At 52.5% G+C, this 56,997-nt stretch carries 58 protein-coding genes, 1 tRNA gene and 1 pseudogene (2 of these 60 only partly in view); 13 read left to right on the top strand and 47 right to left on the bottom strand.

Annotation, left to right across the window (positions count from 1 at the left end; translation table 11 throughout):
* Both A7976_RS06730 and recR read left to right on the top strand, forming a co-directional pair.
* Window positions 1-240: the 3' portion of a YbaB/EbfC family nucleoid-associated protein gene (locus A7976_RS06730; RefSeq protein ID WP_067109007.1), read on the top strand. The gene continues 87 nt to the left of window position 1, outside the view; 240 of the gene's 327 nt are visible here — the last part of the coding sequence; its start codon lies off the left edge, out of view; its stop codon occupies window positions 238-240.
* 38 nt (window positions 241-278) lie between these two features.
* Entirely contained in the window at window positions 279-878 is a 600-nt protein-coding gene (recR, locus tag A7976_RS06725; protein ID WP_067109004.1) for a recombination mediator RecR, read from the top strand.
* Here recR and A7976_RS06720 read toward each other — a convergent pair.
* From A7976_RS06720 to gltX, 16 genes are all read right to left on the bottom strand, one after another.
* Entirely contained in the window at window positions 871-1,548 is a 678-nt protein-coding gene (locus A7976_RS06720; protein ID WP_067109002.1) for an HAD family hydrolase, read from the bottom strand. The two genes, recR and A7976_RS06720, sit on opposite strands and share 8 nt — an antisense overlap.
* Window positions 1,545-2,264 carry a bifunctional 2-polyprenyl-6-hydroxyphenol methylase/3-demethylubiquinol 3-O-methyltransferase UbiG gene (ubiG, locus tag A7976_RS06715; protein WP_067108999.1) on the bottom strand — a complete coding sequence of 240 codons (720 nt, stop codon included), beginning with the start codon at window positions 2,262-2,264 and terminating at the stop codon, window positions 1,545-1,547. Before ubiG ends, A7976_RS06720 begins: the two co-directional genes overlap by 4 nt.
* The gene (locus tag A7976_RS06710; protein WP_067108996.1) at window positions 2,231-3,568 is read right to left on the bottom strand and encodes a TRZ/ATZ family hydrolase; all 1,338 of its coding nucleotides are present in this window, start codon (window positions 3,566-3,568) and stop codon (window positions 2,231-2,233) included. The genes ubiG and A7976_RS06710 overlap by 34 nt, the downstream gene beginning before the upstream one ends.
* 63 nt (window positions 3,569-3,631) lie before the next feature.
* Window positions 3,632-4,738: an OmpA family protein gene (locus tag A7976_RS06705; RefSeq protein WP_067108993.1), complete on the bottom strand. Its 1,107-nt coding sequence runs from the start codon at window positions 4,736-4,738 to the stop codon at window positions 3,632-3,634.
* A gap of 77 nt (window positions 4,739-4,815) precedes the next feature.
* Window positions 4,816-5,520 (bottom strand): (5-formylfuran-3-yl)methyl phosphate synthase, encoded by a 705-nt coding sequence (locus tag A7976_RS06700; protein ID WP_067108990.1) that lies wholly within the window; start codon window positions 5,518-5,520, stop codon window positions 4,816-4,818.
* Window positions 5,517-6,092: a DUF447 domain-containing protein gene (locus A7976_RS06695; protein ID WP_067108987.1), complete on the bottom strand. Its 576-nt coding sequence runs from the start codon at window positions 6,090-6,092 to the stop codon at window positions 5,517-5,519. Before A7976_RS06695 ends, A7976_RS06700 begins: the two co-directional genes overlap by 4 nt.
* Window positions 6,089-7,492: a DUF6513 domain-containing protein gene (locus A7976_RS06690; RefSeq protein WP_067108984.1), complete on the bottom strand. Its 1,404-nt coding sequence runs from the start codon at window positions 7,490-7,492 to the stop codon at window positions 6,089-6,091. Before A7976_RS06690 ends, A7976_RS06695 begins: the two co-directional genes overlap by 4 nt.
* Window positions 7,468-8,019 (bottom strand): flavoprotein, encoded by a 552-nt coding sequence (locus A7976_RS06685; RefSeq protein WP_067108981.1) that lies wholly within the window; start codon window positions 8,017-8,019, stop codon window positions 7,468-7,470. The genes A7976_RS06690 and A7976_RS06685 overlap by 25 nt, the downstream gene beginning before the upstream one ends.
* A 2-nt stretch (window positions 8,020-8,021) precedes the next feature.
* Window positions 8,022-9,335 carry an adenylosuccinate synthase gene (locus A7976_RS06680; protein WP_067108978.1) on the bottom strand — a complete coding sequence of 438 codons (1,314 nt, stop codon included), beginning with the start codon at window positions 9,333-9,335 and terminating at the stop codon, window positions 8,022-8,024.
* Window positions 9,336-9,358: 23 nt separating this feature from the next.
* Entirely contained in the window at window positions 9,359-10,513 is a 1,155-nt protein-coding gene (locus A7976_RS06675; RefSeq protein WP_067108976.1) for an ATP phosphoribosyltransferase regulatory subunit, read from the bottom strand.
* Between the two features lie 8 nt (window positions 10,514-10,521).
* Window positions 10,522-10,707 carry a DUF2065 domain-containing protein gene (locus A7976_RS06670; protein WP_067108973.1) on the bottom strand — a complete coding sequence of 62 codons (186 nt, stop codon included), beginning with the start codon at window positions 10,705-10,707 and terminating at the stop codon, window positions 10,522-10,524.
* A 3-nt stretch (window positions 10,708-10,710) separates the two neighbouring features.
* The gene (gene hflC / locus A7976_RS06665; protein WP_067108970.1) at window positions 10,711-11,586 is read right to left on the bottom strand and encodes a protease modulator HflC; all 876 of its coding nucleotides are present in this window, start codon (window positions 11,584-11,586) and stop codon (window positions 10,711-10,713) included.
* A complete protein-coding gene (hflK, locus tag A7976_RS06660) occupies window positions 11,583-12,761 on the bottom strand; it encodes an FtsH protease activity modulator HflK (RefSeq protein WP_067108967.1) in 1,179 nt (392 codons plus the stop codon). Before hflK ends, hflC begins: the two co-directional genes overlap by 4 nt.
* A gap of 22 nt (window positions 12,762-12,783) precedes the next feature.
* Window positions 12,784-13,911 carry a ribosome rescue GTPase HflX gene (gene hflX, locus A7976_RS06655; RefSeq protein ID WP_067108964.1) on the bottom strand — a complete coding sequence of 376 codons (1,128 nt, stop codon included), beginning with the start codon at window positions 13,909-13,911 and terminating at the stop codon, window positions 12,784-12,786.
* A gap of 15 nt (window positions 13,912-13,926) precedes the next feature.
* Window positions 13,927-14,166, bottom strand: a complete 240-nt coding sequence (hfq, locus tag A7976_RS06650) for an RNA chaperone Hfq (RefSeq protein ID WP_067108961.1) — start codon at window positions 14,164-14,166, stop codon at window positions 13,927-13,929.
* 476 nt (window positions 14,167-14,642) lie between these two features.
* A complete protein-coding gene (gltX, locus tag A7976_RS06645; RefSeq protein WP_067108958.1) occupies window positions 14,643-16,037 on the bottom strand; it encodes a glutamate--tRNA ligase in 1,395 nt (464 codons plus the stop codon).
* Window positions 16,038-16,146: 109 nt separating this feature from the next.
* Between gltX and A7976_RS06640 the strand changes: the two genes are divergently transcribed.
* Window positions 16,147-16,221: transfer RNA gene (locus tag A7976_RS06640), tRNA-Val, on the top strand.
* Between the two features lie 585 nt (window positions 16,222-16,806).
* Here the strand turns inward: A7976_RS06640 and A7976_RS06635 are convergent.
* From A7976_RS06635 to A7976_RS06550, 21 genes are all read right to left on the bottom strand, one after another.
* A complete protein-coding gene (locus tag A7976_RS06635) occupies window positions 16,807-17,802 on the bottom strand; it encodes an SDR family oxidoreductase (protein WP_067108955.1) in 996 nt (331 codons plus the stop codon).
* A gap of 390 nt (window positions 17,803-18,192) precedes the next feature.
* A complete protein-coding gene (locus tag A7976_RS14780) occupies window positions 18,193-19,341 on the bottom strand; it encodes a glycosyltransferase family 4 protein (RefSeq protein WP_082878022.1) in 1,149 nt (382 codons plus the stop codon).
* Window positions 19,342-19,343: 2 nt separating this feature from the next.
* Entirely contained in the window at window positions 19,344-20,216 is an 873-nt protein-coding gene (locus A7976_RS06630; RefSeq protein WP_067108952.1) for a glycosyltransferase family 2 protein, read from the bottom strand.
* A 254-nt stretch (window positions 20,217-20,470) separates the two neighbouring features.
* Window positions 20,471-21,649, bottom strand: a complete 1,179-nt coding sequence (locus A7976_RS06625) for a glycosyltransferase (RefSeq protein WP_067108949.1) — start codon at window positions 21,647-21,649, stop codon at window positions 20,471-20,473.
* Between the two features lie 9 nt (window positions 21,650-21,658).
* Window positions 21,659-22,363: a class I SAM-dependent methyltransferase gene (locus A7976_RS06620; protein WP_067108947.1), complete on the bottom strand. Its 705-nt coding sequence runs from the start codon at window positions 22,361-22,363 to the stop codon at window positions 21,659-21,661.
* A complete protein-coding gene (locus A7976_RS06615; RefSeq protein WP_067108939.1) occupies window positions 22,360-23,655 on the bottom strand; it encodes a glycosyltransferase family 4 protein in 1,296 nt (431 codons plus the stop codon). The genes A7976_RS06620 and A7976_RS06615 overlap by 4 nt, the downstream gene beginning before the upstream one ends.
* Window positions 23,655-24,599 carry an NAD-dependent epimerase/dehydratase family protein gene (locus A7976_RS14775; RefSeq protein WP_082878021.1) on the bottom strand — a complete coding sequence of 315 codons (945 nt, stop codon included), beginning with the start codon at window positions 24,597-24,599 and terminating at the stop codon, window positions 23,655-23,657. Before A7976_RS14775 ends, A7976_RS06615 begins: the two co-directional genes overlap by 1 nt.
* Window positions 24,599-25,621 (bottom strand): glycosyltransferase family A protein, encoded by a 1,023-nt coding sequence (locus tag A7976_RS06610; protein ID WP_165601727.1) that lies wholly within the window; start codon window positions 25,619-25,621, stop codon window positions 24,599-24,601. Before A7976_RS06610 ends, A7976_RS14775 begins: the two co-directional genes overlap by 1 nt.
* A gap of 13 nt (window positions 25,622-25,634) precedes the next feature.
* Window positions 25,635-26,378 carry a DUF268 domain-containing protein gene (locus tag A7976_RS14770; RefSeq protein WP_082878019.1) on the bottom strand — a complete coding sequence of 248 codons (744 nt, stop codon included), beginning with the start codon at window positions 26,376-26,378 and terminating at the stop codon, window positions 25,635-25,637.
* A gap of 31 nt (window positions 26,379-26,409) precedes the next feature.
* A complete protein-coding gene (locus A7976_RS06605; protein ID WP_082878018.1) occupies window positions 26,410-27,114 on the bottom strand; it encodes an FkbM family methyltransferase in 705 nt (234 codons plus the stop codon).
* Window positions 27,111-27,989, bottom strand: a complete 879-nt coding sequence (locus A7976_RS06600; protein WP_067108933.1) for a glycosyltransferase family 2 protein — start codon at window positions 27,987-27,989, stop codon at window positions 27,111-27,113. The genes A7976_RS06605 and A7976_RS06600 overlap by 4 nt, the downstream gene beginning before the upstream one ends.
* Window positions 27,986-28,822 (bottom strand): bifunctional 2-polyprenyl-6-hydroxyphenol methylase/3-demethylubiquinol 3-O-methyltransferase UbiG, encoded by an 837-nt coding sequence (locus tag A7976_RS06595; RefSeq protein ID WP_067108930.1) that lies wholly within the window; start codon window positions 28,820-28,822, stop codon window positions 27,986-27,988. The genes A7976_RS06600 and A7976_RS06595 overlap by 4 nt, the downstream gene beginning before the upstream one ends.
* A 69-nt stretch (window positions 28,823-28,891) precedes the next feature.
* Window positions 28,892-29,707 carry a TylF/MycF family methyltransferase gene (locus A7976_RS06590; protein WP_205633462.1) on the bottom strand — a complete coding sequence of 272 codons (816 nt, stop codon included), beginning with the start codon at window positions 29,705-29,707 and terminating at the stop codon, window positions 28,892-28,894.
* A gap of 8 nt (window positions 29,708-29,715) precedes the next feature.
* The gene (locus A7976_RS14955) at window positions 29,716-30,987 is read right to left on the bottom strand and encodes an ABC transporter ATP-binding protein (protein WP_088178390.1); all 1,272 of its coding nucleotides are present in this window, start codon (window positions 30,985-30,987) and stop codon (window positions 29,716-29,718) included.
* A 21-nt stretch (window positions 30,988-31,008) separates the two neighbouring features.
* Window positions 31,009-31,854, bottom strand: coding sequence for an ABC transporter permease (locus A7976_RS06580; RefSeq protein WP_205633461.1), 846 nt, complete (start codon window positions 31,852-31,854; stop codon window positions 31,009-31,011).
* Window positions 31,855-31,857: 3 nt separating this feature from the next.
* A complete protein-coding gene (gene galE, locus A7976_RS06575; RefSeq protein ID WP_067108924.1) occupies window positions 31,858-32,859 on the bottom strand; it encodes a UDP-glucose 4-epimerase GalE in 1,002 nt (333 codons plus the stop codon).
* Window positions 32,856-33,824, bottom strand: coding sequence for a GDP-L-fucose synthase (locus A7976_RS06570; protein ID WP_067108921.1), 969 nt, complete (start codon window positions 33,822-33,824; stop codon window positions 32,856-32,858). The genes galE and A7976_RS06570 overlap by 4 nt, the downstream gene beginning before the upstream one ends.
* A 17-nt stretch (window positions 33,825-33,841) precedes the next feature.
* Window positions 33,842-34,927 (bottom strand): GDP-mannose 4,6-dehydratase, encoded by a 1,086-nt coding sequence (gene gmd, locus A7976_RS06565; protein WP_067108918.1) that lies wholly within the window; start codon window positions 34,925-34,927, stop codon window positions 33,842-33,844.
* Window positions 34,924-36,333, bottom strand: coding sequence for a mannose-1-phosphate guanylyltransferase/mannose-6-phosphate isomerase (locus A7976_RS06560; protein WP_067108915.1), 1,410 nt, complete (start codon window positions 36,331-36,333; stop codon window positions 34,924-34,926). The genes gmd and A7976_RS06560 overlap by 4 nt, the downstream gene beginning before the upstream one ends.
* Window positions 36,330-36,671 (bottom strand): MarR family EPS-associated transcriptional regulator, encoded by a 342-nt coding sequence (locus tag A7976_RS06555; protein ID WP_067108912.1) that lies wholly within the window; start codon window positions 36,669-36,671, stop codon window positions 36,330-36,332. Before A7976_RS06555 ends, A7976_RS06560 begins: the two co-directional genes overlap by 4 nt.
* Before the next feature lie 75 nt (window positions 36,672-36,746).
* Window positions 36,747-38,027 (bottom strand): nucleotide sugar dehydrogenase, encoded by a 1,281-nt coding sequence (locus tag A7976_RS06550; RefSeq protein ID WP_067109185.1) that lies wholly within the window; start codon window positions 38,025-38,027, stop codon window positions 36,747-36,749.
* Between the two features lie 167 nt (window positions 38,028-38,194).
* Between A7976_RS06550 and A7976_RS06545 the strand changes: the two genes are divergently transcribed.
* Together A7976_RS06545 and A7976_RS06540 are read left to right on the top strand one after the other, a co-directional pair.
* Window positions 38,195-39,292, top strand: coding sequence for a PA0069 family radical SAM protein (locus tag A7976_RS06545; RefSeq protein ID WP_067109182.1), 1,098 nt, complete (start codon window positions 38,195-38,197; stop codon window positions 39,290-39,292).
* 71 nt (window positions 39,293-39,363) lie between these two features.
* Window positions 39,364-39,867, top strand: a complete 504-nt coding sequence (locus tag A7976_RS06540) for a hypothetical protein (RefSeq protein WP_067108909.1) — start codon at window positions 39,364-39,366, stop codon at window positions 39,865-39,867.
* Here A7976_RS06540 and A7976_RS06535 read toward each other — a convergent pair.
* The 6 genes from A7976_RS06535 to A7976_RS06515 are packed head-to-tail and all read right to left on the bottom strand — an operon-like array spanning window position 39,851 to window position 44,889.
* Window positions 39,851-40,258, bottom strand: coding sequence for an RNA-binding S4 domain-containing protein (locus tag A7976_RS06535; RefSeq protein ID WP_067108906.1), 408 nt, complete (start codon window positions 40,256-40,258; stop codon window positions 39,851-39,853). The genes A7976_RS06540 and A7976_RS06535 overlap by 17 nt on opposite strands.
* Window positions 40,248-42,653 (bottom strand): Lon protease family protein, encoded by a 2,406-nt coding sequence (locus tag A7976_RS06530; RefSeq protein WP_067108903.1) that lies wholly within the window; start codon window positions 42,651-42,653, stop codon window positions 40,248-40,250. Before A7976_RS06530 ends, A7976_RS06535 begins: the two co-directional genes overlap by 11 nt.
* 2 nt (window positions 42,654-42,655) lie before the next feature.
* Entirely contained in the window at window positions 42,656-43,111 is a 456-nt protein-coding gene (gene moaE, locus A7976_RS06525) for a molybdopterin synthase catalytic subunit MoaE (RefSeq protein WP_067108900.1), read from the bottom strand.
* Window position 43,112: 1 nt separating this feature from the next.
* Entirely contained in the window at window positions 43,113-43,367 is a 255-nt protein-coding gene (moaD, locus tag A7976_RS06520) for a molybdopterin converting factor subunit 1 (protein ID WP_082878017.1), read from the bottom strand.
* Window positions 43,367-43,543, bottom strand: a complete 177-nt coding sequence (locus A7976_RS15160; RefSeq protein ID WP_165601726.1) for a hypothetical protein — start codon at window positions 43,541-43,543, stop codon at window positions 43,367-43,369. The genes moaD and A7976_RS15160 overlap by 1 nt, the downstream gene beginning before the upstream one ends.
* Window positions 43,544-43,563: 20 nt before the next feature.
* Window positions 43,564-44,889, bottom strand: a complete 1,326-nt coding sequence (locus A7976_RS06515; protein ID WP_067108894.1) for a DNA recombination protein RmuC — start codon at window positions 44,887-44,889, stop codon at window positions 43,564-43,566.
* Between the two features lie 161 nt (window positions 44,890-45,050).
* Here A7976_RS06515 and A7976_RS06510 point away from each other — a divergent pair, with 161 nt between their 5' ends.
* Genes A7976_RS06510 through A7976_RS06490 form a run of 5 tightly spaced genes read left to right on the top strand, consistent with a single transcriptional unit; the run spans window position 45,051 to window position 50,001 of the window.
* Window positions 45,051-46,409: an HDOD domain-containing protein gene (locus A7976_RS06510; RefSeq protein ID WP_067108891.1), complete on the top strand. Its 1,359-nt coding sequence runs from the start codon at window positions 45,051-45,053 to the stop codon at window positions 46,407-46,409.
* Window positions 46,409-48,118: a CHASE2 domain-containing protein gene (locus A7976_RS06505; protein ID WP_067108888.1), complete on the top strand. Its 1,710-nt coding sequence runs from the start codon at window positions 46,409-46,411 to the stop codon at window positions 48,116-48,118. The genes A7976_RS06510 and A7976_RS06505 overlap by 1 nt, the downstream gene beginning before the upstream one ends.
* Window positions 48,115-48,627 (top strand): SH3 domain-containing protein, encoded by a 513-nt coding sequence (locus tag A7976_RS06500; protein ID WP_067108879.1) that lies wholly within the window; start codon window positions 48,115-48,117, stop codon window positions 48,625-48,627. Before A7976_RS06505 ends, A7976_RS06500 begins: the two co-directional genes overlap by 4 nt.
* A complete protein-coding gene (locus A7976_RS06495) occupies window positions 48,624-49,514 on the top strand; it encodes a M48 family metalloprotease (protein WP_067108876.1) in 891 nt (296 codons plus the stop codon). Before A7976_RS06500 ends, A7976_RS06495 begins: the two co-directional genes overlap by 4 nt.
* A 1-nt stretch (window position 49,515) precedes the next feature.
* Complete coding sequence (locus A7976_RS06490; protein ID WP_067108874.1) at window positions 49,516-50,001, top strand: DUF456 domain-containing protein; 486 nt, start codon at window positions 49,516-49,518, stop codon at window positions 49,999-50,001.
* A gap of 72 nt (window positions 50,002-50,073) precedes the next feature.
* On the opposite strand, the gene typA is transcribed toward A7976_RS06490, so the two are convergent.
* Complete coding sequence (gene typA / locus A7976_RS06485; protein WP_067109179.1) at window positions 50,074-51,882, bottom strand: translational GTPase TypA; 1,809 nt, start codon at window positions 51,880-51,882, stop codon at window positions 50,074-50,076.
* A 369-nt stretch (window positions 51,883-52,251) separates the two neighbouring features.
* On the opposite strand from typA, the pseudogene A7976_RS06480 reads away from it, so the two are divergent.
* Window positions 52,252-53,562 (top strand): annotated as a pseudogene (locus A7976_RS06480) (DEAD/DEAH box helicase); the annotation flags it as partial.
* 109 nt (window positions 53,563-53,671) lie between these two features.
* The gene (locus A7976_RS06475) at window positions 53,672-55,018 is read left to right on the top strand and encodes a DEAD/DEAH box helicase (RefSeq protein ID WP_205633472.1); all 1,347 of its coding nucleotides are present in this window, start codon (window positions 53,672-53,674) and stop codon (window positions 55,016-55,018) included.
* A gap of 10 nt (window positions 55,019-55,028) precedes the next feature.
* Here A7976_RS06475 and A7976_RS06470 read toward each other — a convergent pair whose 3' ends face one another.
* Complete coding sequence (locus tag A7976_RS06470; protein WP_067108868.1) at window positions 55,029-55,619, bottom strand: acyl-homoserine-lactone synthase; 591 nt, start codon at window positions 55,617-55,619, stop codon at window positions 55,029-55,031.
* 162 nt (window positions 55,620-55,781) lie between these two features.
* Here A7976_RS06470 and A7976_RS06465 point away from each other — a divergent pair, with 162 nt between their 5' ends.
* Window positions 55,782-56,069: a hypothetical protein gene (locus A7976_RS06465; protein ID WP_205633460.1), complete on the top strand. Its 288-nt coding sequence runs from the start codon at window positions 55,782-55,784 to the stop codon at window positions 56,067-56,069.
* A 2-nt stretch (window positions 56,070-56,071) separates the two neighbouring features.
* On the opposite strand, the gene A7976_RS06460 is transcribed toward A7976_RS06465, so the two are convergent.
* Window positions 56,072-56,803, bottom strand: coding sequence for a LuxR family transcriptional regulator (locus A7976_RS06460; RefSeq protein ID WP_067108865.1), 732 nt, complete (start codon window positions 56,801-56,803; stop codon window positions 56,072-56,074).
* A 112-nt stretch (window positions 56,804-56,915) separates the two neighbouring features.
* Window positions 56,916-56,997, bottom strand: partial view of a group II truncated hemoglobin gene (locus A7976_RS06455; protein WP_067108862.1) — the final stretch only. The gene runs 341 nt beyond the window's last position; 82 of the gene's 423 nt are visible here — the last part of the coding sequence; the start codon falls outside the window, past its right edge; it ends in the stop codon at window positions 56,916-56,918.

The raw sequence follows: 56,997 nt of genomic DNA, 5'->3' as shown, positions 1-56,997 counted from the left end.
ATCGAAGTCGAAGGACAATCGGGTGCCGGCCTGGTCAAAATCACAATGACCTGCCGCCATGACGTCAAGCGCGTGCAGATCGACGACAGCCTGATCGGCGACGACAAGGACATGCTGGAAGATCTCGTGGCCGCAGCCATCAATGATGCCGTGCGCAAGGCCGAAGCCACGTCCCAGGAGAAAATGAGCGGACTCATGGGTGGCATGCCTTTGCCTCCTGGCATGAAGCTGCCGTTTTGACCCGACATGGGCGTAACGTTCGTTTCGCCCGTCCATGAATGAAAAACCCGACCTCACTCGACAATCTCGTTGAAGCATTGCGCTGCCTGCCCGGCGTCGGCCCAAAATCCGCACTGCGCATGGCATATCACCTTCTCCAGCGCGACCGCAACGGTGCCGACAAGCTTGCGCAGGCATTGCAAGGCGCGCTGGAACAGATCGGGCACTGCTCTTCCTGCAACAACTTCAGCGAACAGCCGGTATGCAACCTGTGTGCAACCGGCAATCGCGATGCCCGCCTTCTGTGCGTGGTCGAGATGCCGACCGATCTGATGATGCTGGAGCAGACACATACCTACCATGGCATGTATTTCGTCCTGATGGGCCGATTGTCCCCGCTGGACGGTATCGGCCCGCGTGAAATCCATCTAGACAGGCTATTGAAGCGTGCGCAGGACAGCATCGTGGAAGAAGTGATTCTGGCGACCAACTATACCGTCGAAGGCGAAGCCACAGCGCATTACATCAGCGAACTGCTGAAGGCACGCGGCATCAAGGTAAGCCGCATTGCACGCGGCCTGCCGATGGGCGGGGAAATCGAGAACGTGGATAGCGGAACGCTGGCGCAAGCGATGATGGAGCGCCGCGCCGTCAGATAACGACTGAGTCCCGTAGCCCCAGACGTTGCAATAATTCCTGCGGAGCATCGATCATGAACTCCGCACACCAGGTTTCCGGCTCGTCATGCTCATCCAGATAGCCATAACGCGCCACCACGGTGCGCATGCCAGCCGTATGACCGGCAATGATGTCGCGTTCGGCATCTCCCACATACAGACAGCTATCGGGAACACAAAGCGCAAGCTCACAGGCCAGTAACAGGGTATCCGGATAAGGCTTGGGGCGCTCGGCATCGTCTCCGCTGACGATGCAGGCCGCGCGCGCGTCCAGCCCCAGCGCCTCCATCAGTCTGCCGGTAAAACGGCGCGGCTTGTTCGTCACCACTCCCCATTGCAAGTCCATGCTCTCCAGGCACTCAAGCACTTCGCCCATGCCATCGAACAATATGGGCTCCTGAGTAAATACCTCGTCATAAAGATCGAGATATTCATCGCGCATGACTGCGAACTCGACATCCGAAGGCGTCAGGCCAAAACCTATGCCCAGCAAACCACGCGAACCGTGGGATGCAAACGGACGTATCGTTTCTTGCGGCAACGGGGGTAATCCATGACGCTCACGTTGCATATTCAAAGCGCGGCCAAGATCGGGCGCCGTGTCGGCTAGCGTACCGTCCAGGTCGAACAATATGGTCTTGATATTCGTCATTTCGTCGCGTGCAGAATGTAATTGACCGAGACATCGCGATCAAGCCAATAGCGCTTGCTTAACGGGTTGTAGCTCATTCCCGTCATGCCAGCCACATCCAGGCCGGCTTGGCGACACCATGCGGACAGTTCGGAGGGCTTGATGAACTTGCGATAGTCATGTGTACCCTTGGGTAACATGTTCAATACATACTCCGCGCCTATCACTGCAAGGAGGTAGGATTTCGGGTTACGGTTAAGCGTTGAGAAAAACACCTGGCCGCCCGGCTTCACCAATCTGGCGCAGGCTTCTACGATGGCTGCGGGCTCGGGTACATGCTCCAGCATTTCCATGCACGTGACGACGTCGAAACTTTCCGGCCGCTCTTCAGCCAGTTTCTCGACGGAAACCAGTCGGTAATCGACAGCAACCCCGCTTTCAAGCTTGTGAAGCTGCGCCACCTTGAGCGCTTTTTCACCCAGATCGATACCGGTCACTCGCGCACCGCGTTCAGCCATGGATTCGGAAAGAATACCCCCTCCGCAACCGACGTCCAGCACCACTTTGCCGCTCAGGGCGGCAATGCGGTCGATGTAATCCAGTCGCAGCGGGTTAATCTCATGCAGCGGCTTGAACTCGCTTGCCGGATCCCACCAGCGATGCGCCAGCGTGGCGAATTTCTGCAACTCCGCCGGATCGACGTTTACTGGTGGAACGGTTTCAGTCTGCCCTGCCATAGTGTTGCTATCTCCTTGAGCTCAGCCGGATCGATATGTGCATGGATACCGCGCTCGTAACATAGTTCACCGGCCACCCATGCGTGGCTGACATGCTCTCGGCCGGCTACGTAAACCAGATGCGAGATGGGATCGTAACAAGGCTGCATTTCAATCGCCGAAAAATCTACGGCAATCATGTCCGCCAGTTTTCCATGCTCCAGCGAACCGATATTATCGTCCATCCCCAGGGCGCGCGCACCATTGATCGTTGCCATTTCCAGCACTTGCATGGCCGGAAGAACCTCCGCATCGCCGGAGGCTTTGGCAAGCAGCGCGGCCAGACGCATTTCGGCGAACATATCCAGCCGGTTGTTGCTGGCTGCGCCGTCCGAGCCCAATGCCACGTTAATGCCTGCCGCCAGCATATCGGCAACGGGTGCAATCCCGCTGCCCAATTTGAGGTTGGACCCTGGGCAATGCGCCACATGCGCGCCTTGCAACGCCAACGTCTCGATTTCGATAGGCGTCATATGTACGCAATGCGCTGCCAGCACATTGGGGCCCATCAGGCCAAGCTCCGTCAGGCGCCGCACGGGCCGCATGCCATATTGCGCTTCGCCCTGCTCGATTTCGTGATGCGTTTCATGCAAATGCAGGTGTATGTTCGCACCCAACTGGTCGGCGTAAGTCAGCACCTTATTGAAAATCCGGTCATTGACGGTATAAGGAGCGTGCGGCGCCAAACATGTGGTAATGCGAGGATGCCCGCGCAAGGCATCGCGCGCGGCAAATCCCTTGTTGAGATAATCATCTGCATCCGCCGCATAGGGCGATGGAAAATCCAGTACCACCAATCCGAGCGCAGCACGCATGCCGGAGAGATTGACCGCTTCGGCCGCAGCTTCCGGGAAAAAATACATGTCGTTAAAAGTCGTCACGCCGCCCTTGAGCATTTCGGCACATGCCAGCAGCGTTCCATCCCGGACAAAACGCTCGGAAAGCACCTGACCCTCCGCCGGCCAGATATGGTTGCCTAGCCAATCCATCAGTGGCCTGTCATCGGCCAGGCCACGCATCAATGTCATGGCAGCATGCGTATGGGCATTGATCAATCCTGGCAGCAAAACGTGCTCCGGCAGCCTGATCGTCTCTTTCGCGTTGCATCGCTGACGCGCTTCGCTTACCGGCAGGATCGCCTCAATACGCCCGTTGTGGACAATAACGGCAGCATGTTCCATTACCACGCCGCCAGGGCGCACCGGGATTACCCATCGCGCCTCGATGACCAGATCGGGATCGGAATTGAATATGTTGGATTCCATGTATTTGATATTCGTAAAAAAGCCCCGACTAGCGGGGCTTTTTAAGTCGTTCAGGTCAGATGCTTACTTTTCGATCTGGCGCTGAGCTTCCACTTCGACGACCACGCGACGGTTCGGTTGCAGGCAATCGATCGCCTTCTTGCCGTACACGCCCTTGCAGTCCACTACCGGTTCCTTCTCACCCTTGCCAACGGCATGCAGGCGAGATTCTTCAATGCCCTGGCCCATCAGATACTTCTTGACCTGATTGGCACGACGCTCGGAAAGTTTCTGGTTGTAGCTGTCGGTACCGATGCGGTCAGTATGACCGGTGATCAGAACCAATTCCACTTCCGGGTGCGCCTTCATCTTTTCGGTAATTTCAGTATCAAGAATGCGCTTTCCTTCATCTTTCAGCGTTGCCTTGTCGAAGTCGAACAGCACTTCTGCAGAGAGCGTGATCTTCTCGATTGCAGGCTTGTCCGGACCGACTTCCTGAACCGGTTCCGCTTCTTGCATCGCCGGAGCGGCTTCCTCTGGGGCTGGAGCAACTTCGGGCATCGCCGGAGTCTCTGCTACCGGTTCAGCAGCCGCCATTTTCTTGGGTGCGCCGAACTTGAACAGAACGCCGAAATTCAGGTAGGTGTTGCCGACGGTCTTGTCATCGCTGAACAGTGTATCGGTGTCATCCTTGGCGCGACTCCATACATGGCGGATATCCGCTTGCAGGCCGACCACTTCGTTGAAGTGATATTGGAAACCGGCACCGACATTAGCCATCCAGGAAGTCTTGCTGTCGCCGACATCGCCCGGATTGTAGTCGATGTTATTGCGTGCCACGCCAAGACCGGCCAGCAGGAAAGGACGGAAGCTGTCGCGGCTCAGCACGTACAGAGCATCGACGCCGAAGAGAGTCTGCTTGTAACGGCCGCTGGTGAATGCGTCGTCGTCTTCATCCGGGCGCGCATAGCTGCCGCCAACCTGCACATCCCAGTGCTCGCTAAGCTCTTTACCGACTCGGAAGGAGTAGGCAGCGCTGTCATCGTCCGCGCGCAGATCGCTGTCAGTATGCACCAGACCAATTCCGGGCATCACATACCATGAACCGCTATAAGCTTCTTCAGCGGCCACAGAGCCTGCGGCGAAGGTAAAAACACCGGCCAGGGCAAGATTGATAAGTTTGGTTTTCATCGGCAGATCCTTTTTTCTTGATAAACTTAGGTGAAATATACCGGTCGGATTGCGCATGCGCAACGACCGTTTTCTTTTCAGGCAAACTCTTTCGACATTCTGTTGCAAGAATACAACACATTCTTCAAGCACGACAGGCGCTGGGAATCCAAGGCTGCCTTGCGTTCGGACCCGTGGCAGAGCGCGCCTCGAAAGCCAAGGTAGTCCGCATCGAACTGTATTAATGCCTCGACATCGGAAATGGCAAGTGAACCGGCCAGGCCAGCGAGCAGGTTCCGTTCATGGGATTGCTCCACAAATGATCGCAATTGTGTATCGTCCAGATGGTCACGTAATCGTTTTCCGTTCTTGATGGCGGTATCCAGCATGACGCCATGTATGCCGGCATATGCCAATTGCGGTATCAAGCCGAAATCCGGGGCGTTATCCGCAAACAGGACGGCCACCATGCGAACGCCCTGCGCTGCCAACGGCTGTAAGGCACGAATGCATTCCTCATGCCCTTCACGCCCAAAAAAACCGATCTTGACGATATCCACACCGGTTGCCGCCGTATCGCGCACAGCCGGCACTATTGACTCAGGCTGCATCGGCAAATCGCCTATCGTGGCGCTGACCGGCTTACGATGATCAACAGCTTTCACGATTTCGCGGATCAAATCCAGGGACAGTGCACCCAAGGCCCCTTGCGATGGATTTTTCAGATCGATGATATCTGCGCCGCCTTGCAGGGCGATTAACGCTTCCTCGACATTCGTAACGCTCGCCAGCATCCGGCTCATGCCTGGTTTTCCCCACGTTGTTCGGCGTTATAGTTCTCGATGCGCTCGATGAGCCAGCTCCATGCTTGCCTTTCCCTGTCGCCTGCCGTCTTCTCAATCGCGATGGTCAGGTAAGCGATTTCAGCAGCGATCTTTTCCGGCGGCAGCATGTGAAGACGGCTGACCAGCACAGCTGCTTCCAGAACGGCTGCTTGTGCACGGTTGAATCCACGGAATGCAGTGTGCATGGCTTCGTGCACAACACGAAACGTCAGCTCGGGCCGCACGGCATCCTCCTTGATATCGGCGAGCTCGAGTTCACGATGCGCAAGTGCGGCATCAAGCACATAGCCTTCTATTTTTTCCGCTCTCCGCACCGGCCAGACCCGCCGGCCGGTCAACGCTCCCGCAAATACGCGCACATCATCCGTCAGGTTCACAACGGCTCGCTCGGTACGCAAGAGATTATCGAGACTGATTGAAGGCCGGAACGGTGCAATGATGATCATTCCGTCGCGCTCGCGAATGCCAAACGGGGCAATATGCGCGCTACCGTCGGCATTGACGGTGGTAATAACGGTTTCGTAAATCATGTATTGCCCTTCTTGGCGCGCTTTTCCTTGAGCGAAGCCTCGCGATGTTCCACCCGGCCGCGCGCATCCTTCCTGGTCACATTGCAGCCCCACTGCAACTCTTCATCCTGACTGTAGCGTTTTTTCAATTGCCAGGCGATTTGCGCTCGCGCAAGTTCGACGCCGAGATAGAACGCATGCGAGGCATCGTCATCGACCCTGAGATGCGGATATAAGCGGAAAGGATCGATATCGCGGTACAGGCCATTTCGGTTGTAGATACTGATGCCCTCTTCGCTTATCTGGATACGGAAACTGGGATCCTTGATCTGGGCGGCAATGTCGGCGATCTCATCTTCGGTATACGAAAACGGCCGTCTATCATGCAGTCCCAAAAGCCCGTCCGAATAATCACGTGGCAAGCGTTTATCCTCATGCGCGGCATGCATCATGCGACGCGCAATGTCGGCTTCCGCAACGGCACTGGCCGCATGCGGGCTGACGGAGGTGGCCAGCACCGCGTTGATCCTGAGCTCGGCGATGATACCGAACAGCATGGCGTTGATACCGGTAGTATCCGCATCGGTCAGTTCGGTCAGATTGCCGACGCCCATCATCACGGAAATATCGGGGTATCGTTTGCGTAAACGATGATAACGCACGATGGATTCGGATAAACCAAAGGGTATGGGATCAAGTATAGGATCGGCGACAAACGGTTTGCCTTTGGCAAGCATGGCGTCGATGGCGCGATATAACGATGGCAGGCTACCCGATTTCGCCGGAATCAGTACGGGCGTAGCCGCTACCTCATCCGCAATCCATAACGTCTTCTCGTTAAGGCTGAGCAGATAATCGGCACCAGCTTTATCGGCGCGCAGCAGATCGTCCGGCACCAATGAATCAACGCTGACCAGATAGCCAGACTCCTTGAGCGCGACAACAGCATCTTCAAGGTGGGGAAAAGGCGTATTGGGCAAACAGCCGAGGTCAATTACGTTGGCGCCCTGCTCTCGATAACTCTCGGCCTTGGCAACTATGCCCTCGACGGTCAATTGCGGCGCCTCGACGATTTCGGCAAAGATGCTGACGTCGTATTTCGACAAATCGGGGGCTTTGCCGCCCCGCCCGAAAAATTGCGGCAGATCCTTGAGATCTTCCGGCCCGCGCTCTACGGGCACACCGTATTTTTCACTCAGGGCATCGAGATCGCCCCGGCACAGGCCGGGCACGACAATGCGATCGGCTCCGCGCGCATCGGCGAGCCGACGCGCGATAAACTCGGGAGTCATCAGCGCGGCTACGGAAATACCCAACTGTGCTATTTGATATTCGAACGGCGCCGGCTGCATTTCGGCCAGCACCTTGTGCAGGCTTTTTTCGGCCAGCTTGCCGGTCAGGAAGAGGAGATTTTCAGCCATTCCATGCGTTTCTGGATGGCAGATTCAAGTTCCACCATGTCGGCGACAACCGTGGTTTCCTCGAATGTTTTCAGCTTCTGCATGTTTTCGAGGTCAATGCGGCGGGGGTAAACCTTGACCATATGCTCGTGCGGCGCTTCGGACTCCAGCTCCGGCTCGGTATCGCATGCAAACACGATGCTGGGGACACGGCATTTCCCGGCCTGGGCAAAGACATTGGTCACCAGGTTATCGGAAATTCCGCATACCATTTTGGCGACCGTATTGGAACTGGTCGGCGCGATGACCACGGTGTGGTAAACGCCGTGATAAAACAGCTCGACCGGCACGGAACTCGCTGTCTTGTCCTGAAAAACACGCCCGACGTTATGCTGATAACCGTATTGCTGCAGGATTTCCGCAGCGGCTCTGCTCAGGAACAAATCCACATCTTCAAGGCGGCTGATGATACCGATGCACTCTTTCAGGTAGTGACCGGATCCTGTCAGCGCCCAGGCCAAACGTTTTTTTTCGTCTTTAACCGACACGCTTACACTCCGAAGGGATGACGCAGCACGATAGTCTCATCGCGATCCGGCCCGGTGGAAATGATGTCGATAGGCACGCCGCATACCTCTTCCATGCGCTTGAGGTAGTTCTTGGCGGCAACCGGCAGATCTTCGTAGCGCTTGATGCCGACCGTGCTTTCGCTCCAGCCGGGCATTTCTTCGTAAATCGGTTCGCAATGATCCAGCGCTTCGGCTCCAACCGGGAAAATATCGTGCGTTGTACCGCCAATGCGATATCCAACGCCGATTTGCACGGTTTCCATGCCATCCATCACATCCAGCTTGGTGATGCACAGGCCTGAAACGCCATTGACCTGGATCGAACGCTTCAATGCCGCGGCATCGAACCAGCCGCAACGGCGAGCGCGCCCGGTGGTCGAACCGAACTCGTGACCGCGCGTCGCCAATTGCTTGCCGATCGGATCGAGCTTGTCTACAGCATCGTATAATTCAGTCGGGAACGGGCCGGAACCGACACGCGTCGTATACGCCTTGGTAATACCCAGCACATAATTCAACATCTGCGGAGCCACGCCACTGCCGGTAGAAGCGCCACCAGCGATGGTATTGGAGGAAGTCACGAACGGATACGTACCGTGATCAACGTCCAGCAGTGCCCCTTGCGCGCCCTCGAACAGCAGGCGCTGGCCTTGCTGATTGGCGAGATAAAGCATGTTGGACACATCCGCCACCATCGGCTTGATCTGCTCAGCCAGCGCCAGGGTATCCTCCAGTGTCCGCTGGAAATCGACCGTTTCGGCCTGGAAATAATTCTTGAGAACGAAATTGTGATAGTCCAGCACTTCACCCAGCTTTGCCGCGAATCGCTCGCGATAGAACATGTCCTGCAGGCGAATTGCACGGCGCGCGACCTTGTCTTCATAAGCCGGACCGATGCCACGGCCGGTCGTACCGATCTTGGCGGTGCCCTTGGCGGCTTCCCGCGCCTGGTCGAGCGCAACGTGATACGGCAGAATCAGAGGGCACGCCTCACTGATCTTGAGGCGCGAACGCACGTTGACGCCGGCCTCTTCCAGCATGCGCAGTTCGGTCAGCAGCGCCTGCGGCGACAGCACCACGCCATTGCCGATATAGCACTGTACTTCTTCGCGCAAAATGCCGGACGGAATAAGGTGCAATACCGTTTTCTTGTTACCGATGACCAGCGTGTGGCCTGCATTGTGACCGCCCTGGAAGCGCACCACTCCCTGGGCATGATCGGTGAGCCAGTCCACGATCTTGCCCTTGCCTTCATCTCCCCACTGCGTGCCGATCACGACGACGTTCTTGTTCATGTTTACCCTGTATCTATCAAACTTTAATTCGTAACAACTTCCCAAGCCGATCCTTGCTTGACCAGCGTCCTGTCGCAGCCAAGCTCCGCACGGTGGGCCTCATGTCCTGGCAGGTCGACGACGACCACTTCTCCAGCTGCCCGCAATGCGGCAATTATTTGATGCAATTGCGCATCGTCGGCGTAAGGGGCAAGAATGGCTTTTCCATTTTCAGCTACTGGCAATGCGGTTGCCAAACCGCGCAGATCGAGGCTGAAACCTGTCGCAGGCCGTGCGCGGCCAAACGATGAACCGATCTCGTCATATCGTCCGCCCAATGCGAGCGGACCGGAATAGCCTTGCGCATAGGCCGCAAACACCATGCCGCTGTGATAGTGGTAGCCGCGCAACTCGGCAAGATCGAATGAAACCAGTACATCACAATCCTGAAGCTGCTGCGCCACATGGCGCAAATCCTGTAAGGCTTGACGGATTTCCACATAGGAAGGCAAACGCTGCTGGGCCTCATCCAGGACTTCAATGCCGCCATTAAGATCGGCCAGGGATAGCAAAGCATTACGGATATCGCTGGGAAGTCCCGTCGTCAACTCGGCTACTTCGGATTTATCCTTGCTTTGCAAGGCCGCAAGCAATCCTTGCTCCTGCTCGCGTGCAATGCCTGCATTTTTCACGAGGCTGCGGAAAATTCCCACATGACTGAAGTCGATTTGCAGACCAGCGATACCCACCGATTGCAAGCCTTGTACCAGCAAATGCTGAATCTCGATATCGCTTTCCACGCCGGCATGTCCGAACAGCTCGGCCCCAACCTGCAATGGTTCCCGCGTCTGCGCCAGCCCATCAGGGCGTGTGCGCAGCACGCTCCCTGCATAACAAAGACGCGTAACGCCCTCGCGGTTGAGCAAATGCGCGTCGATACGCGCAGTCTGAGGGGTAATGTCTGCACGCACGCCCATCAGGCGACCCGTCAGCAAATCTACAACCTTGAATGTTGCCAGGTCGAGATCCTGCCCGGCACCTGTCGTCAACGATTCAAGATATTCCAGCATTGGCGGAATCACCAGCTGATAGCCATGGACGTGAAACAGGTCGAGCAGCTTGCGCCGCATCTGCTCCATGCGTGCAGCCTCGGCGGGCAGCACGTCTTCGATATATTCGGGAAGTAACCAGTTACGCATAAGATTTTTCAGCGGAGAACGAACAACAACAGCATACCGCCAGCCATGGAAGCCAGGCCGACAAAACGCAATTGTCCGTCCTTGAGTTCTATCATGCGCTGGAATGTCTGGCGCCATGCACGCGGCGCCAGCAAAGGCAAAGCGCCTTCCAGCACAAGCATCAGGCCGAAGGCCATGAGCAGCGGATTATCCAAAACTTACTTTCTGCCGCCGGCGTCTCGCATGTATTTGAAGAATTCCGAGTCCGGCTGCAATACCATCACGTCGCTCTTGCTCTTGAAGCTGTTGCGATACGCATCCAGGCTTCGATAGAAAGCGTAGAACTCGGGATTTTTGCTGTATGCGGAAGCATAGATTTCCGAAGCGCGGCCATCGCCTTCACCCTTGATGCGTTGAGCATCGCGATAGGCCTCTGCAATGATCACCTCGCGCTGCTTGTCAGCATCGGCGCGGATTTTTTCGGCTGCGCCAGCACCTTGCGAGCGCAAGTCATTGGCAACACGTTTACGCTCTGCTTCCATGCGCTGATAAACCGACTCGCTGACCTCTTCCGGCAAATCCACACGCTTCAGCCGCACATCCAGCACCTCGATGCCCATCTGGCGCGCTTCCTTGTCAGCCTTCTGGCGCAGGATCTCCATGATCTTGTCGCGCTCGCCGGAGACCACTTCGTGGATGGTCCGCTTACCGAATTCGGCGCGCAGGCCATCGTTGACCGTTTGCGCGAGCCGCGCCTGAGCTTGCGCTTCATCACCGCCGCGAACGGATACGTAGAACTTGGCCGGATCGGCGATGCGCCACTTGACGAAGGAATCGACCAGAACGTTCTTTTTCTCGCTGGTAATGAAGCGATCCGGCTCGCCCCAGTCCAGCGTCAGGATACGCTTATCAAAAGTACGGACATTTTCGACAAGCGGCATCTTGAAATAAAGTCCGGGCGTTCTCTTGACGGAAACAATCTCGCCCAAACGGAAGATCATTGCATACTCACGCTGATCGACTGTAAAGGCCGACATGCTGAGCAACAGCAACGCAACAATAAAACCAATCAGCACCGCACCTATATTTCTCATGGCCGGCTCTCCCTTTCACGGCTGCGGAACGATTCACGCGAGCGTTGCGCATTGCTATCTTCGGCTGACTGCGCCGGCGTATTTGTAGTGGATGCGCCTTGGGCAGGCGTAGCCTCGGCCGTGGCCATCAGCTTGTCCAATGGCAGGTAGAGAAGGTTTCCGCCTCCGCCCTTCTGGTCGACGACGACCTTGCTGACCTTGGAAAGAATCTGTTCCTGCGCATCCAGGAAGAGACGACGACGCGTCACTTCCGGAGCCTTTTCATATTGACTCAACACCTGATTGAACCGGCTGGCATCACCCTGCGCCTCGTTGATCACACGCACCTTGTAACCAGCGGCCTCCTCCAGCAGACGAGCAGCAGCACCACGCGCCTTTGGAATAATGTCGTTGGCGTAGGCTTGACCCTCGTTCTTTTGACGCTCGAGATCCTGCCCGGCCTTGACTGCATCGTCAAAAGCCGCCTGCACCTGTTCTGGCGGTTGTGCATTCTGCATATTGACATTGGTGATGTTGATGCCGGATTTGTAACGATCAAGAATGTCTTGCATCAGCTTCTTGGCAAGCGCAGCGATTTCCGTACGCCCTTCATACAACACGAAGTCCATCTTGTTCTTGCCGACGATTTCACGAATCGCGGTTTCAGCAGTGCCGCGTACCGCCGCCTCGACATCGCGGTTATAAAACAGAAAATCTTCCGGACTCTTGATGTTGTACTGAACGGCGAATTGCAAGTCGATGATGTTTTCGTCATCGGTCAGCATCAGCGATTCACGAAGCTCACGACCACGAGACGTCCCCTCTTCGCCAGCCGAGCGGTAACCCACTTCCAGCGTACGCACCTGCTCCATGACGACGATATTGCGGCTTTCGATCGGAAAAGGAATATGCCAGCGGGGTCCGGGCAAGGTCGTTTCAACATGCTTGCCGAAACGCAACACCACGCCGCGCGAGCCTTGATCCACGATGTAGAAACCCGTAGCCAGCCAGATCAAGGCAATTAATACAATAATGGGAAGGATGGCAATACTGCTGCCCGAACCGTCGGGCTGGTTCCGCGAAGGACCTTTGCCAAAGAGGCCGTTCAGCTTGCGGCTGAACTGACGCAACATTTCATCCAGATCGGGCGGGCCGTCGTTATTACGCGAACCCCATCCCGGGTCGTTTGATGCCATGGAATACTCCGATTATCTTTGCTTACGCGACTGCATTTACTTGCTGAATAGCATCCATCAACCCACGCTGACGCTCTGCCAACGCCTGACGAACAAGCTCCATTCCCGCACCTGAATGCGCGGAAACCCAAACCTTGCGGATTCTACCATATTCATCCCGCTCGAGACCGGGCTCCATGCCTGCCAGATCGATCTTGTTGAGCACCAGCAGTTGAGGAACCTCATCGGCTCCGATTTCAGCCAGCACGCGATCCACCTGTTCGATCTGCGCATCGCGACTTGTACTGGAGACATCGATCACATGCAGAAGAAGATCAGCCTGCACCGCCTCTTCCAGCGTCGCTCCAAAAGCATCCACCAGCGCATGCGGTAAATGTTTGATGAAGCCTACGGTATCGGACAAAACGACGGGGCCGCCATCTGGGATAAACACCTTGCGCGATGTGGTATCCAGGGTCGCAAAAAGCTGGTCCGCAGCGTAAACGCCTGACTGCGTCAGACGATTGAATAGCGTGGATTTCCCCGCATTGGTATAACCCACGAGAGACACCGACATCACATTGGATCGACGCCTTGCCCTGCGTTGGATACCGCGCTGACGCTTCAGCTTCGCCAGTCTTTCCTTGAGGCTTTTGACACGCTCACGAATCATCCGACGGTCCAGCTCGATCTGCGTTTCGCCAGGGCCACCACGCATGCCGATACCGCCCTTTTGTCTTTCCAGGTGAGTCCACCCCCGAACCAGCCGCGTCGACAGATGCTCAAGCTGTGCCAGCTCGACTTGCAACTTGCCTTCAAAGCTTTGCGCTCGCTGGGCAAAGATGTCCAGAATCAGGCCGGTGCGATCAACCACCCGGCTTTCCAGCTTGCGCTCAAGATTGCGTTGCTGCGAGGGAGTCAGATCGTGATTGAAAACGACGACGCGGGATTCGGTTGCCTGCAAAGCTGCAGCCACCTCCTCTGCCTTGCCACTACCGACAAAATAAGTGGCATCCGGCTTGGGACGTTTCCCTTCGACGGTAGCACGAACATCAAGGCCGGCCGTCAAGGCTAGCTGACGCAGCTCTTCCAGGCTTTCGGCATAATCTGCCTCGCCAAAATCGAGGCTGACCAGGACAGCAGACTCACCGCCCTCGGGACGATCAAACATTCCTGCTACCCAGCATTATTCCTCACTGGCCATACCAGGAGGAATGTTGACGGCACGTCCAGGAACGATGGTGGAAATTGCGTGCTTATAAACCATTTGCGTGACCGTGTTTTTCAACAGGACGACATATTGATCGAATGAGTCGATCTGACCTTGCAGCTTGATGCCGTTTACCAGATAGATCGATACAGGCACATGCTCCTTACGAAGCGCATTCAAAAATGGGTCTTGTAAAGTTTGCCCTTTGGTGCTCATTGTGTTCTCCTTTTCGTGGAGCTTTAGTTGTTAGTAAACTGTATGTCAATACTACAGCAATGACTATATCCTATAGGAATATTCCTGGCATCTCAAACCAATCCCACCCCATAGATAAAGCCAATCCCATCAAAATCAAGAGACTCCGATGCAATTAACTTTCTGCAGAGGTACCCGTGAAGTAACCGGCTCATGCCATCTGGGTTGAAATCGGAAAAATCGCTTTCTTGTCGATTGAGGCATGCTTCAGGGAGGCCGGGATACATATCTGAAAAACCAGCGTTTCCCGACCTTCGACCCTGCCCCAATCGATTTCGTTCTGCTAACACACGCGCATATCGATCATTTCGATAGAATCACTAGATTTATTTCGATTCGTCCTGCGTCCGCCACTGCATCCAATTGTCAATCTGATCGGCGACAAACTCGATGGGGATTCCTCCACGGACGCGAACGAAATCGTCAGTTTTTGAATTTCAATTCAGGAATCCCGACATACGGCGCAGGGTTTCCTCTTTACCCAGCAAGGCCATCACGGCATCGATACTTGGCGACTGTGCGATACCGGTCAGCATCACGCGCAACGGCATCGCCACTTTGGGGAATTTCAAGCCATTGGAAGTCACCGCCTGCTCGATCTCGCCATGGATTGCTTCCGTCGTCCATTCGGTTTCCGATAACCGCGCAGCCAAGGCTTGTATCACAGGACGAATCTCCGACGTCAGATGCTTATCCAGCATGTCCTGCGCGGGATGAATCTGCTGGTAGAAGTATTCCACCGCATCGGCCAGTTCGTTGAGAGTGGAAACGCGCTCGCGGTAGAGCTCGACAACCCGGCTCAAATCAGCCCCACCCTCCGTAGCAACTCCACGCGCGGCAAGACGCTTGGCTATGTCTGAAGCAATCCGACCCGGATCGGCCAGCTTCATGTAATGTGCATTAAGCCAGTTAAGCTTTTCGGTATTGAATTGTGCAGCTGAAGGCGTAATATGATCCAGATCGAACCACTGGCAGAATTGCTCCATGCTGAAAATTTCGTCATCGCCATGCGACCAGCCCAAGCGTGCCAGATAGTTCAGCACCGCCTCCGGCAGATAGCCATCCTCGTCATATTGCATCACGCTCACCGCGCCATGGCGCTTGGATAACTTCTGCCCATCGTCGCCCAGGATCATCGAAAGATGTGCATATTGTGGAACCGTGGCTCCCAACGCATGCAGCAGGTTGATCTGGCGTGGAGTGTTGTTGACGTGGTCATCGCCGCGAATCACATGCGTGATGCCCATATCCCAATCATCTACCACCACGCAGAAATTGTAGGTCGGCGTACCATCGGCGCGGGCGATGATGAAATCGTCCAATTCCTCATTTGAAATCGCAATACGACCTTTTACCTCGTCGTCCCACGCAACCATTCCAGTCAGCGGATTGCGGAAACGCACCACCGGCTGAATACCCGCCTGCGGAGTCGGCAGAATCTTGCCCTCCTCCGGCCTCCAGGTACCGTCATAACGCGGCTTGAGCCCGGCCGCCATCTGCGCTTCGCGCATTTGCGTCAACTCTTCCGGCGAGGTGTAGCAGTAGTAAGCCTTATCCGCATCGAGCAATTGCTGGATGACTTCCTTGTAGCGATAGATGCGCTGCATCTGGTAGAAAGGACCCTCATCCCAGTTGAGCCCCAGCCAGCTCATACCATCAAGAATCGCCTGCACCGCCTCCGGCGTCGAGCGCGCCACATCAGTATCCTCGATACGCAAAATGAACTTCCCGCCATGCTTACGGGCATAAGCCCAGGAAAACAATGCGGTACGAGCACCTCCAATGTGGAGAAAGCCTGTCGGACTAGGAGCGAAACGGGTGCGGACGGTCATGAAATACGATGCAAATTTGATGAAGCGCGAATTTTAACATGCGCCTCGGCGCGCGTCCGATTTGACCCGCTCGGCCCGACTGTGATTTAATACGCGCCTCCCTTCACAGGGGCGGTTAGCTCAGCGGTAGAGCACTGCCTTCACACGGCAGGGGTCACTGGTTCGATCCCAGTACCGCCCACCAATTGCATACTTATGCAACAGCAATCTAATCTCAATTACATTGTTATAGCCTGAATACATTCCAGCCCTTATCCATGATAAGCAGCTAACGCATACATCACTTAAGCCGGGTATCAACTGGGGGAGCGATAAACCCTATCCGAGCATCCAGACAGCAACGCTCCTCATCGTCAACACAATGTATATTCGGCAAATACCGTCTATCGGCACCCCCCAGTCCATCTGTACTAGGCTTTGGTATAGTATTCACGATGCGCCTATTACCCCTTTCACCGCGTGCTCATCATTGCTAATGATAGTTGCCTGCCCTGCATAAAGTTATAGAGATTGACCATCTAGGTCATCGCTAAGATTATTAAAGATAGTGACCATCAGGCAAGACTAGACATATCCATCACAACGAATATCGTGCAGGCGCAACAATTGCGCCCTGTAGACGCCAACATACTGATAGCCCACGCATATCATCGACTAACGAAACTGCCACTAAAAACAGCAAGCCATATCCATGCTTGCGACATCAAGCCCCCAGGCAAGTAGCACACCCTGTCTAATGGCCAAGCCACCTGTGTGAGGAGTAGCTATGCTATGCAAGGAGCGCTGGTTGGGCTTGCCGGGACTTTACTGATTGGCGATACCACTCGGCGGTAGTCTGCAAACCTTGCGCCATCGTATAAGGTGGCTTCCAGCCAAGCTCACTACGGATTTTTGAGCCATCGATCACCAGCGATTGCGTGAGCCGGTCAATGGCAGCCGATTTACCAAACAGTGCAGCGGCACCTCGCATGAGCACTAAAGGCACAGGAAAAACCCAGCCGGGACGATGCAGCGCATCTGCCATGGCCTGAATCAACTGCGGGATGGAAACATCCTCACCATCGCTCACCAAATAAGTCTGGCCTGCCGCCGCAGGATGGGCGGCACAGGTTATGAGTGCATCCACCAGATTACCCACATAAATCAAGCTGCGCGAATTCTGCACATTGCCCAATGGCAATGGAATACCGCGATCAACCAATGTCAGCAGCTTTGCAAAATTTGCTTTCACGCGCGGCCCATAGACCAACGGGGGCCGCACAATGACCAGCTCCATCCCCGTTTTTTGGGAGATGCCCCGCAAAGCCTGCTCCGCCTCCCACTTGGAGATCGCATAAGCATCTTGTGGATGCGGATGATCAGACTCCCTAAACACCCCCCTTTCCCCGTTTGCAGAAGAGAGGGTAAACTCGCCATTCACTTTGATCGAGCTGACATAGACAAAACGCTTTATGCCAGCCTTTGCAGCCTGCCGTGCAAGATTGGCTGTGCCGTGCAGATTGACTGCAAAAAATTCCGCCATGTTGGCAACGGCATACTCTGCCATCTTATGAACCCGCGCAGCCAGGTGAATAACTACATCACAATCCGTTAGGGCATCATGCCAATCGGTGTGGGGTCCCAGATCGCCGACAATGTAATTTGAATCGGCTTCGGTTTTACAATTGCGGCGATTGGTCGCACGCACCTCATGACCATGTACATTCAAACCTCTGACAAGTGCCTCACCAACAAAACCTGACGCTCCGCTAATAAGCACTTTCATAGCAACTCTTGATTGAGATAAATGGATTTATTCTAGCGCGTTTACTTAAAATAACTGACTGAAGTAAACTCGGTCGATTTCTCTACATTGGACTTCCCACACTTTAGAAGCCACGTACCGGCAATGTATTGATTTTAGAACTCGGCTACAGCGGGACATTATCATGCTATCTATACCATAATCGATTATAGAAGCCTTAATTTAAACTTGCCAATGATAAGAATCATGATCGATGAACCCGGCATTCACTAGCACTATCATATTCGGACATGACGATTATGCGGACATGACGATGAGCAGAGCCATGGCTATTATGCAGGCTGTGGGCAACTAACCTGCCTGAGCCAACGACCGGCGCATCAAGAGCCTGACAGAGGCCGATGATTGTAGTCATGAAGCGTCGACATATCCAATTTGCTTTGATAACAATTCTTGATAAAGGCTTAGTGTCAGCTTAATAATAAGATGTGAAGCAAATTCAGTTTCGGCTCGCGCTCTTCCACGAGCACCAAACTGTGCTCGTAGCTTTGGATTAGTAAGCATTTGAGATAAAGCCTCTACCAAAGCATGTACATTACGAGGCGGAACTAATATTCCGTTAGCCCCATTACGAACAACCTCTCTACAGCCAGGAACATCTGTCGTTACTACTGGTTTTCCTGCCGCTAAGGCTTCAATAAGAGATTTTGGCAACCCTTCCCGATATGAAGGTAAGCATACAATATGACTTGAGGCCAATATCGCAGCAATATCATTTTGATGGCCGATCCATTCGATCACTCCATCCTTATGCCATGCTTGTAATTGCTTATTAGAAATTGTTGCCGGATTACCTAAGTCAGGAGCACCGACAAGGAGAAAACGCGCATTAATCCCTTTTAAACGCAATTGTCGTGCAGCTTCAACAAACTCACCCACGCCTTTATCCCAAAGCATACGCGCCGTTAAAACTACCACAGGAGGGTCCTTAGGTTCAGGCTGTGGTGTGAATTGATCAATATTCACTCCTGCACCCCGGATTAATACAGCATCTGAGGAACGCACCAAACCATCAGCAACAAAGTTAGTTAAGTCGTCATTATTTTCAAACACTACCTTACTGCAAGATGGGTTGATTAATCGACGTATTGCTGAGAGTACAAATGGTCGTAGCAATCGGGCTATCCATTTATCAGAAGTAAATATGTAGCCCATCCCGACCGGAGCATTAACCAGATGTGAGAGCCCCAAAATCCGCGCTATAAAAGACCCATAAAGCATAGGCTTAAGTGCAATATGATGAAGTAGATCGGGGCGCTCATTTCTGTAGATACGCCAAATATCCAATAAAGTCTGCAACTCGCCCAATGGATTGATTCTCCGTCGTTCTACTTTCAACGGAATTAGACGTAAACCTGCATTACGGATGATCGCTCCATGATCAGTTTCACGGGCAACAACAATAACCTCATAACCTGCTTGCTTGGCTGCAATTGCACGCTCAATAAAATGTGAACAAAAGAACCAATCTTCAGAAATTAGATATAGAAGTTTAGGCATAGCTATTTGGATCCATTAAAATTTCCCAGAATCCTTGTAAGCTTATCCATTGCAGAAATGGGAACAGGCTCAGCCATGCGCCAGAAAAACGCTCTATTACAAGCAGGCATTGCAGCAATTAGATCCACACCCAGTTTGAAACATGAAGCTATGATCGCTAGAAAAAAATTTCCCCACTGATGACGTCTGACAAACAGCCGGATCTGAGCTTTCAATAAAGTGCGCCGAGCAAGCAAGGTCTTGGCAAGATTGAATGAACCTTGTCTATACCCCAACAAAACCTCATCCAAACAAGCAAAGCAGCTATCAGGGTAAGCACGCAGAAGAAGCTCTTGATCTTCAGCTCGCAATACTTCTGGGAAACGATATTGATAGTGACGAAACCAGTTCGCACGCCCCATCCAAGTAGGATGTGGCAATGAAATTCCACGCCATGGGCGCGCGCAAATGGCCTGATGGGAGGGAAAGAATGGCAATAACCCGACAATATCACCCAAGTTACGAAACACAACTGCTCGACACCCTAGCAAATCGATTTCTGGGTGTGCCTGAAGATGTTCTACTTGACGTTTGAAACGCTCAGGAAAAGACACATCATCCGCATCCATTCGAGCAATATATACTCCTCGTGAGAGACTAATACCCTTGTTTAGTGATGAAGCCAAGCCCAGATTAATTTCGTTATCAATTAGCCTGATGCGGTCATCTTTATAAGACTCAATAATATTTCTGGTATTGTCAGTTGACCCATCATTGATAATCAAAAACTCGAAATCATCCAATGTCTGGCTCAAAATACTTTTAATCGCCTTGTGGAGATATTTTTCCCCATTGAACACAGGCATGATGATAGAGATTAGCGGCTCATCTATCATTATTATTTTCCCGTGTTTGTTGAAATTTAATTAAATTACTTCCAAGAACATGCATGAGTAATCAGTATGACCAAATCAGAAAATGTAGTTGTCATCCCAACCTAGCTTGAGATCGGGTTACGTTCACTATCTATTAACGAAAAGTTCTAGGCAGCGATCAGAATTAAATTGAGCTCTAAATTACGATACGAAGCATAAAAATAAAATGCTTAAGGTAAAAGCAAATATTGTTGCTCAGTAAAGTAAACAACTTATTACTCCAACCCCATAACTTTAAAAGCATTCTTGAAACGTTTATGCCAAGTATGATCCTTGATACAACGCTGATATCCCGCGAGCCTAATTTGCTCTCTAGCTCTATCATTGGCTAGATAAAATTTTATTTTATCCGCGAGTTCTTCAGCATTGCGATAACACACAATTTCTCGGTCTATCAGGAAAAACTCTTCCAGTTCTTCCATATACTCGACCATGTAAAATCCGCCACTCATTGGAACCTCAAAATCCCTCAACCGGATCTGCAAAATACGGTCTTCACTGGCATGAGTATTTCCACAACTTGAAAACCCTAAATTGATTTTTGATCTACTGTACATTCTAATCATGTCGATATCGGAAAGAACTTCTCCGACAACCCGTTGCGGTAGACTAATATTAGTCTCCATAGCTGTGAGCTTGCTGCTATTTTTAACATCTTGGGTAAGTTTACTTATTGCGCGTTTTTGCCCTTCTATTGTAAGTAATCTCCGCGCAATATCTCGATATCTTCGCCAAACAGACGGCTTAGAAAATTTCGCAAATCCTTCCGTATAGTTCTGCCAGCCATAGCCCCATACTCGAATATCAATACCGGCATCAAGTAAATATTTGATATATGCGGGACGATCACCATACGCTTGGCCGACGAAGGCCACATCGAACTCCGCTGGCAAATCATAAGGCTTATATATTGCTGGGTTGGCTGCCTCTTGAGAGTAAATAGGATTTGCGCCCAATGCCAGATAGTCCTTTAGCCTGAATTTTTCGGGCACCAAACAGAAATCATAGTGCGGTGATATCTCCGAAACCATATGCAGCTGATATGAACCATTACAGTACCAATTAACTGTTTTAATTCCCATTGAACGAATTTCATCAATCGTCTCTGGCAGTACACATGAATCATAAAAATAACTAAAAAAAAGGTCTATCGGCTTTTTATAATGAGCTTTCTTAATTTGCGCCAACAATTCTTTACTAACAATAGGGCGATTTGATTCTATAAAGTTCTTCGAGTAAGCAGGATCAAGATTAGAAAAGGTGGGTCTCAAATCATAATCAAACTCAACAACCTCATGACCAAGATCAACTAAAGGCAAATAGAGATTATTGCGCCATAAATTAGATTGAAAGACCGGGTTTGGCGTCGTGTCAGACGCATAAAATATTCTCATAAACTTATTTCACAGCCGGTAAAGAAGTGTCATACCAGGCAGGCCCGTCGTAGTAGACATTAACTTATACTTATCGGGCATAGTCGCCAGAGTATCCGAGATAGCCTTGTATGGTCCAATATTGTAACTGGCAGCATCAGATTGGTAGAACGTGTCATGCAACAGAATGCTCGCATTGGGCATACTCTGGATAATGCCATTCAATTCTCTAAAAACGGATTCATAACTATGGTCACCATCAATGAAGACGAGCGTTCCAGCATCCGGTTTCAACTGATAAAGCTCAATTGCTTTGGAGAGTCCATCCGCTTGGTAAAGCGTAATATTCGCACATCCTTTTACCATGTATCCACGATCAGATCTTGGGTGTTCGATATGATCCAAATCATCTGGCAGATCAACGGAATGAACGTGAAGCGGGATTCCGAAATGCTGGGCGACCTCATAAAAAATCCGGGCTGACTTTCCTATATTTGTACCCCACTCGAATATCTGCTGAGGCTTCAACCGACACACAGTGGCCGTCATCAAGTTTAATTCAGCAATAGGGTAAGGATGGATACCTGCTATCGGCACAAGCTTTTTAATAATGAAGTCGGAAACGACCCAATTATTCACCTCGAACTCGCTACAATTATTATTTAGTGCCGGATCCACATAACTTACACTTTCGACCCTTCGCATTTTGCGCACAATCTTCTGAATAAAATTCATCTATGCTTTTCCAATGATTCTTCAAAAACTTGTTCGTATTGCTCGGAAATTTTCTGCCAAGTAAATCGCTCAGACCAATTACGTTTCCCGCTATCTCCCATATCCTTAAGTTTAGCTTCATGACACATCATCTCAGCCATTTTCTCAGCCAAAACTTTAGGACAAACTCTGGTATAGCCTTTTTCATCTCTTTCTGAAGGACAGATTTCCCCTGATTGAGTCCAGCTACATATTTCCTCAGCATTACCAACTTTAACAGAGAGAAATGGCGTTCCCGCAGCCGCAGATTCAAATAATACCAATGGGGAATATTCAATATTTGAAGCAAAAACAAATAAATCAGAAGTCATGTATGCCTGAATCAACTCCTGTCTAGCAAAGTTTGTTACTAGAACCTTTTTGTTCTTCTCTTTCTGATTGATAGAAGACGCGATTTCTTTAAAACCTGTGGATTTACCAACTTTTACACCAATTTTCCATAGCAATCGCTTTAAGACATGCTTAAAAGCATATTTCACGCCATAAGTCGACACTAACTTAATGAATTTTCTAGGTAAGGAAATTAAATCATTATCTAGTTTTAAACAGTCGTTCCCATTAAGAATTAGCACTGCCTTCTTATCTTTTGTCAGTGCCATCTGTTCAAAAGCATGAGCTAGTTCATGATGTCCCTTCAATCCCGTAAAACTTCCAACAGTGAGAAATACAAAAGCATCCGCTGGAATATCATTGCGTGATCGAAAAGTAATATCCTCCGCCACATTAAATTCACGTTCACTCGCACCATTTGGAATAATCGAAAAATTAGTAATGCCATGCTGCCTGGTAAAATTGATATCCCGATAATCTGAGGCATAGAAAATCAGATGGTCGAACTTTCTGAGTATTTCCGGAATACTAGAAAAATACCCAGCATAAGCAGGCTCCATAAGCCCAGAGAATCCACATGGAATAAACACTTTTGGAATTTTAATCTGGTCTAGCACTGGCCATAGTGCGTCAAATGTCCACTGCTGTGCGGCTTTGATCATCACAACATCAAAATCGCCATTAACAATATATTCGCGATATTTATTCTCTTCACCGAATATACCCCTAACTAAATTACCAGAAACCGCGAACTCCTTAATACAAACTCCATTAAGACTGAAAAAATGTCGATTAGGCAGCTTACTGGTCGCAACTGTTACTTCATGCCCGTTTCCTACCAATCTCTCGGCCACCTGGCGCATGACCTCTTGCACCCCGCCTATGCTAGGGGCGTAAAATTCGCAACAAAATAAAATACGCATTAGTCCAACCTATTTTTGTAATTTTTATAAAACCAACTCCAAGTACACTCTATGCCAGCAGCGAACCCCAACTCAGATTGCCATCCAGAAATTGCGTGCAATTTGCTTGTATCAAGTACGTTTGCTGATACATCAAATGACCTCGGTGAGACATGCGTCACCAAGGGTTTCAACCCACACAATTTTGCATGTATTGATATCTGCTCGATAATTTCCAAATTCGATCTGCCGACAGCACTGCCTGCGTTATAACATTCTCCTGGAATACCAAAATCCAACGCAGCAACCAAGGCCTTTGCAACATCTTTAACATATATGTAGTCTCGAATAGTACCTTGATCCCCAAAAATCTTAACTTCATGACCAGCCAAAATTGAAGCAATAGCAGTAGCTATAAAACCTTGGCCTACAAATGGCTTTTGCCGCTCTCCAAAAGGATTGGATGGACGTACACACACCACAGGAAGACCTCTTAACCTGCAATACATCTGGGCATACTTTTCTAAAGCGAGTTTAGTAATGCCATAAGGGGATATAGGATTAGTCGGATGGGTTTCGGAGATAGGCAAATTCTGAGGTTCACCATAAACAGTGCCCCCAGATGAAACAAACACTAATTTTCTGATAGGCAATGTACTCGCCACATCAAATAGACCTACAGAGCTAGGGAGATTATCAGTAATATCCAATACTGGATTTTCATAGCTTGTTTTTGGCACGCTCGAATAAGCAAGGTCAACCACCTCATCCACACCTTTGAGAGCATCGGATATAAACTCGCGGTTCCTGATATCCCCCTGAAAATACTCGACCTTCTCTGGCAACGATGCCAGTTCCAAGTCACGCCTTCCTACAACGCGTACTACTCTTCCAGAATCAAGCAGTTCATTGACGAGATGGCTTCCGATAAACCCAGCACCACCGATAACACAACAACGACTCATTATTGAGTCACCGAAATGATTCGTCTAGCTACACTCCTTATTTGGCGCTCCAAGCGCTCCCCGAAAAGCTTTCTCACCCAACCGCCTGTTCGATATTGATAATAATGATATTGCAGCATAGTGATCCGCATTTTTATCAGTTGATCCAGTGTGTTCGAAGATACTTCTGACTTTTGGATGATAGATGTGGCTGCATCATTAATTACGTCCTCAATCCGGGAGAAACGAATTCCACGTGGAATTCCCTCATATACGGCATGAGCCAACCTAGAAATTGCAACGACCTCAGGAGATTCAATATCATGACCTGAATACCAAGCAATATTCTCCGCACTAATTTTGATTAGTCGATTCAAAAATGGATTCAATCCAGTGCGTGACATGCTACCGGGGACCTCACGATAGGCTAAAAGCACCTCGGGTAGATTGGCAACCTTGAACTCTCGAGCTACTCGGGACCATAGCTCATAATCTTCCGGCGGCTGCCTGGATTTGTCCTCACAATAACCGCCGACTTGTTCAAAGACACTACGTCTTATCATTACGGAGCTATGAACAAATGGATTATCAAATAACAGATTAAACTTGATTGATGCATCATCCGCCGGATGCTCCAGCAATCTGTTGGTTTTTGTATCACCCACCCAAATTTCAGCACTCGTCCCAACCATACCAATATCAGGATTGGCAATAAGAAATTCTGCTTGTTTCTGCAACCTCGATGGAAATGAAAGGTCGTCCTGATCTTGGCGAGCGATATATGGCGCTTGTGCAGACCGAACAGCGATATTTAAGGTTGCTGCCAAACCGCAATTTGGCTGTTTTATTGCAAGAATACGCTTATCAGAAAAACTGGATATAACATCCCATGAATGATCAACGGACCCATCGTCAATCACGATCAATTCAAAATCAGAGAGGCTCTGCTCCAGCACGCTAAGCATACTCCTCTTAATCCATCGCGCTCCATTGTAGATTGGCAGAACGATACTGACACTAGGACTGGTATTCAGACTCTGCATTTCCACTCTGCATTCAAACCAAAGACTTCCTAAACCAAAAGCAACCACAACCATAACTTTGTGCGGCAACCAATTGAGAGGGCGGATTTACCAGCATGCCATTTGGCGCTTCGCCATCCGGAATTAAAGAAAACTCAACCAAATTCAAATCTTCAAAATAACGAATAAACTCATCGCAGTCGTAGATACGATGTGCATTGAAACAGATGCGCGGTTGCCCAACCGGTACAGCGATGAGTAAATTACCACCTGGTTTAAGTACGCGCACCAATTCACGAATAGCTTTCAGATCGCCATCAGGATCGATCGAATCTCCATATCGTCCAAGGCCAATGTGCTCAAGCACGTGCATGCAGGAAAGCGATTCGACCGAGTTCGCAGGCCAATCCAAATTTGTGACATTTGCCGCCTTGCTTGTTAGTCCTGGCAGTATCAGGGAAGCTGGCCGAAAGTCAAAAAAATCGACAGGGATAAAGGCGGAAACAATAGAGCAAAAGTGCAGAGTGGATGAAATGTCCACATGGCGCTCTGGCCGCGTACCGGCCAGTACATGTGCAGCCCAAGCTGGGTGATAGATATAGTGTCTGTCAAACCCGGTGGATATCGTTGCATCATCCAGGCATGGATATCTATCCTGCCAATGGGGCACCCAATTTCGGCGTAACTGACCGCTGGATTCGACAAACAGGTCGAACTGTCTCTTGAACAAAAGACGTTTCCGCCAAGAATCAAATAAATTTAACACATGATTATACATATGCGCCTTTTTCTCAAGCCCGCGATTACATTCAACCCGTGCGGCGATCCCAGTCGGCCTTATTTACAAAAATTGTATTGATATACGTGTCTGCATACTGCTCATACCCATTGAGTTCCATTACTTTGAAGATATCAAGCACTTTGGTTGCCGTCTTGTTTTGTGAGTAGGTCAAAGTTTCAACGCAAATGACGGAAGGGCGCCACCTGGAAAAATTCCATGCTTCCAGTAATTGCAGATCAAGACCCTCCACATCCAACGAGACGAAGATTGGGGCTTTTTCCGGGAAATATTTTGCAAGCAGCGCATTAATGTGCATCTGGGGAACTTTAACCTCTAGAGTAAGGCGATGTTCTGAATTCTTCTCATAGAGATCTACCGTATTGCTTTGCGTTGTGCTGAGTGTGTCTGCACTCATTTTATAGAATGAAACCTCAGGATCGTGCGTCACTCCAACTGCGCACGCAACACATATATCTTTAGGGCGCAGCTTACGAATAGCTTCTGATAATGTAACGTCAGGTTCAACTAGCACGCCGGTATGACCTTTTTCATATAATCGGTAAGTATTGTTAAAGCACAGCGGATCGTTAGCGCCGAGATCAAGATATGAAATCTCGGAAATACCCATCCATGACAGCACAAAGTCCACAATCAAATCTTCACCCGACTGAGAAAATGAAACCTGCTCGCTATCTCTCTTGCGAGGCCGCAGCCACTTAAAAAAATCCATCATTTTCCTTTTATTATCGAAAACACCAAATTTTTAACAAGCGCACCAGCGATTCCAAATTGACCCAACCGCAATGCAAAATAAATTCCGTCACAAATCTCCGGCGCGGTCAGTCCCTGCGCCAGAGAAAAAAAATGCGCTGAAAGCTTCTTCCATTGCTTATCCGATTCACATTCGCCAAAAAGACTAATATTTTCTTTCAACGAGCGCAGCCGTTGCGCTTCACAATCTCGTGAGAGTTGCTCTGGCGAATCCGAAGTAACATTGATCAGGGCTACGGGCAGATACTTAAATTTACCCTGCGCCTTGCTTAACAAACGAATATAAAAATCGACATCCGATAGCCATGTGTACCTGTAATTGAATGGCACAAACACACTACGGGAGAATGCCACCACGCTGGGTGGTCCTATGAAATTCGCAAAAACGAGATTAGCAGGATTTTTTCTCAATATCTCAACTTGTTCGGTCGTCGCATAGTGCGTGAATAGCTCACTTCCATTGACACTCATTGCTTTACAGGCAGAAAACATAACCAAAGCCTCGCCGCGAACAATCGACTGAATACTCTGAGCTAACCCGTCATCGGTAATAAACCAATCGTCGTGATGGAGTATTTTAATGATCTCGGCACGAGCGTTCGTGATGGAGGCATTCCAGTTACCAATAGCTCCGAGAGGTGTCGGATTCCTTAAATACCGAATTCGGCTATCCTTCAGCAAGTCACTTAGCGCAACTTCAACACTATCGTCACCAGAATCATCGGTGATAACTAATTCGAAGTTACAATTCTTCTGCATTAACACCGACTTCACGGTACGTAACAACGTCTCCGGCTGTTTATACGCAGGTATACACACCGATACCACAGATGTCATATCAACCCCCGGATACGACGCTTGAACCTCGACACCAAAAGCTTAAGAATTTCCACATAGCATCCCCCCGAGCTCCTTGAACCAATCTGTTCAATACTTGGAGTCTCCGTGCCACTTCCAACACGGGCGACTGCCAAAAACTGGTAGGTATAAAGTTCTTTGTCCCGACCGGCCACCACAAATGCAAGCAAGGCACGGAACCAGCCAAAATCAATTAGCTCATTGGCAGACGGAATGCGATTGAGTAACAACACACGCTCTATACTCAGCCCCGAAGAGCGAAGCACTTTTTGCAAAGTCGGAAGCGTAAAAAAACGTAGATGAGTGCTCTCTAAAATGCCCGACTCAACGTAATCAAAGCGTCCACATAATAGGTTAAGCCGAACAGATAAATGCGCCACATTCGGGGTGCTCAACAAAAAGCAAGCACCGGGTTTCGCGCGCGCAACCAAAGCAGCCAGAACCTCATCCGGATAAGCGAAATGCTCAATCACGTCAGCCATGACAAACCAGTCATAACGCTCAATACCGTGTCCATCGAACAATTTTTCGACGCCGTGAGAAAAAAACTGTCGATACGCCTGCACGCCTGTTGTAGTAGTACTGACCGCGGGGTCAATGCCGTCCACGTATACGTTCGGTTTGTTGGCCAGCAGTCGTCCCAGTATCCCTGAACCACAGCCAATATCGAGAACCTCACCTTGATCAATAATCCGACTGATCTGATTGAGAGGATTGCTTTGATCAGCAAGAATCCACTCGCTCAGAGACGGATTCTCTTCGTAGCTGCTCGGCAAGCGACGAAATATACTTGTGATAGTTGCGTCAGGCATACCTTAAGCTACTCCAATGAATAAAATTTAAGTTCGGCCCAAAACAACAAAACTCCATGACTTCATACCCTAGCAACGTCGCCAGAATACACCTGTGCCATCAATCGGAATGATTTCGTCCATAATCCCATGCTGTTTGCGAAAATCTGTAATTGCCTTTTCACAATTCGGGATGCAGTAATCATCAACAATCACATAACCTCCAACAGACAGCTTGGAATAAAGATTATTCAATGCATCCATCGTTGATTCATACATATCGCCATCAAGACGCAATATAGCCAGACGCTCAATAGGTGCCATCGGCAAAGTGTCTTTAAACCACCCCTTAAGAAACCGCACCTGGTCATCCAACAGACCGTAGGCTGCAAAATTTTGCTGCACTGATTCGAGCGAAACGCGCAAGAAATCGTAAACGTGGTGAGTATCGCCAGTATCTGCAGGATATTTATCGGCATTCGGTTTGGGCAACCCCTCAAACGAATCTGCAACCCAGACACTACGATCCGTCGCCCCAAGCGCTTTGAGCATGCCTCGCATGAAAATCACACTACCGCCCCGCCACACGCCCGTTTCGATAAAATCTCCAGGGATGTCATCCGCCACCACCTGCTCAATACAAAACTGCAGATTGTTCAGGCGCTTGAGCCCTATCATCGTATGCGCTACCTCAGGCCAATCTTGACCTAACTCACGTTTATTTGCGTCGAAAAGCGAGGGTTTGACGAGAAATGCATCTGAAGGGAGAAGCCATTTGGCCAACCGTGCCCTTCTCCCGCTCAACTCTACTTGGCTCCACTCTTCGTGACCATGAATCCAGTTTGTCAAAGTTTTCTTCAACAAATCCGCATAGAGGGCACCGCCCTCGCTCAATTTTTTTTGCATGTCAATCATTACCTATTAAAAATTTTGCAAGACAAATCCAAGACTCCCCACCCTTGGAGGCGCTCTATATGCATATGTTTTTGGGGAACACTGACTCTGAACTCCGCGCAATGCTGAACACTATCAAGCGTTTCTCCCTGGAATAACACTGTGGCGCTAATCAGGTATCTGCCAGGTACAAGTGGAACGCTTTCTATATACCATTGTAAATTTATTGAACCTGCACTCACATCCAATGTGAAGTCAATCCAGGAAGAGAGAAAGGTAAAATGGCGAGTACCATCTTCAGAATCAATACCAAACGCAACCTGAATGTCTTTACGGGTTCGCAACTCATCTGCAACAGAAGCCTTCAAACCAACCCGTAACGAATCTCCAACTAGAATTTCGTTTTTGGGTCCGCCTTCAGGCGTTTCGACCCCAACCCATTCTACGTTAACCCCTCCACTACCTCCGCGGCCTGAGTTGTTTTCTACTGAAACATGCTTGCTTGTAGATTGACGTAGATATTCTGACCGAGCGCGGGCAACGTCTCCGTCAAAAATAACCTCTCCTTGACCAAGAACGACTCCTCGATTACAAAATGCAGTAATGGCATCCATGTTATGGCTAACAAACAATACAGTGCGTCCTTCACTTCCAACTTCCTTCATCTTCCCTAAACACTTCTTCTGAAATTGTGCATCACCCACTGCCAAAACTTCATCAACAACCAAAATTTCAGGGTCAAGGTGTGCGGCTACTGAAAATGCCAAGCGCATATACATGCCAGAAGAATAGTGCTTTACCGGGGTATCCAAAAACCTCTCCACATCAGCGAAAGCAACAATTTGATCAAACTTCCGTTTTATTTCGTTATGCCGCATTCCCAAGATAGCGCCGTTGAGATAGACATTTTCACGACCAGTCAATTCTGGGTGGAATCCAGTACCTACTTCCAGAAGACTGGAGATTCTGCCATTGATACTGATTTTCCCAGTGGTAGGTTCAATAATTCTGCTTAATAACTTCAAAAGCGTGGATTTACCGGCACCGTTTCTACCAATAATCCCAATGCGATCTCCCTGCTCAATTTCTAGATTGATATCTTTCAAGGCCCAGAAGGTTTCTCTCGTCAAGTCAGCCGAGATGCTTTTAGTTTTACCAATTTCACGAATCCCTCTCCAAGCACTCGCGGCTTTATTGGTAATGACGTCTCGTAAGGCTACGTATCTTTGCTGCTTTTGATGGCGAAGCTGATACTGCTTCGAAAGGTTTTCAACTTTAATGGCTACAGACATTGCTTTACTCTAGGTTAAGTCTTACAGAAGGTCTGCAAATGTGCGCTCGGTGCGACGGAAGTAACTAAGGCCCGTCATAAAAACAATCAGCGTCAGCACTATAGATGCATACAAGCCGGGTAAATATAATTTGAAGTTGCCCCCCAACAAGGCCCACCTAAACCCATCAATCACACCGACCATTGGGTTAACTGAATATAACAACCTCCATTTCTCCGGCACGATATTGCTACTAAAACCTACCGGAGAAACATACAGTCCAATTTGCACAATAAAAGGTAATATAAAGCGGAAATCTCGGTATTTGATATTTAACGCCGAAAGCCAGAGGCCACAGCCCAATGATGCCATAATGGCTAATAATAAAAAGAACGGAATAGTGATTACCTTCCAATCCGGGAACAGGCCGTAATAGAACATAAAGGGCACAAGCACCAGGAATGAAAGAAAGAAATCAACCAAACAAACAATAATGGCGCTGATAGGAACAATAATTCTCGGGAAATAAATCTTGGAAAGTAAATTTGAATTGGTGACCATACTATTACTGCTTTCAGAAAGTGCCGAGGAGAAAAAAAACCATGGCAACATTCCCGAAAAAACCATTAATGAATAAGGCACACCCTCAGAAGGAAGTTTTGCTAGCTTTCCGAATACCAACGTAAAAACGAGCATGGTCAGGATGGGACGTATCACCACCCATGCAATACCGATGACCGTTTGTTTATAGCGGACCAAAATATCTCGCCATACCAAGAAAAAGAAAAGATCACGGTAACGCCATATATCTAACCAGTAATGACGATCGGCTCGGCCAGCTTCAATTACTAAAGTAAATTGGTTTTCTGAATTCAATGTATTCGCCATATCTTAGACTGCAACCTTTGCATGAATGCTTAGCTGACTCTCCCACTGGTAGGCAGATCTACAAATCAATTCCAGATCATTGTATTTGGGTTGCCAACCTAGTACCTGCCGAATCCGATCTGCATTCGCGATTAAAGACACTGGGTCCCCAGCTCGGCGCTTTTCTTCACAAATGAGGAAATCTACGCCACTTACCTTCTGAACAGTTTCCAGTACAGCTCTCACACTAAACCCATTACCATAGCCGCAGTTGAATGTTGCCGAATCACCTTTTCGCTCAAGATAGGCCAGCGCATCAAGATGTGCCCGTGCAAGGTCATCAACATGGATATAATCACGGATACAGGTTCCGTCTGTAGTTGGGTAATCCGTTCCGAAGATAGACACTGATTCACGCAAGCCGCATGCGGCTTCACAGGTTACCTTGATGAGATGAGTTGCGTTTGGAGTGGCCTGTCCTAGCTTTCCATCTAGTTTGGCACCGGCAACATTAAAATAGCGCAGAGCAACGAATCGAAACTTTTCTTTATGGCTGTCCACAAGATCGCGCAGCATCCATTCAGTAATAAGCTTGGTCGTTCCATAGGGATTGATGGGGGCTGTAGGAACATCTTCGCTAACGAGCACACTATCCGGATTACCGTAAACAGCCGCGGTAGAAGAAAAAATAAATTTATCAACGCCGGATTCTACACAAGCAGCCAACAAATTTGCAGAGGTAGCAACATTATTGAGGTAATACTTCAATGGATTGGATACGGACTCAGGCACCACCATGTGCGCAGCAAAATGGATGACGCTCTGGATATCATATTCCTTAATAACTTCAGCCATCTTTGATCTATCGCCTGCATCAGCCTCAATTAGTTTGGCTTGAGGATGTACAGCCCATCGATGACCCGAATAGAAATTATCAACAACGATTACATTATGCCCGGCCTCAACCAATTGATGCACTGTGTGAGAACCTATATAACCGGCACCTCCTGTTACCAAAACACTCATTTAGCAATCCCCAATATATAATCTTTGTAGGCACGGGAAATGCCATCCATAAGTGTAGTGTCTGCTCGCCATCCTAACGCACTCAAGCTTGCTACATCCATAAGCTTCCTGGGCGTGCCATCTGGTTTCGTAATATCAAATGTCAACTCACCCTGATATCCAACAGTTTGCTTGACCAGTTCCGCAAGATCTTTAATAGAGATATCCTCACCCACACCAACATTGACAAGTGGTGGTGCTGAGGATAATGGGTTAAGAATGGTATTAAATTTCTCATCAGATAGATGCATTAGGTATACACAAGCATCGGCCATATCGTCACTGTATAAAAACTCTCTGCGCGGAATACCAGTTCCCCATACAGTTACGGTTGGTTGATTATTGATTTTCGCTTCGTGGAACTTACGAATCAACGCCGGTAGGACGTGTGAATTATTAAGATCATAGTTATCACCGGGACCATATAGGTTAGTGGGCATTGCAGCCAAATATTGGGTGCCGTACTGGCGGTTATAGCTCCAGCACATCTCGATTCCAGCAATCTTGGCCAGCGCGTATGGACGATTAGTTGGCTCCAACGGGCCGGTGAGCAGGTATTCCTCCTTGATCGGCTGCGGACAATCGCGCGGATAAATGCAGCTGGAGCCGAGAAACAGCAAACGCTTCACGCCTGACCGATAGGATTCATGGATAACGTTGGTCTGGATGGCGAGGTTGTCATGGACAAACTCGGCGGGGTAGGTATTGTTGGCATGGATGCCGCCAACCTTGGCTGCCGCCAGAAAAACATACTCTGGCTTCTCTTTTTCAAAGAAGCGCTGCGTTGCGATCTGATTGGTCAAATTCAGCTCGGCATGGGTGCGGGTAATCAAGTTAGTGTAGCCCTTACTTTCCAGATTTCGCACGAGCGCTGAGCCCACTAATCCGCGATGCCCTGCCACATAGATTTTTGCATGTTTATCCATCAATCAAGCATCCATACTTATTCGTGATAATCAAAAGCGCTGTAACCGTGACGCTTTACCAACTCATCGCGCTCGGCCGATTTCAGGTCTTCTCGCACCATTTCCGACACCAGCTCATTGAAACTGATTTTCGGGGTCCAGCCCAGTTTCTGTTTGGCTTTTGTTGGATCGCCCAATAGCGTTTCGACTTCGGTCGGACGGAAGTAGCGTGGATCGATTTGAACAATACATTTTCCTGCTTCGTTTAAACCTTTTTCTTCTATGCCGTGCCCTTGCCAAGTAATCTTGATACCAAGTTCTCGTGCAGCAGCATTCACAAAATCTCGCACGCTGTATTGAACACCTGTAGCAATAACAAAGTCTTCTGGCTGCTCCTGTTGTAGCATTAGCCACTGCATTTCAACATAGTCTTTAGCATGCCCCCAGTCACGCAAAGCATCCAGATTTCCAAGATACAAACAATCTTGCAGATCTAGCTTAATTCGCGCCAAGGCCCGAGTAATTTTGCGTGTGACAAAGGTCTCGCCACGAACTGGGCTTTCATGATTGAACAAAATGCCGTTGCACGCGTAGATGCCATAGGCCTCACGGTAATTAACCGTAATCCAGTAGCCATAGAGTTTAGCCACTGCATAGGGACTGCGTGGATAGAACGGTGTGGTTTCCTTTTGCGGAGTTTCCTGTACCAGGCCATAGAGCTCGGAAGTAGAAGCCTGGTAGAAGCGCGTTTTCTTTTCCATGCCAAGAATGCGGATTGCTTCCAGGATACGCAGGGTGCCAAGTCCATCCGCATTGGCTGTGTATTCGGGTGTCTCGAAACTCACTGCGACGTGGCTCATCGCAGCCAGATTATAGATTTCATCCGGCTGAACCTGCTGGATAATACGAATCAGGTTGGTGGAGTCGGTCAGATCTCCATAGTGCAATACGAAACGTGCGTTTTTTACGTGGGGATCCTGATACAGATGATCGATACGATCTGTATTGAACAAAGATGCACGACGCTTGATGCCGTGCACGATGTAGCCTTTTTCAAGCAATAATTCTGCAAGATATGCGCCATCCTGACCTGTGATACCTGTTACTAAAGCAACTTTGCTCATTGCGTAATACGCCTTCCATATGTGTCTTCAAAGCGGACAATATCGTCTTCGCCTACATAATCACCACACTGCACTTCAATAATCTGCAATGGAACTGTTTCCGTGTTTTCAAGACGATGATGATGGGTTTTTGGGATATAGGTTGATTCGTTTTCTTCCAAGATGAGTTCACGCTCACCGTTAGTAATTTTGGCGCGACCGGAGACTACCACCCAATGCTCGGAACGATGATTGTGCATCTGCATCGAGAGCTTGGCACCAGGATTGACGGTAATGCACTTGATCTTAAAGTTCGGCCCCTCTTCCAGCACGGTATAAGTACCCCAGGGCCGATGTACGGTAAGATGGGTTTCGGTGAGATGTGGGTGTGTCTGCTGTAATTTGGTGACTAATTGCTTAATGTCTTCGCTACGGCTACGATCGCATATAAGCGTAGCATCAGCAGTTTGAATTACAGCAAGATTACTGACTCCCAGCGTGGCAACTAAACCATCTGTTGCCCAAATCAAACTGTCCTTGGTGTCGATCGACAGTACATTTCCGTGCGTAAGGTTTTTATCATCATCTTTAGATTGATGTTGATAGATAGAATCCCAGCTACCTAAATCGCTCCAACCCATAGCAACTGGAACAACAGCTACGTTTTCAGCCTTTTCGACAATTCCGTAATCCATCGATAAGCTTTCAAGGCTTTGGTAAATGGCCGATAAGTCGTTGCTACCCATGACCTCAAATGCATTAAACATCTCTGGCTGATGCATACGCAGCATTTCCATAAATATGGACGCTTGAAATACAAACATTCCACCGTTCCATAGATATCCATTAGCGACAAATTTCTGAGCATTTTTTTGATCGGGCTTTTCCACGAATCGGCTGACTGCATGCGCCTGTGAAGCGGTTATCAGATCCAGTTTTGCTCCTGGCTGGATATAACCATAACCTGTAGCTGGCTCGGTTGGTGCAAGGCCGATTAAGGTCAAATATCCTTCTTCGGCCGCGGATTCTGCTGATTGCCATGCTTCAAGAAATACATCCTCATTTTCTATGGCGTGATCCGAAGGAAATACGCCAATAATCGCATCAGGGTCGCGTTTGGAAATCTCATGGACTGCCCAAGCAATTGCGGGGAGGGTATTACGAGCTACAGGTTCAGAAAGTACACCTTCTACCAGATTGGCAGACAACTCCGAAAGTTGTCCTTTAACTTCAAATTTATGATCCTGATGAGTAACAGTGAATAGATTGCTTGGGGCTACAAGCTTCAATAAACGTTCAGCAGTTTGTTGCAACAAACTCCGATCACCATTGAGACAAAGTAACTGTTTAGGTCTTAAAGAACGAGACAATGGCCACAATCGCATACCGGAACCACCAGAAAGAATGACTGCGTATCGGGTGCTCATATGGAAGTGCTTTTATCAGCGGGGAGTACTTCACGGCGCAGCTCTTCGATTTCCTGATGCAAGGTTTCATACTCTTGCATCTTGATCTTCAAATACTGGATCGTGACTCTCGCCTTTTCTTCTAAACCTACAGGAGTTAATAAATACATATAGGCAAGTTTATTTTTGTTATTGCGGAAGTTACTCACTTTTAGCAGCCCTTTTTCAATCAAAGCGGTCAAACAATAGTTGACCTTACCAAGACTGATTCCGAGAGTCTGGGCTAATTGCCGCTGTGAAAGCCTTGGATTGCTTTCAAGCAGCTTCAGCAAACGATAGTGTGTAGTTTCATCAAGCATAATCCATGCGTTCAATCAATGAACGCATGGATTAGAACATTCTAGAGAATGGCGAGTCAAGAAAAGCAACAATTCTTACAACCGCCAGACTCGCACTTCATTAGTTTGCAGCAACCGTAGATTAAATTGTGATTTGACATCAATGAATACGCCTTTTGGCTTTACTTTATCCAGAAGCTCATTCAATGGGATTTCAAGATATTGTCTATGTGCCACGGCTACGACAAGCGCATCCGCTTCGACAAGACTCTCCCACGGAGTAATTTCCACGTCATATTCATGGAGCGCCTCACCAGGATCTGCAACAGGATCGTGCACCTGAACCTCAACGCCGTAGCTGCATAACTCGTTGATCACATCGATGACGCGCGAATTACGCAAGTCGGAACAGTTCTCCTTGAAGGTCAGGCCTAGAACGGTAACTTTGGCGCCCTTAATCGGGCTACCGCACTCGATCATGCGCTTGACCGTCTGTTCGGCGACAAACTTCCCCATGCCGTCATTGATCCGCCGTCCGGCCAGAATCACCTGTGGATGGTAGCCGATCATATCGGCCTTGTATGTCAGGTAGTAAGGGTCAACGCCAATGCAATGCCCGCCAACCAAGCCAGGTCGGAAAGGCAGGAAATTCCATTTTGTTCCAGCGGCTTGCAATACCTCGAGAGTATCAATTCCTATCTTGTCGAAGATGATGGCGAGTTCGTTCATCAAGGCAATATTGAGATCCCGCTGGGTGTTTTCGATGACCTTGGCGGCTTCCGCGACCTTGATGCAGGAGGCACGATGAACGCCCGCCTCGACGACCGATTCGTATAGTGCGGTGACTTTATCCAATGTCTGCGCGGTATCGCCGGCGACCACTTTCACGGTATTGCGCAGGCTGTGCTCCTTGTCACCCGGATTGATACGCTCTGGAGAGTAGCCGACGTTGAAATCCGCTAGCCATTTGTAGCCTGAAGCTTCTTCCAGGATCGGAATGCAAACTTCTTCGGTCGCGCCGGGATAGACGGTGGATTCGTAAATGATGAGCGCGCCGCGCTTCATATATTGGCCGATCATGCGGCTGGCGTTAACCAGGGGTGAGAAATCAGGTTGGTGCGCTGCGTCTACCGGCGTAGGGACGGCGACGATGATGCAATCAGCTTCGGCAAGCAAGGATGGATCGGTGGTGCAAGTCAGATGCACTGCTGCCTGCAATTCCTGGCTGGATACCTCACCGGATGGATCGTGGTGTTGCTTGTAATGCCGAATCTTTTCAGCCGAGAGGTCGAAACCGATCGTTTTTTTCAGCCTGCCAAACGCCACTGCAAGCGGCAACCCCACATATCCCAACCCTACCACCGCAATCGTGCTCATCCAGATATCCATTGTTGAATTTGCGTCATTCTACCGGGGGATTTCAATCTGGAGCAAAAGTTGTAACGACGCGGCTTTCGATCTGGATCGTGCTTTAAAACGTTGCATATCAGTAGATGGTCAGCTACAATTTTATTGTACGATCGTACAATAATTTCGGACTTTTCATGACCGATCCGCAGATCAAACCGGTTCGCCTGTTCATCCATAAAGGCCGTGGAGCCGCCAGCAACGACAACAGCCGTTTCGACGCCCATGACCGGGAAAGCTTCGACGACGGCTGGGGCAGTCTGGATGAGGAGCCGCCGACGCTGCGCACCGAAGTGGCCATCGACGCCACGCGCAAGATCATCACTTACAACGATTCGCCAGATATCCCGTTCGACCGCACCATCAACCCTTATCGGGGCTGCGAGCATGGCTGCATCTACTGCTACGCGCGGCCCAGCCATGCCTATCTGGGACTGTCTCCGGGGCTGGATTTCGAGAGCAGGTTGCAGGCCAAACCTGATGCGCCAGACATATTGCGGCGCGAATTGGCGAAGCCAGGTTACCGCTGTGCGCCAATCGCATTGGGGATGAATACCGACGCCTACCAGCCGATCGAGCGTGAATACCGTATTACGCGTGGCATCCTTGAAGTGCTGGCGGAAACGCGACACCCGGTCACGATGGTCACCAAGTCAGCATTAGTGGAGCGCGATATCGACCTACTTGCGTCGATGGCCGCGCAGCGGCTGACTTCTATTTATGTCACCATTACCACGCTGGATCGCAGCATCGCGCGCAGACTTGAGCCGCGCGCGGCGGCGCCGGAACGACGGCTGGAGACCATCCGCAGGCTGGCGGAAGCCGGAATACCCACCGGTGTCATGGTTGCCCCGGTGATCCCGGCGCTGACCGACCATGACATGGAGCGTATTCTGGAACTGGCTGCTGCAGCGGGCGGAAGTGGCGCAGGCTATGTGCTGCTGCGATTGCCGTACGAGATAGCGCCACTGTTCGAGGAGTGGTTGCAGCGGCATTACCCGCTTAAGGCGGAGCATGTGCTGAGCCTGATTCGTCAGAGCCGCGGCGGCAAAGCCTACGATGCCACCTTCCACACACGCATGAAAGGCGAAGGCCTCTTCGCCGAACTGATCGCCCGGCGTTTCAAGCTGGCATGCGAGCGGCTGGGGCTCAATCGCAGCCGCAACACGCTCGATTGTTCGCTTTTCACCCCGCCTGCCCCGCCGTCTTCATCGCCCCAGCTGCCGCTATTCTGAGAGCGGCTGTCATCTGCCCGTCATGATACGTTGCCAAAGTAGCCGTCGTCCTATGCCATTTATGCCGCCCCATGGAATCATTCTATCAGCGCACCTCCCAAGGCCATCATGAAATCTCGGACCGCAAACTTGGACTGACGCGCTGGCAGCGCGCGACGCTCATTGTGATCGGCCACGGTAAATCACCGGAAGAGATGCGGCACGCGATGCGGCAGATGCCCGAGCGGCTGGACGACGTCCTGCGCATACTGATTGATAAGGAACTGATCACCACCTCGCCAACAACGACCATCCCTGCAAATGCAGCGCAGCTGGAAACGCAAGACGCGGCCAGAGAAATACGCCGTTACCTGCACTACTTGATCGGCATCGTCGAGAATGCCAACGCGGCGGCGGCGCTAAGCTTGACCATCGCGCTCAAGAAAGCCGGCACGCCAGAGGCGATGCACCAGCTTTACCCAAAGTTTCTCGATGCATTGGACAAGATTTGCGGCGGCGAAGAGGCAACACGTTTGTTGCAGAAATTGGCACGCAGCGAAAGCCTACCGGCAGAAGGCGTCAGTAGCCCTCGTTAAAACGCTTGATCAAGCGCCGGTCCCGCTTGGTCGGTCGGCCCATGCCGTGATCGCGCATCGCGTGGTCTGCTTCCTTTGTCAACGCTGCCTGCTCGCGACGCTGACGGCTTTGCTCGGTTTCCTCATAAAGCAAGGATGCTTCCGGGGCGCCACGACGTTGGCCCGACAAACCGCGAACAATCACTTCCCACTCGCCGTCGGAACGGGTGATACGCAGCACCGCGCCCAACTTTACTTCCTTGGCGGGCTTGGGTCGCTCTCCATCGTAGCGAATCTTGCCGCCATCGATAGCATCCGCCGCCAACCCCCGCGTCTTGAAAAAACGGGCTGCCCATAACCATTTGTCGATGCGCACTTTGCCGGCAGCGTCGTCCATCTCTTTATTTGCCATGTTCGTGCTCGCGTGGATGGCCGCTTTCATCGCAAGCCTTGCGATAGTCTTCCAGCGCCTGCTGCGCACGCCCCATCACGGAATCCTCTGGATAGCTGCCCGATTCGTCCGGCACCCCGGCTTCCAGGCCGGTCAGCAATGCAATGCCCTCCAGCACGTGGTCCATCACCAGAATACGGAAGTCGCCGCGTTCCACAGCTTCGAGTACCTCTCCGTCGAGCACGAGATGCGGACCGTTGCGGGCGGGGATGATGGCGCCTTGCGTGCCGTCGAGGCCCAGCTTTCGGCAAGTGCGGAACCAGCCTTCGATTTTTTCGTTGATGCCACCTACCGGCATGACTTCGCCGTGCTGATTGAGTGCGCCTGTGACAGCCATCCCTTGCGGCAAGGCGATACCCGACAGCGCGGAGAGCAGCGCGAACAATTCGGCGCACGAGGCGGAATCTCCTTCCACGCCGTGGTATTCCTGCTCGAATACCAGTGAGGCAGAAAGGCTGAGCGGCGCGAGATGCGCGAATGCCGCCGACAACCAGCTTTGCAGGATGAACACTCCCTTGTCATGCGAGGGGCATGTCATTTCGACTTCGCGGTCGATATTCAGCACGCCCTCGTCGCCGGCATAGGTGCGAGCGGTAATGCGTATCGGCAGGCCAAAGCGATAATCGCCCAGATCGACTTGGGCCAGTCCATTGATCTGACCCGCCACGGCCCCATGCACCCGGATCATCAATTCGCCGGCCGCAATCGATTCCAGCATTTGGTGCTCAGGATAATCGTGACGCTCGCGTCGTGCCGTCAATGCATCCATGACATCTTGCACTGAAACTGCCGCACCGCTCCCCACGCCCCGGCAAAATGCCGCCGCTTCGATGAGCCAGGCTTCCAGTTCGCCCAGCTCCGTGCCGATGTGTCGCTGATCGTCGATGCCGCGTTGCATTTCAAGCAGCAAGCGGGCAACGGCGGCGTTCGAAAAGTGAGGCAAACCGAGATCGCGACAGCGCTGGGCAATAAAAGCCGCAAGAGCGCGGCGCGTTTCGGTGTTGGCTGGAAAGTATTCGGCAAAATCGACCTTGACGCGGAAATGACGCATCAGGTCGGGGTCGTGTTCCTGCAAACCGTAATAGTCTTCGCGCGAGCCGATCAATATCAGCTTGGTACGAATTTCGAGCGATTCCGGTTCGAGCGTCATCGCGGATAATTGACCCGACACGGCGCCCGGCTCCTCGATTTGCAGGCAGCCGTGACGCAAGTAACGCTGCAATTTCTCCCATACCGTGGCGTCGCGCGCCACATCGCGCAGATGCAGCATCAGATACCCGCCATGCGCGCGGTGGAGGTTGCCGGCGCGAATACGCGTGAAATCCGTCGCGAGTACGCCGCTTTCGGCCTGGAAATCGATACCGCCGAACAAGGAACGGAATACGGGATCGTCATCGCGCAGCGCCGGAGCGCCAGCAGTGGCGGAGTTATCCACCAGGATATTGACGCGATAGCGCGACAAGCGCGACTCGATCTGCTCCCGAGCTTCTTCATGCGTCTCGGTAAACAAATCGAACGAACGCAAGGCATCGTCGGCCAGCTCGTTCAGGTAGCGGGAGAATTTTTCCGGCTCCAGCACCTTGTCGGCCATGACATTGCGAACGCCTTCGATCTCGCGCTCGACGACGGGAACGATCGCCTGGCGGCGCAATTGCGTCAGAGCCTTTTCCAGCGTCTCCTCGACGGGCCGCACCGTCTCGAGATATTTGCCGATTTCCGCACGCAGTTCCTGCTCGGCCGTTTCCATCCCAAGACGTTGCTCCGGCGGCAGCGCGAGGACGGCATCGTCCTGCATCGCCAGACCGTTTTCATCCCTGAGTGTAAATACCAGGCGCCCTTCTTCGCGGCGCAACGCAAAATGGCGCGATGCCGCGAAGGCGACCAGATCGGCGTACGCCTGTTCGACAGGCTGTCGGTGGGATTTCCGCAGGCGCTCGCTATCGAGGCGGACGCTCTCTTCGTCCAGCTTGCGCGGAAGGTCGCGGGCGATACGTTCGGAGAAATCTTCCAACGCCTTGCGCAACACGACAGCCTGGCCTGTCTGCAGGCGCAGCGCCAGAGGCCGCTCGGGGTGCTCGAAATTCTGCAGGTAAACAAGATCGGAAACCGCTGGGCGGGCAGCCGCGACCTCTTGCATCAGGCGAAACATCAAGGATGAGCGTCCGCTGCCAGCTTCGCCGAGCACGAAAAGATGATAATCCGGCCGCTCCAGAGACAAGCCAAATCGCGCGGCTTTTTCCGCGCGCTGCTGGCCGATCCAGCCGGATGAAGTTTCCTTGATTTCAGAAGTGTCGTCGAAGCCGAGTTCGGCAAGGTCGTACATCACCGTCAGTTGTGACGGGGCAAGCTCACGCATAGTTATTGGTTTTCCGTCCAGCGTTGTTTGGCCGTGTCATCGCTGGAGCGGGCATCGACCCAGCGATCTCCGGTTTCGGTCCGCTCTTTTTTCCAGAAAGGTGCCTCGGTCTTGAGGTAATCCATGATGAACTCGCAGGCGGAAAAAGCCTCGCCGCGATGCGCGCCGGAAACCACCACCAGCACGATCTGATCGAGAGGCTTCAATGCGCCAATGCGATGAATCACCAGTGCGTCGAAGATATTCCAGCGCTGCCTGGCCTGATCAACAATGGCTTCCAGCGCTTTTTCGGTCATGCCGGGGTAGTGCTCCAGCGTCATGCCGGAGATTTCGGCACCCTCGTTGAGATCGCGCACCTGCCCGATGAAAGCAGCCACCGCTCCGGTATCGGGCCGCGCCAGGCGCAGGCGGGTGATTTCCGCACCGGCATCGAAATCCTCAAGCTGCACCCGAACCATGTCAGCCCCCGGTCACCGGCGGAAAGAAGGCGATCTCGTCGCCATCGTGAAACCCGCTCGTATTTCCGACCAGCTCCTGATTCACCGCGGCGCGCAGGGGACGGCATCCGGTAAACTCCTCCTGCCATGCACCGCCGCGCTGCGCCAGCCAGGCCATTAAGCGCTGAATATCGGTCACGCCATCCGGCACGGCAATTTCTTCTTCGGAGGTGCCGAGCGCCTCTCGCAAGCGAGCGAAATAAAGCAGCTTGACCATCAGATCCCCAGATCTTCGTCTGTAACAGGGCCGCGCTTGCCGCTAACCGCTTCCATCATCAGTTGCATCGCCTTCTGCTTGGTGGCTTCGTCTTCCATCGCTTTCGAGCTGAAGGTAATGCCGAACTTGGCGGCATATTGCTGAATCAGCATGATCACTATGCTATCGTCTTCCATGATTTGTCCTCAAAAAATCGTTATTCCTTGTCGGGGTCGTCCGCAAGCAATTCGGCGGACACTGTCTCGCCTTCCAGTTCTACCTTTTCGATCGCGGCAAATCGCCGGCTGATCTTCTGGCTGGTGGTATGCACGTCCAGCGCGTCCTCATGCGCCTGACGGATATGATCGGCCAACTTCTTCATGCGCTGGTCGAAACGCCCGAACTCCTTGCCGAGCTTGCCGAGTTCGTCCTTGATGATGTGCACCTGCTTGCGCGTTTCCACATCCTTGAGCACGGCCCGGGCGGTATTCAGCACTGCCATCAGCGTAGTCGGCGACACCACCCACACGCGGCGGCTCATCGCGTAATCGACGATATCGGGATGATACGCGTGGATTTCCGCGAACACCGCTTCCGCCGGGACAAACATCACCGCGCCGTCGGAAGTGACGCTGGCAATGATGTATTTGGCCGCAATATCGTCCACATGTTTCCGCACATCGGCCTTGAACTGTTTTTGCGCCAGCAGGCGCTCGGCCTCGCTGATGCCGATTTCGTACATGCGATGATAGTTTTCGAGCGGGAATTTGGAGTCGACCGCCACCGTACCGGTAGGCTCGGGCAGAAACAAGGCGCAATCGACGCGCGTGCCGTTCGGAAGACAATGCTGCATTTCATAGGCAGTGACCGGCAGGATGTTGCGCACCAACGCCTCAAGCTGCACTTCTCCGAAGGCGCCACGCGAGCGTTTGTCGCCCAGCAATTCCTGCAGGCTGACGACGTTGCTGGTCAGGCCATCGATCTTCTTTTGCGCTTCGTCTATGGTCGCGAGGCGCGCCATCACGCTGACGAAAGTCTCATTGGTTTTCTTGAAGCCCTCGTCCAAGCGTTCGCTCACCTTGCCGCCGATCTGTTCGAGGCGGCCATCCACGGTCTTGGTCAGGGTTTCGATGCTGGAGGTCAGTTGCAGCGTAGCGTTACGCATCGTGGACTGGATAAGCTCCTGCTCCGCCTTGCCCTGCTCTGCCAGGGTCTGGTGCAATTTTTCGAGCACCGTTTCGCGGGTCTGCGACAGGCTTTGCGACTGCGAGAGCTGGAGCGCCTGCATTGCATCCCGCGTCTGCTGGAGCTCCTGCGCGACCCCGGCACGAAGCTTTTCGCTTGCATCCGCGGAGGCCGTTCCCAGGCGGTCGCCCAACCGGTTGAGGCCATCATGCAGATCAAGCAACATGGATCGATGCTTTTCCTCCAACTGAACCCGCAACTCGGGGAGCACGTCGCGCTGACGCTTCAACTGCAGCAGCACCCATATCGAAATCGCCAGGCACAGGCTCAGCAGCAACAGAATCAGATAATCGATCATAAAGTTTTCATTTCCTCCGTCGATTATAACTTATGCTCCATATGCGCATCGGCGCTGTCGCTATTTTCATGCCTCAATGATTTATGCGACACTGCCGTCACATTATAAAAATAAGCTGATATGTTGGGACGGGGTCAACCTAAAACTAGAAATGTCTATCAATGACCGAAACGCTCGATTTTTCAGAACTGAAGGCGGCTGGCATGCTGCCTTCGCCGAAAGGGGTTGCCCTGCGGGTCATGCATTTATGCCAGGAAGAAACCGTATCGCTGACTGAGCTTGCAAGCGCGATTCAGACCGATCCGGCGCTTTCAGGGCGTATCATCAAAATCGCGAATTACGTCAATCCGAACAAGTCGCGCCCGATTGCCTCGGTTACGATAGACACCCTGATCCTCATCGGCATCCATGCCGTGCGGCAGGCGGTATTGTGCATGTCGCTGATCAGCAATTATCGCGACGGCCCATGCAAGCTGTTCGATTATGAGTATTTCTGGTCCACCGCCATCGCCAAGGCCAATGCTGCCCAGGCCATCAGCCAGCTGAACCGGGTCGCGCCCCCGGCAGAAATCTTCAATGCCGGCCTGATGTGTGGCATAGGCCAACTGGCGCTGGTAACCGCCCGTCCGGCAAGCTATGGCGAAATCCTGCAGAGCCTGCCGGCAGCCCCGGTCGACATCATCATGCAAGCCGAACTGGAGAGGTTCGGCCTGAACCAGCGCGACATGCTGGTGCTGATGCTGCAGGATTGGGGAATCCCACGCCTGTTCATCGATGCAATGTATTACCACGAGGACCCGATCAGCTCCGGTTTTCCCGAAAATTCACGGATGCTGCGGCTTACCTACACACTGCAACTTTCCGCCCTGCTCGCACATGCCTGCATCCACGGTCAGGAAGACCCAGCCCTGATCGAACAACTATCGATCAGCTGCTCCATGCTCGATATCGACCGCGAACAATTGGAATTGCTGCTCGAACAAACTTCCATGAACTGGATGGATTGGGCCAAGCTCCTCAATGTTCAGACACGACGCTACAATCCTCGTCCCCTGATGATGCCGCCGATCAAGGCTTCTCCCCTCCGAAGCGAGCCCGTGATGGAAACGGTTCAGCCGGCGACTGTAGCTTTACGCATACTGCTCGTTGGTGCCGATGATTCCCAGCGCATATTGCTCGGTAAGTTCCTGACGGCCGCCGGCCATAGCGTCACCACGACCGATAACGGGCTGACCGCATTTGGCATGGCAACCCACGACCTGCCGCAGGTCATCATTTCCGATTGGCTGATGCCAGGCATGGATGGGCTCAAGCTTTGCTCCGACCTGCGTAAAGTCCCGGCCGGCAGCAAGCTTTACTTCATCCTGCTGACGCCCTTTGAAGACGAACGGCGCAAAATGGAGGCCTACGAAGCCGGCGTCGATGAAATCCTGCGCACGCCGATCAATACCCGTCTGCTTGCGGCCAGGCTTCTGGCTGCGCAACGCATCGCCAATTCCAACGCCAATCCGTCCGCTTGATGTTCTCCAACCTACGACTTGCCATCAGCCACTGGTCCGCGGTTTTCGCCCGCCGCTTCCGCAACAATTTTTATTTGTTCCTCGCCGCATTTCTGACCGTGCTGATCGTGCTCGATGCCAGCGTGTTCAATGTCGGCACCAACATGCGTCAAAAGGCCTTCGACTTCACGGTACGGCACCGTGTCGTCCAGCCGGCACCCGATCCGGACATCGTCATCGTCGATATCGACGAAGCCAGCCTGGCGGCGCTTTCCCGCGACTACGGGCGCTGGCCCTGGCCGCGTCAGGTCATGGGCGAGTTTCTGGAACATCTGGAAGCGCAGCAGCCCAAGGCGGTGGTATTCGATATCCTGTTCAGCGACGCCGATGTGTATAACCCGGATAGCGATGCCTATTTCAACGAAGTGGTCGCCGGTACCGACAATACGTTTTTCCCTTTCCTGCGCCTGTCGGAAACGCAGGATCACCTGAGCCAGATCAGCCCAGAGATGATTCCTGGTGTGCAGCGCATCCCTGCGGAAGCAGCAGCCAATATTCCGCCGGCTCCCGGCAACATTGCCGTCGTGCTTCCGCACTTCGAGGCCATGCTGAAACCCGGCCGCATCGGTACGCACAATATTTACCCCGACCGCGACGGCATCGTGCGCGAATACCGGCTGTATCGTGACGATTACGGCTGGCGCATTCCATCACTGCCGCTCGTTGTCGGCCAAGCCATGGGAGACAAAGTGCCGGATCAGGAAAACATGCTGCTCAACTGGCGCGGCGGCCCCTTTACCTATCGCTACGCCAGTTTCAGCGACGTCTATCTGGACATGTCGGCAAAAACGCCCAAGCGCCCGCAAAACGAATTTACCGGCAAGATCGTCATCATCGGCTCCACCGCACCCAGCCTGTTCGACCTCAAGGCCACCGCGATGGCGAAAACCCATCCCGGCGTAGAAATCCTCGCCACCGCCATCGATAACGTCAAGAACGGCGATTATTTGCGTTTCTGGCGTGGCACCCTGCCCTATCTGGCGATGAGCCTGCTTTTGGTATGGCTGACCGCAGCTGCGTTCTACCGCAATGTCGACCGCGATCGCTTCAACAGCATTTTCAGTAGCAGCCAGGTCGCGCTTCTGGCGATCTCCTACATCGGCATCAACCTTACCGATACTTATGTCGACCTGACCGGCCCGGTCACCTGGGCCATCGGCTATTTTAGTATCGCCAAAGTCTACGCGCTTGCTACCGACCGCGCCTTGCAGCGCTGGCTTGCGTTCGGCGTCTCGCCCGGCGAAGAAGGCCTGCAGGCCATACTGATGCCGGTACTGATCGCGAGCCCAGAACCATTGGGCGAAGGCACGCTCAAAAAGATACGCGGTGAGCTGCTTGAAATAGGCAAGATACCGAAAAACGTGGAATCCATGAAGGGCATACAGAGCGGCATCTGGGGCCTTTTCGGCGACATGCTCGTCATCCGCTGGACCTGCGAACATGACAACACTGCGCAAGCAGATCGTATCCGGCAGGAGGCCGCCGGAATCGGCGAGCAGCTTGCGATGGCATTGCGCCGGGCGGGCGTGCCTTCCGACGTTGATGCCCGATACACACTGCATGAAGGCCTGCTTTCGGGCGAAAAGCCGCTGGCCCCGCAATGGCGCGCGCTTTTCGCTCAAGCCATATTGAAACTGGAACACATGCAAGAAGAAAAGGATAAAGCATGAAACATTTAAACACCTTGCTGGCGGCGCTGCTCATGCTGTCCGGCATCGCATTTGCCGGTGAGACCGGCACTGCGCTGAAAAGCGACACCTTGCGTAAAGAGCCCTATGCCGACGCAAAAGCCGTGGGCACGCTGAAACGCAACGACAAGATCGAAATCCTCACCAAGAAAGGTGCCTGGCTGCAGATCAAGGCCGGCAAATCCACTGGTTGGGTTCGCCTGCTGTCGGTCAAACGCGGTACCCAAGGTTCATCGAATGAAGCCGCCGGCATACTTGGCCTGGCAACCGGCCGCAGCGGCACCGGGCAAGTTGTTTCCACGACCGGTGTGCGCGGGCTGAACGAGGAAGAATTGAAGGACGCAAAATTCAACGAAGAGGAAATGAAGCAACTGGAAGCCAGCACCATCAGCGCCGAAGATGGCAAGACATTCGTCACCGCGGGAGGTTTGAAAGCCCGCAAGCTTGATTACCTGCCTCAACCGCAACCGACCAAAGGGAGCGCGCAATGATCAAACATTCACTCCTGCTGGCCGTATTCCTGGCGTCCGCGCCTGCACAAGCCCTCGATCTCGGCGGGGTTCTCAAAGATGCGCTTGATAAGAAACAGGAAGAAATTTCGGCTCCTGCTCAAGCCGATAATCCATCGCAAGCCGAGAACCCATCGCCGGACAAGTCCGAGCCCACCATCAACCTGAAGAAGCCCTCCCGTGCCGAGGAAATCCAAGTGGGTCGCGAAATCGCCGGCAACATTCTTGGCGCCGCGCCGCTGGTCAAGGATCTCGCGCTTCAGAAATACGTCAATCAGGTCGGCCGCTGGGTCGCTTCGCAAAGCGAGCGGCCATATCTTCCCTGGCATTTCGGCGTCATTGAATCCGAAGACCTCAATGCCTTCGCCGCCCCCGGCGGCTACGTGCTGATCACCAAGGGCTTGTATCGGCAATTGAAAAACGAATCGGAACTGGCCGGCGTACTCGGGCATGAAATCGGTCATGTCATCAAGAAACACCAGCTCAAGCTACTGCAAAAGCAGCAATTGCTCAGCATGGGTGCCGGACTCCTCAGCGGCAAGCTGGGCAAGGAAAACCCCACCGTGCAGAAAGTCGTCGGCAGCGGTGCGGAAATCAGCGCCCGCAGCCTGGACAAAAGCGCGGAATACGAAGCCGACCGTATTGGCGTCGTGCTTGCCGGCCGCGCGGGCTATGAGCCCTTCGGCCTGCCGGAGGTGCTGCAGGCCATCGGCCATGCCGGTAAGGATGACGGACGCGTCGCCCTCCTGTTCAAGACGCATCCCCATCCCGATGACCGTCTGACTGCCTTGGGCGATGCCATCGGCAGCCGGCTGGACAAGGTCGAAGGAAAAACGTTGGAGAACAGGTTTTACAAGTTGAAGAACTAGCGTGGATACCACTCTCCTGCTTTGGGTACTAGCGGTCAGTCTGATCATTACCGGACTGGTTGGCATCGTGTTGCCGCTGCTACCCGGCGCGCCGCTGCTGTTTCTGGGACTGGTGGCCGCCGCCTGGGCCGAAGACTTCGTTTATGTCGGATATGGAACCCTGGGCGTCCTTGCCGCGCTCACCGCCCTTATCTATGTCGTCGATTTTCTCGCCGGCATTCTGGGCGCCAAGCATTTCGGCGCGAGTCCGCGAGCAATGATAGGTGCCGGGATAGGTGCGATCGCGGGTATTTTCATGGGCTTCATCGGCATCATTATCGGGCCTTTTCTCGGCGCGGTTATCGGCGAACTATCCGTGCGTCGCGAACTCACCGCAGCCGGCATGGCCGGCCTCGGAACAACAATAGGGCTGCTGCTGGGCGTAGCAGCAAAAATCGCCCTGGGTCTGACGATGGTGGGAATTTTTGTTCTCGTAAGGTTTTTCTAACCGTTAAAGAAATAATAAAAAGCCCGGCAATGCCGGGCTTTTTATTTGCTGCGATTCTAAACTTTTCCGCAATCAGACCTTGGCGGCCTTCTTGCGCTCGTGCTCTTGCAGATGGCGCTTGCGTAGACGCAGCGACTTTGGCGTGATTTCCACCAGTTCGTCGTCGTCGATAAATTCGACCGCGTATTCCAGCGACATCAGGATAGGCGGAACAAGGCGCACGGCTTCGTCGGTACCGGATGCACGCACGTTGGTCAGCTGCTTGCCCTTGATAGGGTTTACCACCAAGTCGTTGTCGCGGCTGTGAATGCCGATAATCATGCCTTCGTACAGCTTGTCACCTGGGTTGACGAACATGCGGCCGCGATCCTGCAGCTTCCACAGTGCGTAAGCGACAGCATCGCCCTGCTCGGAAGATATCAGCACGCCGTTGCGACGGCTCGGCATGTCGGCCTTGAGCGGAGCGTATTCGTCAAAAATGTGCGCCATCAGGCCGGTACCGCGAGTCATGGTCAGGAATTCGCTCTGGAAGCCGATCAGGCCGCGTGCCGGAATACGGTATTCCAGACGGGTACGACCATTGCCGTCGGATGCCATGTTCTGCAGCTCGCCACGGCGGCGGCCCAGCTCTTCCATTACGGCACCCTGGCATTCGTCTTCCAGGTCAACGGTCAGGATTTCATACGGCTCGCACTTCTGGCCGTCGATTTCCTTGAACACGACACGCGGCTTGCCGACGGCGATTTCATAGCCTTCGCGGCGCATGTTTTCCAGCAGGATGGTGAGGTGCAATTCGCCGCGACCGGAAACACGGAAAACGTCGGCGTCCGCAGTGTCTTCAACCTTCAATGCAACGTTGACCAGCAGTTCGCGCGTCAGGCGATCGCGAATCTGGCGGCTGGTGACGAACTTGCCTTCGGTGCCGGCCAGCGGCGAGGAGTTCACCATGAAGTCCATGGTCAGCGTCGGTTCGTCCACCGCCATCAGCGGCAGGCCCACCGGATTTTCGCGATCGGCGATGGTGACGCCGATGCCGATTTCGTCCAGACCGGAAATGATGATGATGTCGCCGGCTTCGGCTTCTTCCACCGCGATGCGCTCAAGACCTTGGAAGCCCAGCACCTGATTGATGCGGCCGGTTGCCAGTTGCTCGTCGCCCTTCATCACGGTGACTTGTTGGCCCGGCTTGATACGGCCGTTCAGGATGCGGCCCACGCCCAGGCGGCCGGTATAGCTGGAGTAGTCCAGCGCAGAAATCTGGAATTGCAGCGGTGCGTTCGGATCGCCCTGGGGCGGTTCAACGTGCCTCAGCACGGTTTCGAACAGCGGACGCATGGTGTCGGAAGGTATCTTCATATCCAGTGTAGCGAAACCGTTCAATGCGGAAGCGTACACCACCGGGAAATCGAGTTGCTCGTCGGTTGCGCCAAGGTTGGCGAACAGATCGAAAGTCTGGTTGATCACCCAGTCGGTGCGTGCACCCGGACGGTCCACCTTGTTGATCACGACGATGGGCTTGAGGCCCAGTGCCAGCGCTTTCTTGGTGACGAAGCGGGTTTGCGGCATCGGGCCTTCCACCGCATCGACCAGCAGCACCACGCCGTCCACCATGCCCAGCACGCGCTCGACTTCGCCGCCGAAGTCGGCGTGTCCCGGCGTGTCGACGATGTTGATGTGGGTACCTTCGAAATTGACCGCGGTATTCTTGGCCAGAATGGTAATGCCGCGCTCCTTTTCAAGATCGTTGGAGTCCATCACCCGTTCGGCGACTTGCTGGTGGGCGGCGAAGGTGCCTGCCTGCTGCAACAGCTTGTCCACCATGGTGGTTTTGCCGTGGTCGACGTGGGCGATGATGGCGATATTTCTGAGGTCGCGTGACATGTAATTGAACCGTATTGGAAAAACCCGGCATTCTAGCACATCGCGATCATTGGAATTACCATTCAACATAATGGCTAGTCACTCCATGTATAACCATCCATCGCGCCAGACGCCTGGGGAAATCGCAAAATATTGATTGACAAGCCGATTTTTACACTTATAATGCGCGCTTCGTCGCAGTTCTACTGCTTTGACGATTCATCGCCCTGACCCCTCTAGAAGTCGTCTGTTACTTCTCTTGTTTTTACCGGTTAGCGTCGATGCCTGAGCGCCGGTAAGAATTCAATCCAGAATTCCGTGCCCCTTTCTGTCTTGCGACAGAGCTGTGCCTGCTTGCGTATTTACTGTTCCTCTCGTTAAGGAAAAATTGTGTCTTTTGAAAACCTGAATCTGCACCCCTCTATTCTTCACGCTTTGCAAGAAGCGGGTTATACCGAAGCTACGCCCATCCAGGCCGAAGCCATCCCTGAAATCATGGCCGGTCACGACCTGATGGCCTCCGCCCAAACCGGAACCGGCAAAACTGCTGCCTTTATCGTTCCGGCACTGAACCTGCTGGCTACGCCGCACCCTTCGAAGAGCCGCGGCCCGCGCATCCTGGTACTCGTACCGACGCGCGAATTGGCGGCCCAGGTCAACGATGCCGCACGCAAATACGGCAAGTTCATCCGCGCACGCACTGTCAGCATTGTCGGCGGCATGCCCTACCCGCTGCAAAACAAGCTGCTGTCCCAGCCGCTGGATATCCTGGTGGCAACGCCGGGTCGCCTGCTGGACCACATGGAACGCGGCCGTATCGACCTGTCCCGTCTGCAAATGCTGATCCTGGACGAAGCCGACCGCATGCTGGACATGGGCTTCATGCCTGACGTCGAGCGCATCTGCTCCGCACTGCCGGGCGAACGCCAGACCCTGCTGTTCTCGGCCACGCTTGAAGGCAATATTGCACGCATCGCGTCGCAAATCCTGCGCAACCCCAAGACGATCCAGATCGCAGCGCAGCAAGCCAAGCACGAAAACATCGAGCAACGCCTGCACTTCGTGGACGATATGGGCCACAAGAACAAACTGCTGGAGCACCTGCTGATCGCTCCGGAAGTGAACCAGGCCATCGTATTCACCTCCACCAAGCGTCACGCCGAATTGCTGTCGGAAGACCTCATCGCCGCCGGCCACAAGGCTGCCGCGCTGCATGGCGACATGACCCAGGGCGCGCGCAACCGCACGCTGACCAAGCTGCGCCATGGCGATGTGAACGTACTGGTCGCGACCGACGTTGCTGCTCGCGGCATTGATATCGCCGGCATCAGCCATGTCATTAACTATGACTTGCCGAAGTTCGCCGAAGACTACGTGCACCGTATCGGCCGTACCGGCCGTGCCGGTCGCAGCGGCATTGCGATTTCCTTCGCAGCCCATGGCGAACGTTTCCAGTTGCGCAAGATTGAGCAGTACACCGGTCAGCGCCTGGAAGCCGCCGTCATCGCCGGCCTGGAGCCGCAACGCAAGCCGCAAACCGGCAACAGCAACGGCAAGCCGGGATTCAAACCGGGCTTCAAGCATGGCGCCGGCAAGTTCGATGGCAAGCCGGCTCACAAGCCGCGCGGCCAAGGCCAGGGCTACGGCGGCCAGAAGCGTCATGACGGCGAGAAATCGTCGTTCAAGCCGCGCGGCAATCGTAGCTTCGCGTAACCGTTACCATTTGCTTCGCCAAGCTACCGCTCTTTGCCGGTGACTTGGCGATTCAAAGGCAGTTTGAGGATAATTGAACCCTGTGACGACTGAAACCATGACTTTTGCCTCCCTCAACCTGGCACCCGAGATTCTGCGGGCCGTAGAGGAAGAAGGCTATACCAAACCCACGCCGATTCAGGCGCAAGCGATACCGATGGTGCTGGACGGCCGAGACCTCATGGCCGGTGCCCAGACCGGAACCGGCAAGACCGCCGCGTTTACCCTGCCCTTATTGCAAAAACTGCTGCCGTACTCCAGCACCAGCGCCTCACCGGCACGTCATCCGGTCCGCGCACTGATCCTGACGCCGACGCGCGAACTGGCGATCCAGGTGGAAGAAAGCGTCAAGACCTACGGCAAGCACGTGCCGCTGCGCTCGCTGGTAGTATTCGGCGGTGTGGATATCAAGACGCAAACGCCGCATCTGATGCGCGGCGTCGAAATCCTGGTGGCAACACCGGGCCGCCTGCTCGATCACGTCGAACAGCGCACCGTACAACTCAACCAGGTACAAATGCTGATCCTGGACGAAGCCGACCGCATGCTGGACATGGGCTTCCTGCCGGACTTGAAACGCATCCTGGCGTTACTCCCGAAACAACGCCAGAACCTGATGTTCTCGGCTACCTTCTCAAACGATATCAAGAAGCTCGCCGACGATTTCCTGACCAACCCGACACTCATTGAAGTCGCGCGTAGCAACGCCGCGGCCGAGAACGTCACGCAGAAAATATTCCGCGTGGCTCAGGACGAAAAGCACGCCGTGCTGGCCGAACTGCTGCGTAACGAAAATTCGCAAGCCATCGTCTTCACCAAGACCAAGCTTACCGCCAGCCGTCTGGCACGCCTGCTGCAACGCGACGGTATCGCCGCCGATGCCATCCACGGCGACAAATCCCAGCAGGAACGGATTCAGGCTCTGGACGCATTCAAACAAGGCAAGATCACCACTCTGGTCGCCACCGATGTTGCCGCCCGCGGCTTGGACATCGACCAGCTGCCGATGGTGATTAACTACGAGATCCCGCATGCCCCCGAGGACTACGTCCACCGCATTGGCCGTACCGGTCGCGCCGGCGCCTTGGGCGTCGCCGTGTCACTGGTCTCCCCGGAGGAGGAAAAATACCTGAAGGAAATCGAAAAGCTGATCAAGCGCGATATTCCGCAGGAAGAACCTCCGCGTATCGAACGTAGCGCCAAGCCCAGAAGCGAACGCCGCCCATCCGCAGAACGCGAAACTCCGATCTCGCGCCCTGCGAAAAAATCGAGCGACCCCTGGTTCGATCGGCCTTACGAACCGGATGCGAGCAGCGACGCCTCGATACGCCACACCCCGCGACCGATGTCCAAGCAGAAACGGGAAATTCCGGCGCTCCTTGGCGGACTGTTACGCAAAGACTGATCCGCGGCTGCTAAGCGGCCTTGGGCATATTGCCGAACAAGGCCTCATGCGTCTGCTGTCCGATGTCGAACACTACCGCCACGGCGTTCTCCACGCCTATCCGGATCGGCGGCCCGAAGCGCGATACCCCGAAGTGGGCGCGACGCATCATGCGTTCGATGGAGGTGGTGGTCACAGTCACATAGCTTTCGATGCCCATGCGGTCGCCGAAGGTGACGATTTCACGCAATGCATCCAACGACAGGCCGGAGAAGCCAAAACCTTGCGGACCGTCGGCTTCGATCGCAAAGCGGCTCAACTCCCAAATCTTGGGATTCTCCGGAGCTGCTGCACCATGCAAAAGCTCCGGGAAGGTATCCTTCAGCATATAGGGACCTTCCGTCGGCAGTGCCCGCCAGCAGCCTTTTAGCGCGTTGCTCTGGTCGTGAATCATCATGTAATACGGATCGAGCGCGTCGTAACCGTCGATTTCCATGCCGCTCATGATGGGCACATCCCATCCCATACGCTCCTTGAATATCTTGGCGCGCAGCTTGTACATATCCCACAGTTCCTTGCTTTCAAAGTCCTTTCTTGGGGCGATTCTGATTGAATGAGCCATGATGCGTTCTCCTTTGAGTTTACTGGTTACCCAGCACGCATAAAAAAGTATGCTCATTGCTTAAGTTTTGTAACTATCAGAACTGATAGGTTTTTCAGAAAAGGGCTTGGTGCAGAATGGCGTTGAGGCCAGCTAAGCGGCCCTAACCTGGAGGAATGAAGATTGAGACAGCATCAAGTCGAATTTAAGGAAAGCATCCGCCGTCACGCAAGCCACACGGCACCCCACCCTCTCGATCAGCAATCGTTACGGGAATATCGTATTGCCAGGCTGGAAAATCAGACGCGGTTCTGGTCGCGCTTTGGCGTCACGCAATCGCGGGGCAGCAGGTTCGAACTGGGGATGGAGATTCCAGCGCCGGTCAGCATTCTGCTCAAGCTCTATCTCAACGGCATCATAGATGACCGCGACTTGCGTAGCGTGAATGCCGACAGCGCGCTGATGGATTAAAATCAGGCGGGATGGATCATGCCCAGGCGGATGGCTTTGACCACCGCCTGCCTGCGGGAAGTTACGTTCATTTTTCGCCGGATATTGCTGAAGTGGAAATTGACAGTTGCTTCGGTGCAGAGCAATATTTTTGCGGTTTCCCACGAAGTCTTGCCAATGGCGCTCCACTTGAGGCACTCCAGTTCGCAGCGCGTCAATTCAGGCCCCTGCTGAATAACGGCAGGCTCGCGCCGGAATTGCGTGGAGGATTCGAAAATGAAATCGCGCAGGCAGGAAACCTCAGGCATTTTTTCGTAGGCATGCTGCTTGAAATCCTTGCCGGCCTTGTCGTCACTGACGAAGCACAGAATCCCTACCTCGCCATTAGGCCCGTGAATGGGCAGGGTAATCCCGGAGCGCAGGTTGTAATTGCATGCCTCTTCGTACATTTCCTGCTGGCGCCGGCTTGAGAACAACTCAGGCGACCAGATCAACGGGGTGGTTTTGGTCAGGCAGTGCGTAACGGTAGGATCGACATAGCCCAATGCTTCGTCATCATATTTGGTACGCCATCTGGAAGAATAATTGCTGTGCAGAAATGCGAAGGAAGCTTCGATAGGCCCTTCGCGATCCGGGAATATGGCAAGCAGCGCCTGATCGAAACCCAGGCTTTTGGCGAGGCTGAACACCGTGTCGCGCCACGCGGTTTCGGTCGTGCACTCAAGCAGGCCTGAGAGTTTCTCGAAATGGTTCATTGCCTCTATTCCCCCCGGAACTTGTATCTAACATTATTATTAACAGGGTTCAGCTTCGCAAGAGAAAAATCATTAATTTCTTCGAGCGACATCCTTATGATAGTTAAAGATTTTATTTTCCTTCACCCGCCTGGTTACGCATGAAATCGGCAACGCCCCACAAGGCATTCCCAAGCTGAACCATCACCGGCTCT

The sequence above is a fragment of the Methylobacillus sp. MM3 genome (assembly GCF_001645185.1).
Taxonomy (GTDB): domain Bacteria; phylum Pseudomonadota; class Gammaproteobacteria; order Burkholderiales; family Methylophilaceae; genus MM2.
This window is presented reverse-complemented; position numbering and strand designations above follow the sequence as displayed.

Bases quoted from the DNA above. Each gene is read 5' to 3' on its own strand.
- recR (WP_067109004.1), top strand. From the start codon at position 279: ATGAAAAACCCGACCTCACTCGACAATCTCGTTGAAGCATTGCGCTGC.
- A7976_RS06720 (WP_067109002.1), bottom strand. From the start codon at position 1,548: ATGACGAATATCAAGACCATATTGTTCGACCTGGACGGTACGCTAGCC.
- ubiG (WP_067108999.1), bottom strand. From the start codon at position 2,264: ATGGCAGGGCAGACTGAAACCGTTCCACCAGTAAACGTCGATCCGGCG.
- A7976_RS06710 (WP_067108996.1), bottom strand. From the start codon at position 3,568: ATGGAATCCAACATATTCAATTCCGATCCCGATCTGGTCATCGAGGCG.
- A7976_RS06705 (WP_067108993.1), bottom strand. From the start codon at position 4,738: ATGAAAACCAAACTTATCAATCTTGCCCTGGCCGGTGTTTTTACCTTC.
- A7976_RS06700 (WP_067108990.1), bottom strand. From the start codon at position 5,520: ATGAGCCGGATGCTGGCGAGCGTTACGAATGTCGAGGAAGCGTTAATC.
- A7976_RS06695 (WP_067108987.1), bottom strand. From the start codon at position 6,092: ATGATTTACGAAACCGTTATTACCACCGTCAATGCCGACGGTAGCGCG.
- A7976_RS06690 (WP_067108984.1), bottom strand. From the start codon at position 7,492: ATGGCTGAAAATCTCCTCTTCCTGACCGGCAAGCTGGCCGAAAAAAGC.
- A7976_RS06680 (WP_067108978.1), bottom strand. From the start codon at position 9,335: ATGAACAAGAACGTCGTCGTGATCGGCACGCAGTGGGGAGATGAAGGC.
- A7976_RS06675 (WP_067108976.1), bottom strand. From the start codon at position 10,513: ATGCGTAACTGGTTACTTCCCGAATATATCGAAGACGTGCTGCCCGCC.
- hflC (WP_067108970.1), bottom strand. From the start codon at position 11,586: ATGAGAAATATAGGTGCGGTGCTGATTGGTTTTATTGTTGCGTTGCTG.
- hflK (WP_067108967.1), bottom strand. From the start codon at position 12,761: ATGGCATCAAACGACCCGGGATGGGGTTCGCGTAATAACGACGGCCCG.
- hflX (WP_067108964.1), bottom strand. From the start codon at position 13,911: ATGTTTGATCGTCCCGAGGGCGGTGAGTCTGCTGTCCTGGTCAGCCTC.
- hfq (WP_067108961.1), bottom strand. From the start codon at position 14,166: ATGAGCACCAAAGGGCAAACTTTACAAGACCCATTTTTGAATGCGCTT.
- gltX (WP_067108958.1), bottom strand. From the start codon at position 16,037: ATGACCGTCCGCACCCGTTTCGCTCCTAGTCCGACAGGCTTTCTCCAC.
- A7976_RS06635 (WP_067108955.1), bottom strand. From the start codon at position 17,802: ATGAAAGTGCTTATTAGCGGAGCGTCAGGTTTTGTTGGTGAGGCACTT.
- A7976_RS14780 (WP_082878022.1), bottom strand. From the start codon at position 19,341: ATGCCTAAACTTCTATATCTAATTTCTGAAGATTGGTTCTTTTGTTCA.
- A7976_RS06630 (WP_067108952.1), bottom strand. From the start codon at position 20,216: ATGATAGATGAGCCGCTAATCTCTATCATCATGCCTGTGTTCAATGGG.
- A7976_RS06625 (WP_067108949.1), bottom strand. From the start codon at position 21,649: ATGAGAATATTTTATGCGTCTGACACGACGCCAAACCCGGTCTTTCAA.
- A7976_RS06620 (WP_067108947.1), bottom strand. From the start codon at position 22,363: ATGAATTTTATTCAGAAGATTGTGCGCAAAATGCGAAGGGTCGAAAGT.
- A7976_RS06615 (WP_067108939.1), bottom strand. From the start codon at position 23,655: ATGCGTATTTTATTTTGTTGCGAATTTTACGCCCCTAGCATAGGCGGG.
- A7976_RS14775 (WP_082878021.1), bottom strand. From the start codon at position 24,599: ATGAGTCGTTGTTGTGTTATCGGTGGTGCTGGGTTTATCGGAAGCCAT.
- A7976_RS06610 (WP_165601727.1), bottom strand. From the start codon at position 25,621: ATGCAGAGTCTGAATACCAGTCCTAGTGTCAGTATCGTTCTGCCAATC.
- A7976_RS14770 (WP_082878019.1), bottom strand. From the start codon at position 26,378: ATGTATAATCATGTGTTAAATTTATTTGATTCTTGGCGGAAACGTCTT.
- A7976_RS06605 (WP_082878018.1), bottom strand. From the start codon at position 27,114: ATGATGGATTTTTTTAAGTGGCTGCGGCCTCGCAAGAGAGATAGCGAG.
- A7976_RS06600 (WP_067108933.1), bottom strand. From the start codon at position 27,989: ATGACATCTGTGGTATCGGTGTGTATACCTGCGTATAAACAGCCGGAG.
- A7976_RS06595 (WP_067108930.1), bottom strand. From the start codon at position 28,822: ATGCCTGACGCAACTATCACAAGTATATTTCGTCGCTTGCCGAGCAGC.
- A7976_RS06590 (WP_205633462.1), bottom strand. From the start codon at position 29,707: ATGCAAAAAAAATTGAGCGAGGGCGGTGCCCTCTATGCGGATTTGTTG.
- A7976_RS14955 (WP_088178390.1), bottom strand. From the start codon at position 30,987: ATGTCTGTAGCCATTAAAGTTGAAAACCTTTCGAAGCAGTATCAGCTT.
- A7976_RS06580 (WP_205633461.1), bottom strand. From the start codon at position 31,854: ATGGCGAATACATTGAATTCAGAAAACCAATTTACTTTAGTAATTGAA.
- galE (WP_067108924.1), bottom strand. From the start codon at position 32,859: ATGAGTGTTTTGGTAACAGGAGGTGCCGGTTATATAGGTTCTCACACA.
- A7976_RS06570 (WP_067108921.1), bottom strand. From the start codon at position 33,824: ATGGATAAACATGCAAAAATCTATGTGGCAGGGCATCGCGGATTAGTG.
- gmd (WP_067108918.1), bottom strand. From the start codon at position 34,927: ATGAGCAAAGTTGCTTTAGTAACAGGTATCACAGGTCAGGATGGCGCA.
- A7976_RS06560 (WP_067108915.1), bottom strand. From the start codon at position 36,333: ATGAGCACCCGATACGCAGTCATTCTTTCTGGTGGTTCCGGTATGCGA.
- A7976_RS06555 (WP_067108912.1), bottom strand. From the start codon at position 36,671: ATGCTTGATGAAACTACACACTATCGTTTGCTGAAGCTGCTTGAAAGC.
- A7976_RS06550 (WP_067109185.1), bottom strand. From the start codon at position 38,027: ATGAGCACGATTGCGGTGGTAGGGTTGGGATATGTGGGGTTGCCGCTT.
- A7976_RS06545 (WP_067109182.1), top strand. From the start codon at position 38,195: ATGACCGATCCGCAGATCAAACCGGTTCGCCTGTTCATCCATAAAGGC.
- A7976_RS06540 (WP_067108909.1), top strand. From the start codon at position 39,364: ATGGAATCATTCTATCAGCGCACCTCCCAAGGCCATCATGAAATCTCG.
- A7976_RS06535 (WP_067108906.1), bottom strand. From the start codon at position 40,258: ATGGCAAATAAAGAGATGGACGACGCTGCCGGCAAAGTGCGCATCGAC.
- A7976_RS06530 (WP_067108903.1), bottom strand. From the start codon at position 42,653: ATGCGTGAGCTTGCCCCGTCACAACTGACGGTGATGTACGACCTTGCC.
- moaE (WP_067108900.1), bottom strand. From the start codon at position 43,111: ATGGTTCGGGTGCAGCTTGAGGATTTCGATGCCGGTGCGGAAATCACC.
- moaD (WP_082878017.1), bottom strand. From the start codon at position 43,367: ATGGTCAAGCTGCTTTATTTCGCTCGCTTGCGAGAGGCGCTCGGCACC.
- A7976_RS15160 (WP_165601726.1), bottom strand. From the start codon at position 43,543: ATGGAAGACGATAGCATAGTGATCATGCTGATTCAGCAATATGCCGCC.
- A7976_RS06515 (WP_067108894.1), bottom strand. From the start codon at position 44,889: ATGATCGATTATCTGATTCTGTTGCTGCTGAGCCTGTGCCTGGCGATT.
- A7976_RS06510 (WP_067108891.1), top strand. From the start codon at position 45,051: ATGACCGAAACGCTCGATTTTTCAGAACTGAAGGCGGCTGGCATGCTG.
- A7976_RS06505 (WP_067108888.1), top strand. From the start codon at position 46,409: ATGTTCTCCAACCTACGACTTGCCATCAGCCACTGGTCCGCGGTTTTC.
- A7976_RS06500 (WP_067108879.1), top strand. From the start codon at position 48,115: ATGAAACATTTAAACACCTTGCTGGCGGCGCTGCTCATGCTGTCCGGC.
- A7976_RS06495 (WP_067108876.1), top strand. From the start codon at position 48,624: ATGATCAAACATTCACTCCTGCTGGCCGTATTCCTGGCGTCCGCGCCT.
- typA (WP_067109179.1), bottom strand. From the start codon at position 51,882: ATGTCACGCGACCTCAGAAATATCGCCATCATCGCCCACGTCGACCAC.
- A7976_RS06475 (WP_205633472.1), top strand. From the start codon at position 53,672: ATGACTTTTGCCTCCCTCAACCTGGCACCCGAGATTCTGCGGGCCGTA.
- A7976_RS06470 (WP_067108868.1), bottom strand. From the start codon at position 55,619: ATGGCTCATTCAATCAGAATCGCCCCAAGAAAGGACTTTGAAAGCAAG.
- A7976_RS06460 (WP_067108865.1), bottom strand. From the start codon at position 56,803: ATGAACCATTTCGAGAAACTCTCAGGCCTGCTTGAGTGCACGACCGAA.